This window comes from Actinophytocola sp., assembly GCF_050699915.1.
Classification (GTDB): domain Bacteria; phylum Actinomycetota; class Actinomycetes; order Mycobacteriales; family Pseudonocardiaceae; genus Actinophytocola.
The window spans coordinates 1-57671 of record NZ_JBOHGA010000007.1 but is presented as its reverse complement, the minus strand read 5'-3'; the positions used below and the strand labels follow the sequence as shown (position 1 = coordinate 57671).

At 70.2% G+C, this 57671-nt stretch carries 48 protein-coding genes and 2 pseudogenes (1 of these 50 running past the window's edge); 18 read left to right on the top strand and 32 right to left on the bottom strand.

Annotation, left to right across the window (positions count from 1 at the left end; all coding sequences use genetic code 11):
• On the bottom strand, positions 1-59 hold the 5' portion of the coding sequence (locus tag ACRDSK_RS02575) for a sigma factor-like helix-turn-helix DNA-binding protein (RefSeq protein WP_431438235.1). It extends 262 nt beyond the left edge of the window; only the first 59 of its 321 coding nucleotides appear in the window; its start codon is at positions 57-59; its stop codon lies off the left edge, out of view.
• A gap of 129 nt (positions 60-188) precedes the next feature.
• Between ACRDSK_RS02575 and ACRDSK_RS02570 the strand changes: the two genes are divergently transcribed.
• Positions 189-542 carry a hypothetical protein gene (locus ACRDSK_RS02570; RefSeq protein WP_431438229.1) on the top strand — a complete coding sequence of 118 codons (354 nt, stop codon included), beginning with the start codon at positions 189-191 and terminating at the stop codon, positions 540-542.
• 167 nt (positions 543-709) lie between these two features.
• Positions 710-1582, top strand: coding sequence for a hypothetical protein (locus ACRDSK_RS02565; protein ID WP_431438228.1), 873 nt, complete (start codon positions 710-712; stop codon positions 1580-1582).
• Between the two features lie 195 nt (positions 1583-1777).
• Here the strand turns inward: ACRDSK_RS02565 and ACRDSK_RS02560 are convergent, their stop codons facing one another.
• The gene (locus ACRDSK_RS02560) at positions 1778-2542 is read right to left on the bottom strand and encodes an SDR family oxidoreductase (RefSeq protein WP_431438227.1); all 765 of its coding nucleotides are present in this window, start codon (positions 2540-2542) and stop codon (positions 1778-1780) included.
• Positions 2543-2563: 21 nt separating this feature from the next.
• Between ACRDSK_RS02560 and ACRDSK_RS02555 the strand changes: the two are divergent.
• Together ACRDSK_RS02555 and ACRDSK_RS02550 are read left to right on the top strand one after the other, a co-directional pair.
• Positions 2564-2647: pseudogene (locus ACRDSK_RS02555) on the top strand (dihydrofolate reductase family protein); the annotation flags it as partial.
• 15 nt (positions 2648-2662) lie between these two features.
• Positions 2663-3190 (top strand): N-acetyltransferase family protein, encoded by a 528-nt coding sequence (locus ACRDSK_RS02550; RefSeq protein ID WP_431438226.1) that lies wholly within the window; start codon positions 2663-2665, stop codon positions 3188-3190.
• 349 nt (positions 3191-3539) lie between these two features.
• Here ACRDSK_RS02550 and ACRDSK_RS02545 read toward each other — a convergent pair whose 3' ends face one another.
• Both ACRDSK_RS02545 and ACRDSK_RS02540 read right to left on the bottom strand, forming a co-directional pair.
• Positions 3540-4373 (bottom strand): hypothetical protein, encoded by an 834-nt coding sequence (locus ACRDSK_RS02545; protein WP_431438225.1) that lies wholly within the window; start codon positions 4371-4373, stop codon positions 3540-3542.
• Entirely contained in the window at positions 4373-4813 is a 441-nt protein-coding gene (locus tag ACRDSK_RS02540) for a response regulator (RefSeq protein ID WP_431438224.1), read from the bottom strand. The genes ACRDSK_RS02545 and ACRDSK_RS02540 overlap by 1 nt, the downstream gene beginning before the upstream one ends.
• 214 nt (positions 4814-5027) lie before the next feature.
• On the opposite strand from ACRDSK_RS02540, the gene ACRDSK_RS02535 reads away from it, so the two are divergent.
• Together ACRDSK_RS02535 and ACRDSK_RS02530 are read left to right on the top strand one after the other, a co-directional pair.
• Positions 5028-5231, top strand: coding sequence for a hypothetical protein (locus ACRDSK_RS02535; RefSeq protein WP_431438223.1), 204 nt, complete (start codon positions 5028-5030; stop codon positions 5229-5231).
• A 124-nt stretch (positions 5232-5355) separates the two neighbouring features.
• A complete protein-coding gene (locus ACRDSK_RS02530; protein WP_431438222.1) occupies positions 5356-5724 on the top strand; it encodes a VOC family protein in 369 nt (122 codons plus the stop codon).
• A 17-nt stretch (positions 5725-5741) separates the two neighbouring features.
• On the opposite strand, the gene ACRDSK_RS02525 is transcribed toward ACRDSK_RS02530, so the two are convergent.
• From ACRDSK_RS02525 to ACRDSK_RS02515, 3 genes are read right to left on the bottom strand one after another with little or no spacing between them, the layout of a single operon-like run.
• A complete protein-coding gene (locus tag ACRDSK_RS02525; RefSeq protein ID WP_431438221.1) occupies positions 5742-6500 on the bottom strand; it encodes a WXG100 family type VII secretion target in 759 nt (252 codons plus the stop codon).
• Positions 6501-6503: 3 nt separating this feature from the next.
• Entirely contained in the window at positions 6504-6827 is a 324-nt protein-coding gene (locus tag ACRDSK_RS02520) for a type VII secretion target (protein ID WP_431438220.1), read from the bottom strand.
• 37 nt (positions 6828-6864) lie between these two features.
• Positions 6865-7578: a hypothetical protein gene (locus ACRDSK_RS02515; RefSeq protein WP_431438219.1), complete on the bottom strand. Its 714-nt coding sequence runs from the start codon at positions 7576-7578 to the stop codon at positions 6865-6867.
• Between the two features lie 128 nt (positions 7579-7706).
• Between ACRDSK_RS02515 and ACRDSK_RS02510 the strand changes: the two genes are divergently transcribed.
• Together ACRDSK_RS02510 and ACRDSK_RS02505 are read left to right on the top strand one after the other, a co-directional pair.
• A complete protein-coding gene (locus tag ACRDSK_RS02510; RefSeq protein WP_431438218.1) occupies positions 7707-10736 on the top strand; it encodes a tetratricopeptide repeat protein in 3030 nt (1009 codons plus the stop codon).
• 71 nt (positions 10737-10807) lie between these two features.
• Positions 10808-11745 (top strand): annotated as a pseudogene (locus ACRDSK_RS02505) (sporulation protein).
• A gap of 35 nt (positions 11746-11780) precedes the next feature.
• Here the strand turns inward: ACRDSK_RS02505 and ACRDSK_RS02500 are convergent.
• From ACRDSK_RS02500 to ACRDSK_RS02465, 8 genes are all read right to left on the bottom strand, one after another.
• Positions 11781-12203, bottom strand: coding sequence for a hypothetical protein (locus ACRDSK_RS02500; RefSeq protein WP_431438217.1), 423 nt, complete (start codon positions 12201-12203; stop codon positions 11781-11783).
• A 107-nt stretch (positions 12204-12310) separates the two neighbouring features.
• Positions 12311-12685, bottom strand: coding sequence for a MerR family transcriptional regulator (locus ACRDSK_RS02495; RefSeq protein ID WP_431438216.1), 375 nt, complete (start codon positions 12683-12685; stop codon positions 12311-12313).
• A gap of 88 nt (positions 12686-12773) precedes the next feature.
• Complete coding sequence (locus ACRDSK_RS02490) at positions 12774-13598, bottom strand: superoxide dismutase (protein ID WP_431438215.1); 825 nt, start codon at positions 13596-13598, stop codon at positions 12774-12776.
• Positions 13599-13612: 14 nt separating this feature from the next.
• Positions 13613-20725, bottom strand: coding sequence for an SDR family NAD(P)-dependent oxidoreductase (locus ACRDSK_RS02485; protein ID WP_431438214.1), 7113 nt, complete (start codon positions 20723-20725; stop codon positions 13613-13615).
• A complete protein-coding gene (locus tag ACRDSK_RS02480; RefSeq protein ID WP_431438213.1) occupies positions 20725-24891 on the bottom strand; it encodes an amino acid adenylation domain-containing protein in 4167 nt (1388 codons plus the stop codon). Before ACRDSK_RS02480 ends, ACRDSK_RS02485 begins: the two co-directional genes overlap by 1 nt.
• Positions 24892-25044: 153 nt before the next feature.
• A complete protein-coding gene (locus ACRDSK_RS02475) occupies positions 25045-27174 on the bottom strand; it encodes a heavy metal translocating P-type ATPase (protein ID WP_431438212.1) in 2130 nt (709 codons plus the stop codon).
• A gap of 176 nt (positions 27175-27350) precedes the next feature.
• On the bottom strand, positions 27351-27605 hold the full coding sequence (locus tag ACRDSK_RS02470; protein ID WP_431438211.1) for a hypothetical protein: 255 nt from the start codon (positions 27603-27605) through the stop codon (positions 27351-27353).
• Between the two features lies 1 nt (position 27606).
• Positions 27607-28071, bottom strand: coding sequence for a MerR family transcriptional regulator (locus tag ACRDSK_RS02465; protein ID WP_431438210.1), 465 nt, complete (start codon positions 28069-28071; stop codon positions 27607-27609).
• A 271-nt stretch (positions 28072-28342) separates the two neighbouring features.
• Between ACRDSK_RS02465 and ACRDSK_RS02460 the strand changes: the two genes are divergently transcribed.
• A complete protein-coding gene (locus ACRDSK_RS02460; RefSeq protein ID WP_431438234.1) occupies positions 28343-28693 on the top strand; it encodes a MerR family transcriptional regulator in 351 nt (116 codons plus the stop codon).
• Positions 28694-28696: 3 nt separating this feature from the next.
• On the opposite strand, the gene ACRDSK_RS02455 is transcribed toward ACRDSK_RS02460, so the two are convergent.
• From ACRDSK_RS02455 to ACRDSK_RS02435, 5 genes are all read right to left on the bottom strand, one after another.
• On the bottom strand, positions 28697-29584 hold the full coding sequence (locus ACRDSK_RS02455; RefSeq protein WP_431438209.1) for a cytochrome c biogenesis CcdA family protein: 888 nt from the start codon (positions 29582-29584) through the stop codon (positions 28697-28699).
• Positions 29584-30189, bottom strand: a complete 606-nt coding sequence (locus ACRDSK_RS02450) for a TlpA family protein disulfide reductase (protein WP_431438208.1) — start codon at positions 30187-30189, stop codon at positions 29584-29586. Before ACRDSK_RS02450 ends, ACRDSK_RS02455 begins: the two co-directional genes overlap by 1 nt.
• A 172-nt stretch (positions 30190-30361) precedes the next feature.
• Positions 30362-30823: a MerR family transcriptional regulator gene (locus ACRDSK_RS02445; protein ID WP_431438207.1), complete on the bottom strand. Its 462-nt coding sequence runs from the start codon at positions 30821-30823 to the stop codon at positions 30362-30364.
• A gap of 59 nt (positions 30824-30882) precedes the next feature.
• The gene (gene merB, locus ACRDSK_RS02440) at positions 30883-31566 is read right to left on the bottom strand and encodes an organomercurial lyase (RefSeq protein WP_431438206.1); all 684 of its coding nucleotides are present in this window, start codon (positions 31564-31566) and stop codon (positions 30883-30885) included.
• Positions 31563-33029, bottom strand: a complete 1467-nt coding sequence (locus tag ACRDSK_RS02435; RefSeq protein ID WP_431438205.1) for an APC family permease — start codon at positions 33027-33029, stop codon at positions 31563-31565. The genes merB and ACRDSK_RS02435 overlap by 4 nt, the downstream gene beginning before the upstream one ends.
• A 633-nt stretch (positions 33030-33662) precedes the next feature.
• Between ACRDSK_RS02435 and ACRDSK_RS02430 the strand changes: the two genes are divergently transcribed.
• Complete coding sequence (locus ACRDSK_RS02430) at positions 33663-34406, top strand: class I SAM-dependent methyltransferase (RefSeq protein WP_431438204.1); 744 nt, start codon at positions 33663-33665, stop codon at positions 34404-34406.
• On the opposite strand, the gene ACRDSK_RS02425 is transcribed toward ACRDSK_RS02430, so the two are convergent.
• Positions 34360-35172 (bottom strand): NADPH-dependent FMN reductase, encoded by an 813-nt coding sequence (locus tag ACRDSK_RS02425; RefSeq protein ID WP_431438203.1) that lies wholly within the window; start codon positions 35170-35172, stop codon positions 34360-34362. The two genes, ACRDSK_RS02430 and ACRDSK_RS02425, sit on opposite strands and share 47 nt — an antisense overlap.
• A 41-nt stretch (positions 35173-35213) precedes the next feature.
• Complete coding sequence (locus ACRDSK_RS02420; protein ID WP_431438202.1) at positions 35214-37742, bottom strand: heavy metal translocating P-type ATPase; 2529 nt, start codon at positions 37740-37742, stop codon at positions 35214-35216.
• 206 nt (positions 37743-37948) lie between these two features.
• Here ACRDSK_RS02420 and ACRDSK_RS02415 point away from each other — a divergent pair, with 206 nt between their 5' ends.
• Positions 37949-38290, top strand: a complete 342-nt coding sequence (locus tag ACRDSK_RS02415; protein WP_431438201.1) for a hypothetical protein — start codon at positions 37949-37951, stop codon at positions 38288-38290.
• A 65-nt stretch (positions 38291-38355) separates the two neighbouring features.
• Here ACRDSK_RS02415 and ACRDSK_RS02410 read toward each other — a convergent pair whose 3' ends face one another.
• Positions 38356-39375 carry a S1 family peptidase gene (locus ACRDSK_RS02410; RefSeq protein WP_431438200.1) on the bottom strand — a complete coding sequence of 340 codons (1020 nt, stop codon included), beginning with the start codon at positions 39373-39375 and terminating at the stop codon, positions 38356-38358.
• A 309-nt stretch (positions 39376-39684) separates the two neighbouring features.
• On the opposite strand from ACRDSK_RS02410, the gene ACRDSK_RS02405 reads away from it, so the two are divergent.
• From ACRDSK_RS02405 to ACRDSK_RS02395, 3 genes are read left to right on the top strand one after another with little or no spacing between them, the layout of a single operon-like run.
• Positions 39685-40239, top strand: a complete 555-nt coding sequence (locus ACRDSK_RS02405; protein WP_431438199.1) for a M12 family metallo-peptidase — start codon at positions 39685-39687, stop codon at positions 40237-40239.
• Between the two features lie 13 nt (positions 40240-40252).
• Positions 40253-41317 (top strand): hypothetical protein, encoded by a 1065-nt coding sequence (locus ACRDSK_RS02400; protein WP_431438198.1) that lies wholly within the window; start codon positions 40253-40255, stop codon positions 41315-41317.
• Between the two features lie 35 nt (positions 41318-41352).
• Positions 41353-43470: a WD40 repeat domain-containing protein gene (locus ACRDSK_RS02395; protein WP_431438197.1), complete on the top strand. Its 2118-nt coding sequence runs from the start codon at positions 41353-41355 to the stop codon at positions 43468-43470.
• Here the strand turns inward: ACRDSK_RS02395 and ACRDSK_RS02390 are convergent.
• On the bottom strand, positions 43410-43610 hold the full coding sequence (locus ACRDSK_RS02390) for a DUF2795 domain-containing protein (RefSeq protein WP_431438196.1): 201 nt from the start codon (positions 43608-43610) through the stop codon (positions 43410-43412). The genes ACRDSK_RS02395 and ACRDSK_RS02390 overlap by 61 nt on opposite strands.
• A 62-nt stretch (positions 43611-43672) precedes the next feature.
• Here ACRDSK_RS02390 and ACRDSK_RS02385 point away from each other — a divergent pair, with 62 nt between their 5' ends.
• Positions 43673-44506, top strand: coding sequence for a PhzF family phenazine biosynthesis protein (locus ACRDSK_RS02385; protein WP_431438195.1), 834 nt, complete (start codon positions 43673-43675; stop codon positions 44504-44506).
• Between the two features lie 102 nt (positions 44507-44608).
• Positions 44609-45433 carry a hypothetical protein gene (locus ACRDSK_RS02380; protein WP_431438194.1) on the top strand — a complete coding sequence of 275 codons (825 nt, stop codon included), beginning with the start codon at positions 44609-44611 and terminating at the stop codon, positions 45431-45433.
• A 157-nt stretch (positions 45434-45590) separates the two neighbouring features.
• Here the strand turns inward: ACRDSK_RS02380 and ACRDSK_RS02375 are convergent, their stop codons facing one another.
• From ACRDSK_RS02375 to ACRDSK_RS02350, 6 genes are read right to left on the bottom strand one after another with little or no spacing between them, the layout of a single operon-like run.
• Positions 45591-48179, bottom strand: a complete 2589-nt coding sequence (locus tag ACRDSK_RS02375; protein WP_431438193.1) for a DUF4118 domain-containing protein — start codon at positions 48177-48179, stop codon at positions 45591-45593.
• Between the two features lie 5 nt (positions 48180-48184).
• Positions 48185-48796, bottom strand: coding sequence for a potassium-transporting ATPase subunit C (locus ACRDSK_RS02370; RefSeq protein ID WP_431438192.1), 612 nt, complete (start codon positions 48794-48796; stop codon positions 48185-48187).
• A gap of 3 nt (positions 48797-48799) precedes the next feature.
• A complete protein-coding gene (kdpB, locus tag ACRDSK_RS02365) occupies positions 48800-50839 on the bottom strand; it encodes a potassium-transporting ATPase subunit KdpB (protein WP_431438191.1) in 2040 nt (679 codons plus the stop codon).
• The gene (kdpA, locus tag ACRDSK_RS02360) at positions 50836-52497 is read right to left on the bottom strand and encodes a potassium-transporting ATPase subunit KdpA (protein ID WP_431438190.1); all 1662 of its coding nucleotides are present in this window, start codon (positions 52495-52497) and stop codon (positions 50836-50838) included. The genes kdpB and kdpA overlap by 4 nt, the downstream gene beginning before the upstream one ends.
• The gene (gene kdpF, locus ACRDSK_RS02355) at positions 52497-52598 is read right to left on the bottom strand and encodes a K(+)-transporting ATPase subunit F (protein WP_431438189.1); all 102 of its coding nucleotides are present in this window, start codon (positions 52596-52598) and stop codon (positions 52497-52499) included. The genes kdpA and kdpF overlap by 1 nt, the downstream gene beginning before the upstream one ends.
• Positions 52595-53233, bottom strand: coding sequence for a hypothetical protein (locus tag ACRDSK_RS02350; protein ID WP_431438188.1), 639 nt, complete (start codon positions 53231-53233; stop codon positions 52595-52597). Before ACRDSK_RS02350 ends, kdpF begins: the two co-directional genes overlap by 4 nt.
• A 404-nt stretch (positions 53234-53637) precedes the next feature.
• On the opposite strand from ACRDSK_RS02350, the gene ACRDSK_RS02345 reads away from it, so the two are divergent.
• Positions 53638-54876 (top strand): styrene monooxygenase/indole monooxygenase family protein, encoded by a 1239-nt coding sequence (locus tag ACRDSK_RS02345; RefSeq protein WP_431438187.1) that lies wholly within the window; start codon positions 53638-53640, stop codon positions 54874-54876.
• Between the two features lie 48 nt (positions 54877-54924).
• Here the strand turns inward: ACRDSK_RS02345 and ACRDSK_RS02340 are convergent, their stop codons facing one another.
• A complete protein-coding gene (locus tag ACRDSK_RS02340) occupies positions 54925-55518 on the bottom strand; it encodes a TetR/AcrR family transcriptional regulator (RefSeq protein ID WP_431438186.1) in 594 nt (197 codons plus the stop codon).
• 190 nt (positions 55519-55708) lie between these two features.
• On the opposite strand from ACRDSK_RS02340, the gene ACRDSK_RS02335 reads away from it, so the two are divergent.
• Positions 55709-57094, top strand: a complete 1386-nt coding sequence (locus ACRDSK_RS02335) for an MFS transporter (RefSeq protein WP_431438185.1) — start codon at positions 55709-55711, stop codon at positions 57092-57094.
• Positions 57095-57168: 74 nt separating this feature from the next.
• Here the strand turns inward: ACRDSK_RS02335 and ACRDSK_RS02330 are convergent.
• Positions 57169-57671: LLM class flavin-dependent oxidoreductase (locus ACRDSK_RS02330; RefSeq protein WP_431438184.1), on the bottom strand; the 503-nt coding region annotated here is incomplete at its 5' end.

The following is a 57671-nucleotide window of genomic DNA, read 5'->3' as shown; positions in this document are numbered from 1 at the left end:
CCACGGCCGGCGGCCAGTGCCAACTCCGTCAGATCGTCCGCACGCCGATCAGTCACGATAACTGAGGATAACGGATCGGTCACCGGGGAACTCAACCTTCGTGGATTCCGACCATGTTTGCGTGGACTGCTTGGCAAGTCGTGAAGCCCTGTCGGCGCGCCGCGCAAGCGCAGCACAGCGACGTCCTGGTGACGAGCCACCTGTTCAACGAGGGCATGGCCTGGAACCTCGCGCTGGGGCTCCGCTGCGTCTACCGTGCCCTCAAACCGAGGTGTCGCACCGTCCACATCGGACCTGATGACGTGTGGCGCACCAGCGCGCGCCAGGCCGGCCGGCGTACCGCGGTCGTCGCGCAGGACCACGACCTGGACAACGACTTCTCCGTCGAGGAGACCGTCGCGATGGGTCGCCTCCCACACAAGGGCCTGCTCGAACGCGACACCGGGGCCGACCGCGACATCGTCGGCGCCGCACTGCCGGGCACCGACCGCTACCTGAGGACCGGGCACCCGTCGCCGTACGCCGGGCAGCGAACCGGCTGACCTGAGTGGGCTCGTGGGGGCGCTCACAGCCGGTTCGTCCACGTCGCGACCGCGGAGCGGCTACTCTCGTGGAGTCCGATGCCGCCACGGGGGCGCGGCACGTCCGGACGGGGGGCACGAGCACACCCGGTCCGTCGGCGAACCGAGAAGTTGGGCGACCGCTTGCGATGACCGACCTGATCATCACCATCGCGCTCTGCGTGGCGGTCGCGATCGCCTACGCGACGGCGGCGCTCATCCAGGCCCGCCACGCACATCTCACCGTCCCGGAGCTGATCCGCCTGCCCCAGCTGTGGCTGGCGCTCGGACTGAACGCGCTCGGCGCGGCACTGCACGTGACGTCCCTGGCGTTCGGCCCGCTCTCGCTGATCCAGCCTCTCGGCGTGCTGACGCTGGTCATCGCCGTGCCGTTGGCCGCGATGACCGCGCGGCGCCGGGTCACCCGGCTGGAGCTGAGCGGCATGACCAGCACGGTGATCGGCCTCGCCGGCCTGACGCTGATCATCAGCACGGCCGCGACCCGAACGCTCACCTCGGCTCAGCTGCTGATGATGATCGCCGCCACGCTCGCCCTCGTCACCGTCCTGGCTCTGCAGGGCAGGCGAACTGGAGCGTCACCGCTCTGGGAGGCGGTCGCGGGCGGCGCGACGTACTCCGTGTGCTCGGCCTTGTGCCAGACCGTGGTGGTGACCGTGCGCGACACCGGCGCGTCCGCGCTGCTCCGCCCGATCACGATTCTCGCGATCGTCGCGATCGCGTTCTTCGCGGTCACCGCGACCATCCTGACCCAGCGTTCCTACCGCAGCGGCCTGGGCGCACCCCTGGCGGTGACCAACATGGTGAACCCCGCCACCGCGACGATCATCGGCGTGGTGCTGCTCGGGGAGCACCTCGCCACCACGAACGTCGAGATCGTCCTGGCCGTCGCGTGCGGCGTGCTCTGCGCACTCGGCGTGGCCCAGCTGGCCCGGGCCCGCGACGTGACCGGCGCCGAAACCCAGCCACCAGCGGCGAACAAGGATGTCCACCTGAACGCCTGACCCTCGTTGAGTGTGCGGTCGGACGACGACGCCGGCCACAGCGGATACTCATGGAAGCACGGTCGCGCTGTCGTGCAACGCGAAGTCGTACTGCGATAGGTGTCCGGCAGCAGCGGACCCGCACCGTCACCGGCGACCGGCTCGACAGGCGCCGACGGCGGAACCGGCGGGACTTTCGACTCTTCGGCCAGGCGCTCAGCGACCGCCGGCCACGTCGAGGATCGAGCCGACACAGTACGAGGCGGCGTCACTGAGCAGCCACAACACCGCGTCGGCCACTTCCGCGGGCTCAGCCGCGCGGCCGAGCGGGATCGTCGGCTCCAGGCTGCGGACGCGTGCCGGTTGGTCGTTGCGCTCGTGGATCTCGGTCGACGTGAGTCCGGGGCGTACGACGTTCACGCGGATGCCTTCGCCGGCGACCTCACGGGACAGACCGATCCCCAGGCTGTCGATCGCGCCTTTGCTTGCCGCGTAGTCGATGTACTCACCGGCCGAGCCGAGGCGACTTGCCGCTGACGAGACCAACACGATGGCACCGCCCTCGTAGCCGTCCGCCGTCGACATGCGCCGAACGGCCTCCCGGCAGCACAGGATCGTGCCGAGCACGTTGACTTCCAGCATCCGGCGGACGCGTCCGGCGGTGAAGTCCCGCAGTTGGAGAGCGGGAGCCACGATCGCGGCATTGGCGACGACTCCCCGGATGGTGCCGAGGTCGCCGGCGGCTTGGAACAGTGCCAGGACATCGGCTTCGTCGGAGATGTCGGCGTGGACGGCGTGCGCCACACCGCCGTCGTGCTGGATCTTGGTCACGAGCGCGTCGGCCTGGCCCTCGGCGTCGACGTAGCTGAAGCAGACGGTCCAGCCGTCGGCCGCGGCGCGCTCGACCACCTGCGCGCCGATGCCGCGACTCCCACCGGTCACGACAAGTACGCCGACCTCAGCCGCCATGGGAGAAGACATCAGCCAAGACTACGGGTACCCGACCTCGACCTCGAGCTAATCGAGAGCCGGACGCTCGACAGCCACATCCAAGAGCTCGTCTACCGGCCCACCCCGCACGCCTGAGGCATCATCGACGACATGGTCGAACTCCGAGACGCGACGCAGGCCGACGCCCACGGCATCGGCACCGTGGTCGTGCGGTCCTGGCGCGCCGCCTACCGCGGTCTGCTCCCCGACGATGTCCTGGCCGGACTGTCCATTCGCGACCGGGAGCAGTTCTGGTCGGCCGTCCTCACCGCTCGCCAACCGCACACCCGCGCCGTCGTCGCAGCGATCGAAGGTGCCATCGTGGGCTTCGCCGCGACCGGTCCGCCGCTCGTGCCCGCCGACCGCGCCGACCCCACGCTCGGCGACCTCTACGCGCTCTACCTCGCCCCCGACGTCTGGCGTCGCGGCATCGGCACTCGGCTCCACGCCGCCGCCCTCGACCGAATCCGCTCCTGCGGCTTCACCCACGCCGGCCTGTGGGTGCTCGACACCAACGAACGCGCCCTGCGCTTCTACCAACGCCGCGGCTGGACCGACACCGGACGATCCCAACTGGACCGAGGGCCCGGCGACACCGAGCTCCACGAACGACGACTCCACCACGACCTGAACGACTGAACCGACAACGCGCCAGCGCGGTCGGCGACGTGCCGACCGCGCTGGTGACTACAGCTGGGGGTGGGTTCCTCAGTACCAGTGCGCCCTGCCGCCGACGCGACGCCCGGTACCGCCCAGAACGGCCAAGAGTGCACCGACGACGAGGAGCACGATTCCGATCGTCCACAGGATGGAGATCTTGGCTAGGAAGCCGATGAGAAGTAACACGACTCCAAGAACGATCACAAGTGCCTCCTTGAGTGTGTCGACCGGCCATGTTGCTACTCGGCGCGGCCGACGTCGCTCTACGGTTACACCCTGGGTAATTCCCAACCTGACCGCTCCCAAACTCGTGGAGCATGAGCGCCGGCTAGTATTGCTTTCCCTTTACCCACTTGAAGCCTTCGTGCTTCGTGATGCCCGCGACCTCGATCGGTCCGCCGACAGTCGTTGCACCGACCGGTAGGAACCGGCTGTAGCGGCAGGTGAGGTCGACGAAGAACTCAGCAAGGTCCAGGGCGTCCCGGAACGGCATCGGCTCCTGAACCAACGGCGCGGCAAGCTGATCTCGAATGATCTGCGCCGCGGGCTCGGCCTTGTCAGGTGACACTCCCAGGGCGTCGACGAGGACTGTCGCGACTCGAGGATCGACACCGTGCACCAAGCGCAGGACGGCCGCGGGCTGACCACCGACGAAGAAGCCGCACTCGGCACCCGGCCACATCCGCGTAGGCGAAGGGCAGCCGTCACCAGCCATCTCGATCTTGAACGCCTCGGCGTGGGGACCGTCGGTCGAGTATCCGGCGACCGCGAGGCCGAGGTCGGGAACTTGTTCGTTGCCACCAAAGACCGCGAGGTACTTGGTTTGGTAGATGAACTCACGTACTCGATCGGCGACATCGGCGACCGTGTAGTCCGAGGCATCGACCTTCCAGTCCGCGCCGTCGGGACCCGCACGCTCGCCGGTGAGCATCTGGCGCAAGTCCTTGAACAACGTGGAAATCGACTCGGCACCGATGGAGCCGGAGCCCCAGGTCACGACTCCGAGCGGCAGCCCCGTCACCAGGTTCGCGATCTTGCTCACGTTGTAGTAGACGTTCGCGACCGACATCGTGCCGTCCGGCCGCACCTGCGCGAGGGTCGACGCGCTGTCAGACGCCAGGACTATGCCTTCGTGCACCTTCAACGAAACGGCGATCGTCATCAGGTCGCGTGGGTGCGGATGACGGTGAGGTAGAAGTCGTCCAGCCGACGCACGATCTCGATCAGCCGGTCGAAGTCGACCGGCTTGGTGGCGTAGGCGCTGGCCCCCAACGAGGTGCTGCGGATGATGTCCACCTCGTCCTGCGAGTTGGTCAGCACCACTACCGGGATGTCGCGCAGCTGTTCGTCCGCGCGCAGTTCCGCCAACACCGAGCGACCGTCCATTTTGGGCAGCTCGAGGTCCAGCAGGATGACGCCGGGCCGTGGTGCGTCCTCGTACGGGGTTTGCCTGCGCAGGAAGCGCAGGGCGGACACGCCGTCGTTGACCACGTGCAGCGCGTTGCCGACCTTGTAGTACTCGAAGGTGTCCCTGGTGAACCACACGTCGCCGAGATCGTCCTCGACGAGGAGGATGTCAACTGGGGCCGGCGCGGAGACCACGCCACCACTATCCCCGCCCGACAGCCCTGCCGCAAACACCGACGCCGGCAGGTATTCACCAACCTGGCTGGGATCTCTGGTGGAACCGGCCGTCGGCACGTGTTGGTTTGTGCCTGACATCGCCGGGCATTCCACGACAGGTAGTCCTGCGTCGAGGGAGGACGCGATGCGTCGAGCTGGTCGATCCATCGGCGTCGGCGCGGTCCTCACACTCGTGTTCGGCATCGCGGCGACCGCGCTCCTCGGTGGCACCCTGGTGGTCGGCCTGCTCGGCGTCGAGTCAGCGGTGATGTGGACCGGTACGACAGGCTGCGTGTGCCTGGCTGGATGGTTGCTGGCGGTCAACGCCGACCATCGCGCCAGGCGCCATGCCGATGCGTCTCCCGCTCGGCCCGAAAACCGAGGTGACAGCGACTGAGGCGCCGGTAAGATCGAAGTTCGTCTCGGATCGATCGGCGGGCCCAGGGCCAGCGGACAGGAGGTGTGCGGGCACATCAGGCGCATGCGTTGCCCCGTCCTGCCCGTACGCCCCTGGAGGATCCGTGTTCACGATCCAGCACGTCACCATCGACTGCCACGAGCCCTACACGCTCGCCGAGTTCTGGAGCGCCGTCACCGGCTGGCCCGTCAGCGCCCGCGACGAGCCCGGTGACCCCGAGGTCGCGGTCGAGCCCACCGATCCCGGTGTGCCCGAGCTGCTCTTCGTCCGCGTCCCGGAGTCCAAGCAACACAAGAACCGCGTCCATCTCGACCTCGTGCCGCGAATACACACCCGCGACGAGGAGGTCGCCCGACTCCTGCGCCTCGGCGCCACCCAGGTCGACGACCAACGCGGCGACTCGGGTCGCGGCTGGGTCGTGCTGGCCGACCCCGAGGGCAACGAGTTCTGCGTGGAAGCCGAACGCGCCTGAAGGTCGACCGGCACGACTCATGGTCCGGTGGCCGCCGCCTCGGCGAGCGCGTCCGCGGTCGACGGCGGCCAGGCGCCGCTCGCGAAGGAGCTGTCCGTGGTGATCAGCTGACGAAGCTTGGCCTCCTTGGCGTCCAACGCGTTGCTGAAGTCCAGCGTGAGGTCGTTCAGCACCCCGATGAACGCGACGGTGAACCCGACCGCGGCGGGAATCGCCACCACCGCGGTCACCCCGAACATCGCGCTCGCCGCGCAGCCGGCCATCAGGGCGACGTAGCCACCCACCGAGACGGCCAGTGTCCGCCAGAAGGTCCGCATCGCTTCGGCGATCTCGTTCAGCGTGGTCTGCAGGTTGTCGGTGATGGTCTTGACGTCGGCGAGCGCCTTGTTCTGGCCGTTCACCACATGGATGTACCGGCTACCCGCGGTCCCGCTCCAGAAGCCGGTAGTGGGGAGCTGGCCGAGGACGAGCAGGCCGGCCTGCGTGCTGGCCTTGCCGCCGACCTCGGTGTTCCAGTCGCCGGCGACCGCGCGCACGGCGCCGGCCGAGCCGCGCTCGGTGTAGACCTTCCACACCTTCTCCATCATGTCGCCGAACCAGGAGGACAGCTTCTTCATCGCATGGACGAGACCGGGGTTCAGGTAGCCCGGCACGACCTTGAGCGCCTTGTTGAAGGCCTCGACGAAGTCGTTCCAGATCTCCTTGAGCTGCTCGATCGCGTTCCGGACCAGGTCGACGGCCGCCTCGTACACCTCGTCCATGAAGGGACTGGTCATCGGTCAGCCTCCTCCGGCCCGCAGGATCGCGTCGGCGCCCAGGCTGTCGGTGCGTTCATAGTTGTCGGCTATCTCCCGCAGCTTGGTCGCCAGGACGTCGAACTCCGCCTCGCCGCCGCCGAGCAGCGTGGTGAGCTTCTGCTTGATGGCGTCGTAGGCCGCGATGAGCCCGCGTTCCTGTGCGACGTAGCCGAGCCTGGCCGGCCCGAGCTCGAGGCCCTCGGACGCGCGCGACGCGGTTCCCATCGCGTCCGACGCCGTGTCCCACCTGGTCGCGTCCTCGCGCAGCTTCTCGCATACGACGCGCACTTCGTCCCTTGGAGCCAAGGGACCCTCCTTCGTCGTTGTCGTCTCGCTCGGTGGCTCAGGACAGGCCGAGCTGCCTGCTCAGCGCACGTGGGTCACTGGCCAGTTCCCGCATCCGGGCGATCGAGGCCGGCAACGCGACGGCGTCCGGCTGTCCGGTGCCGGCCTGCCGGCACGCGGCCTTGAACGCGGCCACGGCCTCCGCCCGAACCTCGGTGTACCGGGCGTACTGGATCCACCTCGTGTCGACCGTGACCTCGGAGACGTGCCGCGGTTGCATCGTCACCTCGATCCTGCCGTTCACCCCACAGGTCGTCGCCGTGGCGGTGGCCGACGCCGCGCGGAGCCGCTCGCGGTACGTCCGAAGATCGCGGTCGTACTTGGCGATCAGCTCGTCGACCTCGTCCACCAGGCTCGCCGAGACCTCGCCCGACGGAGGTCCGCCCGCCTCCGGCGAGCGCGCCGACACCGGCCGCTGTTCGAGATCGGCGTTGGCGAGTCCGTCGGCGAGCCAGCTGAAGAACGCGTTGTTCGCCGCGGTCCGGAGGGCGACGCCCAGCTCGCGCGACGCGATCGTGTCCTGCCAGGTCGACGGGATCACCACGTCGACCACCGCACCCGAACCGTCCACCAACACCTTGATCACGCCGTGGTCGTCCGTGCCCTCGAACCCGGCCCTGGCGGGTTTCGGCGACGTCGCCCTGGGACGCGGGTACTCGTCCGCCAGGTCCGGTTCGGCGAAACCGCGATGCCAGTCATCATCCGTCGGCACGCTTGTCCCCTTCCCGGTTGCTCGATGCGTGCTTTCCGTCGGCTGTGCGACCGACCAGACGAGTCTCCCCGGCACACCTTTCATCGTCCTTACCAAACGCCTGCCGTGAAGCGGATAGCCTCAGCGCCATGGAGTTTCGGCTGCTCGGCTCGGTCGAGGCGATCGCGGACGGGCAAGAGGTTCCCGTCGGCCGCCGGCGCGAGCGGTTGTTGCTGGCCGTGCTCCTGTTGGCGGCGGGCCGGCCGGTATCGGTGTCGCGGCTCGCAGAGCTGCTCGGAGACCGCGAGTCCGTACGGTCACCACGGGACGCCATCTACGTCTACGTGTCCCGGTTGCGACGATGCCTGCGCACCATGGGCGTGGAACTGACCAGCACGCCGGTCGGCTACGCCGTCATGGTCGACCCGGACATGGTCGACGCGCACCGGTTCGACCGCATGACAAGACAGGCATGCAACACCGCCGACCCCACCCAGCGGGCCAAGATGCTCGACCTGGCGCTGGGCCTGTGGCGCGGTCCGGCGTTGGCCGATGTCGCCACGAGCGAGCTCCGCGAACAGCTGTGTGCCCGGCTGGAGGAACAGCGGATCGCGGCCGTCGAGTCGAGAGTGGAGGCGTACCTGGAGCTCGGCCGCCACGACGAGCTCATCGCCGAGCTGGCCGAGCTCACTCGTGCGTTTCCGGCCCGGGAACGCCTGGTGGCCGCCAGAATGCTCGCGTTGTACCGGGCCGGACGCCAAACCGAGGCACTCGAGGTGTTCCAGCAGACCGCCGGCTCGTTGGCCGACGAACTGGGTCTCGATCCCGGCCCCCGGCTCGTCGAGCTGCACACCGCTATACTGCGCAACGACCCCGACCTGAACGTCGCCGAGGCGCGGCGGCCGGCGTCGCCGGCGCCGGCTGAGCTGCCGGGCGACCTGGCCACGTTCACCGGTCGCGCCACCGAGCTCGAGTCGCTGCTCACGCTCGGCTCCGGAGTCGAGTCGCCGACCGCCGTCGTGATCAGCTCGATCGACGGCATGGCCGGCATCGGCAAGACCGCGCTCGCCGTGCACGCCGCCCACCGGCTCGCCGACCGCTTCCCGGACGGTCACCTGTTCGTCGACCTGCACGGCTGTACCCCGGGCATGGACCCGGCCGCGCCGGCCGACGTCCTCGACCGGATCCTGCGTTCCCTCGGGATCCCCAGCGCGCGGATCCCGCACACCGAGGACGAACGCGCGGCGCTGTTGCGTACCAGCATGACCGGCCGGCGGATGATCGTCGTGCTCGACGACGCCCTGGACGAGACCCAGGTCCGCCCGCTGCTGCCCGGCGCGCCCGGGAGCCTCGTGCTCGTCACGAGTCGAAGACGGTTGACCGGCCTCGACGACGTCCGGCCGGTCTCCCTCGACGTGCTGCCGCTACGAGACGCGACCGCCTTGTTCAACCGCGTCGCCGGCACGGACGGTCTCGACGAAGACCGGGCGGAGCTGGTCGACGAGATAGTGGGCCTGTGCGGCCGGCTGCCCCTGGCGATTCGCATCGCCGCGGCCCGCCTGCGGAACCGGCCTATGTGGACACTGACGCATCTCGCCGAACGCCTGCGGGACCAGCAACATCGGTTGGCCGAGCTCGAGTCCGGCCGGCGCAGCGTCACCGCCGCCCTCGATCTCTCCTACCGACAGCTCGAGCCCGATCGGCAACGCATGATCCGGCTGCTCGGCCAACACCCCGGACCCGACTTCGACACCCACGCCGCGGCCGCGGTCGCAGACACCACGACGGACCGAGCCGAGCGGCTCCTCGACGACCTGCTCGACGTACATCTGGTCGAACAAACCCGGCCGAACCGGTATCGGTTCCACGACCTGGTCCGCGTCCACGCCGCGAACACCTGCGCGGAGCTGGATTCCGAAGCGGAGCGACGCCAGGCGTCGACCCGCCTGTTCGACTACTACGCCGCGACCGCTTCCGTCGCCATGAACCTGCTCTATCCATATGAGACGGACGCTCGGCCCGGCGTGCCGACGCCCGACGTGCCACAGCCGGCACTCGGCGACGAGGCCGCCGCCGCCGCGTGGCTGGATGCCGAGCTGACCAACCTTCTCGCTGTCGCACAGTGCGACAGACCCGCCCATGTCCTCCACCTGTCCGCGACCCTGCACCGGCACCTGCGCACCCGCGGGCGTTATCCCACCGCCGATGCCCTGCACAGCCGCGCCCTGGACGCGGCTCGCCAGACCGGCGACCGCGTCGCCGAGCTCGACACACTGAACCGGCTCGGGCACGTACATCGCATGCAGGAGCGGTACGGCGCGGCGATCGACTGCTTCGAGCGGGCCGTCGAGCTCGCCGACGAGACCGGACATCGAGTCGGCGAACACGACGCGCTGTGGGGTCTCGGCCAGCTCCACCGCCTGCAAGGCCGATACGCGCCGGCCATCGACTGCTTCCGGGACACCTTGTCCATCGCCCGTGCCCTCGGCGACCGCGCCCGGGAGATCAGCGCGTTGGCGGGCCTCGGTTTCGCCTACCGCGCGCAGAGCGTGCACGCGTCGGCCCTCGACTGCTTCGAACAGGCCCTCACGCTCGCCCGCGCCACCGGGGACCGCACCGGCGAACGCAACGCGCTGGAGGGTGTCGGCTCCGTCCACCGCACCCAACGCCGGTACGACCTCGCCATCGACTGCCATCGGCAAGCCCTGTCCGTCGCCCGCGGCATCGGCCACCGCGTCGGCGAGCTCAACGCGCGGTGGAGTCTCGGCCACGCCTACCGCCTGCACGGCCAGTACGAGCAAGCCGTCGCCTGCTACCGGCAGGCCTTGGCACTCGCGCTGGAGCTCGGTCACCGCAACAGCGAGTTCGAAGCCCGGTACGGCCTCGGGCGGACCGACCTCTCGACCGGGCGGCCCGACCAGGCGCTCACCCACCACCGGCACGCCCTCGAGCTCGCGTGTGACCTCGGCCAGGCACCCGACCAGTCGCGGGCCCACGACGGCCTCGCCCGCGCCTACCGCGCCCTCGGCCGACTCGGGCAGGCTCGCCAGCACTGGCAGCAGGCCCTGACGATCCTCGACGACCTCGGCCTCACCCAGTTCGAGGAGATCGACGCCGCCGAGATCAACACCCGGCTCCACGGTCTCGACAGGACTGTGGAGCAAGGCCGGACAAGCTGACAGCCCGTTCCGCCGTCGTGACACCATGCACCCGCGAGTCGTTGTCGCTGCGAAGTTTCGGAAGGACCTCCTTGTTCAAGCGAATGCTGTCCGCTTTCGGTGTCGGCGGGCCCACGGTCGACACGGTGCTCGACTCGGTGGTCACCCGTCCCGGCGAGGTCATCGCGGGTCGGGTGTGCATCCAGGGCGGCACCAGTGAAGCCGTCATCGACCAGGTGGTGCTCTCCCTCGTCACCCGCGTCGAGGTCGAGACCGCCGGCGGCGAGGCGCACGGCGTCGGAGAGTTCCACCGGCTCGCCGTGGCGACCGATGTTCGCGTACCCGCGAACGAGCGCCTCGACGTCCCTTTCCAGCTGCCGCTGCCCTGGGAGACACCGATCACCGCCGTCGGTGAGGTCGCCCTGCCCGGTGTGACGGTCGGCGTGCGGACCGAGCTGGTGATCACCGGCGCACCGGACAAGGGCGACCTCGATCCCCTGTCGGTTCAGCCGGTCGCGTGCCAGGACCGCGTGCTCGACGCGTTCGGCGAGCTCGGTGCCACCTTCCGGTCCACCGACGTCGAGGCCGGGCGGATCGCCGGGGTGCCCCAGGAGCTGGGCTTCTACCAGGAGATCGAGTTCTACCCGCCCGCGCGCTTCGCCGGGCGCCTCAACGAGGTCGAGCTGACCTTCGTCACCGCCATCGGGACCTGTGGGTCGTGCTCGAGGCCGGCAAGCGCGGCGGCCTGCTCCGCCAGGGCGGGGACACGTTCGGCCGCTTCCACCTGACCCACGAGGACGCCGAGCGAGCCGACTGGAACACCCTCATCGGTGACTGGCTCACCCAGGCCGCCGACCGTGTCCCGGCCTCCGGTGGGTACGGCCAGCACGGGCACCACGGCATGCGCGGCCGCCGCGGCATGGGCGGTGTCGTCGGTGGCGCCGTCGCCGGCCTGGCGGGCGGCATGATCATGGCGGACATGATGGACGGCGAACTGTTCGACGGCGGGGATCTCGGCGCCGAGGAGTAACCCCGACCTGGGGCCCGGCCGTGTCAGGAGCCGTGTCAGGGCTGGGGCAGGTCGGTGCCAGGGCGGCCGATGACAGTGGTCGCCTCGGCGTCGCGCCGGCCGCGGTCGGGTTCCCGCTGGCCAGCTCGGCGAGGCGGCGCACCGGCGGATGGCACGACCGCGCCCACGGCCTCGTAGCCGGCGATCGCCCGTGCCAGGTGGGTGGCCTGGTCCAGGCCGAGCGCGGACCGCTCCCCCGGTTCGAGGTGGCGGCCGAGCTCGTGGTGGGCGCAGGCCCGCTCGTAGGGCATGCCGAGGCGGTCGGCCTCGCGCACGGCACGTACCCACAGCCGCTTGGCCGCCCGCAGCTCTTCCCGGTCCGGGCCCTCGCCGTTCGCCTCCAGGTGCGCGAGGCAGACCTCGGAAGCGCCGGCGTGTGCCTCCAGGGCGTACTGCGTGAACGACGGGCGCGGACCCATCAGCCGGTCGGCGGTGCGGATCGCCTCCCACGCCTACGCGGGCTTGCTGAGCCCTTGGCGCACCGCGCCGATGTTCAGGTACCACTTCGGGTACCACACACAAGCTCTCAGGGTGGTGAGCCGGGGTCGAAGACGCCGATTCTGAGGGCGGCTCGGAGGGTGACGCGGATGATGCCCAGGTCGACGATCTTGGCTTCGACCTCGGCGAGTCTTTTCTTGATGCGACCGGGTGACGCCTCGGCGGAGGTGGTGGACCGGTGGATTCCCATGTCCAGCAGGTCCGCCACCTCTGCCAGGCTGAAGCCCAGCCGCTGCGCCGCCTTGATCACCTGCAGCATGGTCACCGTCTCCGGAGGGTAGATTCGGTGGCCGCCCTGGGTGCGTGCTGGTTCGGCAAGCAGGCCTCGGCGCTCGTAGTACCGCAGCGTCTGCAGGTTCACTCCGGCCGCGGAGGCGACCTGTCCGCTTCGCAGTCCGGTCATCGGCTACCTGCGCCTGACGGCGACCACGTTGTACGTCGTGTCCGCGGTCGGGGGCGTCGTCAGCCGCGCGTTGGGCACGTACAGGCGGTCACCAAGGGCCGATACCGCGGTGGGGACGTCGAAGCGGTGGTCGGTGATGTGGTCGACGACTCGGCCGGCGGTGCCACGGGAGTTGAGGCGCACCACCGCGATCCGGTTGAGGTGGCTCTGCACCACCAGCAGGGGTCTGCCCACTGAGCAGCAGGCCGTCGCCGTGCGGAAGCAGGTCGACGTCGACGGTTCGGGTGTCGCCGGTCCGGGAGTCCACATTGAACAGCTTGCCGGTGTTGCTCTGCATCACCAGCAGCGCGCGACGATCCGGCGTGCGCGCGATCCCGTTGGCGTTGAGGCCCTCCGCCATGACGAAGTCGCCGGACAGCTGCAGGCGCACGAACTCGGTCGGCAGCTCGGCACCCCGCAGCGGCAGGCCGTACAGCTCCGGATGGCAGGAGTCGGTGAACCAGGCGACGTCCTCGGTGAGGACCACGTCATTGACGTACGTGTCACCGGTCGCGAACCGGAACGCGGTGAACTCGGTGCCGGTACGGGCATCGAGCACACAGGCGTTCCCACCACTGCCACCCGCCACGAACAGCCGGTCGTGCCGGTCGGTCTTCATGCCGACCGACGGGGTCCCACCACCCGGGTTGATCATCGTGCCGTGGCCGGAACGTAGGTCGTACCGGAACACGCACCCGTCGGCCAGCGACGCGAGGTACGCGAACGGGCCGGGGCCGATGGTGATGCCGTCGGGCTGGAACCCGTTGGGCAGCGCGAACTCCCACGGCATCGGGTCGGCACTGGCCACCGCACGACCGAGCACGGTAATGGCGGGCGCGGCGGCGGCCGCGGTCAGAAAGGCACGTCTACGCATCTGGCGTACTCCGTTCAGATTCGGAAGACTTCTTGGTCCGCGTCCGGCTCGATGTCCTCGGCGCCGAGAACCGCTTGCGCCGTAACCCGATCCCGGATGATCCCCGCGACCGCCGCGACGGTGCCGGCCTCGAAGAGCACCGCGTTGGGCAGGTCCACGGCCAGGTGGTCGAACAGCCTGTTGCGCAGCCGGACCGCCATCAACGAGTCGAGCCCGATCGTGTTGAACGGGGTCTCGCCGAACGTCGGCCGCAGCTCGTCGCGCTGCGCGGGAGTCAGTCCCATCAGGACCGAGACCTCCGCCAGCAGCAGCTCCATCAGGTGCCGGTCCGCGGCGGGCGGGTCGGACAGGGCCAGCTCGCGGATCTCCGTGGCCGGAACGGTCACGGACGGTGCCGGCGGCGCCAGGTCGGCCAGCAGCGTGTCCGTCCGACCGGTTGCCGCCGCGAACCTGACCCAGTCCACTGTGGCCAGACCGAGCTGGGTGTGGTCGTCACCGATTGCGTGGTCCAGCGCGGCGGCACCTTCGGCGTCGGAGATCCCGTGGATGCCGGCACGCTCCAGCTCGGCGAGCAGTCCGGGCCGGGTGGCGAGGCCACCTTCCGCCCACGGGCCCCAGTTGACGCTCGTGGCCGGCAGGCCGGCGTGCCGCCGCGCCTGGGCGAGACCGTCCAGGAAGGCGTTCGCCAGCACGTAGTTCGCCTGGCCGGGGTTGCCGATCAGGGCCGCGAGCGACGAGTACAGCACGAAGAAGTCCAGCGGCCGCCCGGCCGTGTGCCGGTGCAGGCTCCACGCCCCGTCCGCCTTGGGTGCCAACACCTTCTGGAACCGCGGCCAGTCGAGATCGGCCAGCATGCCGTCGTCGGTGGTCCCGGCCGCGTGCACCACGCCACGCAGGTTCGGCACGGACGCCACGAGCTCCCGGACCGCCTCGTCGCTCCCGAGATCCACCGCGCGCAGCGACACCTCCGCTCCGGCGGCCCGCAACTCACGCAGCCAGCCCTCGTCCTGGTCGGGGAGAGTGCGTCCGGCCAGCACCAGGCTTCGGGCGCCGAGCGCGACGAGGCGCGCCGCGGTGACCCGGCCGAGAGCGCCCCAGCCGCCGGTGATCAGGTAGTCGGCGTAGGGCCGCAGCGTGACGTCCCTCGGCTTTGTCTTGTCCGAGCGCAACTCCGCCCGGTACCACCGTCCACCACGGACCGCGAGGTGTCCCGACGCCTCCTGTGCCCGGGCGCGGCCCAGCACTTCGGCGACCGGCCTGGGTGCGCCGTCGTGGCAGTCGTCCACCTGCACCACGTGCAGCGCCGGGTTCTCGGCGATGAGCGTCCTCGTGAGGGCGGTCGCCGCGGCCTGGGCCGGCTCGGGGGTGCTGCCCAGGACCGCGGCCGCGTTGTGCGAACAGACCACGACGGCCGGTCGGGCGGTCGGTTCGGCGGCCAGCAGCCGGCCGAGCGGCAGCGTCGTGCCTCGCGCGATCGCGGCGAGCGAGCCGGAGCCGGACCCGCCGGGGCCGGCGTCGACCAGAATGCCGGTCAGCGCGGCCAACTCCGGCTGATCGTCGGCGACCGCGCTCAGTGGTTTCGCACCCGCGTCGCTCAGCTCGGCGATCCGCCGCTGCGCCGTCGCCGGGTCCGGGCTGAGCACGAGCCAGGTCTCGCCGGCGAGGTCGCGGGCCGGCGGTTCGTCCTCGACGGGGACCCATTCCGTCACCAGGCTGCGCAACGACGGCTTCGGCTTCACGACGTGCTCGTCGACCGGCCGCAGGGCCAGGCCGCGCAGGTCGACCAGGACCACGTCGCCGGCCGTCACCTGGAGGTCCACGGTGCGGTCGCCGACCAGCCGCACGTGGCACGTGACCTCGGTCGGCAGGGCGCCGGTGACCTGAAGGGAGTCGACCGACACCGGCACCAGCGGCCGACCGTCCGACTCGACGAGGGCGGCCGCGACGTGGAAGCAGGCGTCGAGCACGACCGGGTGCAGCAGGTAGGCCTCGTCGCCCGGGCCGCGTTCGGCCACCTCGACCTGGCCGCGCGCCACCCGGTCGCCCCGCCGCAGCGATCGCACGGCCCGAAACGCGGGTCCGTAGCCGATGCCGTTGTCCGCGAACCGTTGGTACAGCTCCGAAACCCGCACCTCGGTGGTCTCGGCACCGCGGTCGTCCGGTGTCGGTCGCGGCTCGTGTGCGCGCACCGAACCGACCCGCGCACGCTCCTGCCAGCGGTCGTCCTCGTCCTTCGCGAAGCAGGTGACCGAGCTCCCGTCGACCACCGCCTGGGTGGGCACCGACCGGTCGTCCGGCATGGGAAGGAACGAGGTGAACCGCAGGTCCTCGAGGAGCCACCCGGCACCGTCGCCGAGCTTGGCGCGGGCGGCCCCGAGCGCCCACTCGATCATCGCCGAGCCGGGGAGGACGGGCAGGTCGAACAGCCGATGCTGGTCGACGAACCACGGCTGCCCGTTCTCGAGGGCTCCGACGTAGTGGTCCTTCGTCGCCCCGACAAGGTCGGCGTGGGTGCCGACCAGCGGGTGGCCGGCGCCCGGACCGACGTCCCGGCGGACGCCCGCCCGGTACCAGTGCCGAACGGGCCGCAGCGGATGGCCGGGCAGCGTCGCCGGCGCGGGCGCCGAGTCGGTGGGATCGAGGGTGGAGAGGTCGACCGTGCCGCCGTCGGCGTACCAGCGCGCCAGGCTGGCCATGAGCTGCCGGTCGTCCTCGTTGCCTCGATGTCCACTGGTCAGCCAAGTCGCATTCGGCAACCCACGCTGGGCCAGCGGTGTGAGCACCGGCTCCGGGCTCACCTCGACGACACAGCGAACGCCGAGCTCGGCCAGCGTGCCGACCCCGTCCGCGAACCGCACCGGCTGGCGCAGCTGCCGAGCCCAGTGCCCGGCATCCAACGGATCGTCGCCGAGCGCCACCCCGGTCAGGTTGGTCACCAACGGGATCCGCGGTGCGCCGTGCTCGATCGAAGCCGCCTCGCGTGCGAGCTCCGTCGCGACCGGATCCATCATCGCGGAGTGGAACGCGCGGGACACCGTCAGCCTGCTGACCTTGGCACCGTGGCGAAGGCAGTGCTCGGCGACCAGGCCGGCCGCCGCCACGGGGCCGGAGATGGTGAAGTCCTCCGGGCTGTTGATCGCCGCGACCACCACGTCATCGGCGAGCTCCAGCGTGCCGAGCAGCGCCTCCGGGCGCTCGGTGTGCACGGCGAACATGGCCCCGGGAGGCGCCTCCTGCATCAGCCGGGCCCGCATCAGCACCAACCGCATGGCGTCGGCCACGGTGAGCACCCCGGCGACGCAGGCCGCGGCGTACTCACCGAGGCTGTGTCCGAGCACCACGTCCGGACGCACGCCGTAGCTCTGCCACGTCCGAGCCAACGCGTAGTGGACGAGGAACATCGCCGGCTGGCCGAACCGGGTCTGCGCCAGGTCGACCAGCTCGCCCGGCGTGCCGGCCACCGTGGGCAGCAGCGACACGCCCAGCTCCGCACGCGCCACCGCGTCGCATTCCTGCGCCGCGTCGCGGAAGACCGCGTGCCGCGAGTAGAACGGACGCGCCATGCCCGTCTGCTGGAAACCCTGGCCCGGGAACAGGAACGCCGTCGGTCCGGGCCCGCCGTGCCGCGCGGTGCCCGTCACGACCAGACCGGACGGCTCACCCCGCCGGTGCGCACGCAGCAGCTCGACCGACTCGCGCTCGGACCGCGCGACCACGACCGCCCGGTGCGCGAAGTGGCTGCGGCGAACGGTGGCGGCTCGGCTGAGGGCCGCGAACGACGTCTCGCCGTCCGTCTTGTTCAGCAACTCGGCGGTGTCGTCCACCAGTTCGCCGAGCGCCGAGTCGCTCCGCGCGGAGATCGGCAGCAGCCGCCACCCGCCGTCGTCGGTCACCGGCGTCGTGGGCGACTCCGGTGCCTCGCTCACGATCACGTGGGCGTTGGTGCCGCCGAAGCCGAACGAGCTGACGCCGCCCACCCGTCGGGTGCCGTGGTCCCAGGGTGTCGTCTCCGTCGGAACGCGACACTGCGTGCCGTCCAGGGAGATCAGCGGGTTCAGCTCGGTGAGGTGCAGGTGGGCGGGCACGATCCGGCGTTCGACGGCCAGCACGGTCTTGATCAGCCCGGCGATGCCCGCCGCCGCCTCCAGGTGGCCGATGTTGGTCTTGACCGAGCCGACCAGCACAGGTGCCGACCGGCCCGAGCCGTAGACCTCGGTGATGCCCGCCATCTCGATCGGGTCGCCAAGGGAGGTCCCGGTGCCGTGCGCCTCGACGTGCCCGACCTGTCCGGCGGACACGCCGGCGGCGGCCAGCGCCTGCCGGATCACGATCTGCTGCGCCAGGCCGTTCGGCGCGGTGAGGGTGTTGGCCCGCCCGTCCTGGTTGACCGCCGACCCGGCGATCACGGCGCGGACCCGGTCGTTGTCGCCGCGGGCGTCGCCGAGCCGCTTGAGCACGAGCACGCCGCAGCCCTCGCCCCGCACATAGCCGTTGGCCCCGGCGTCGAACGTGCGGCAGCGACCATCCGGCGACAGCATGCCGGCCTGTTCGTACGCCGAGGTCAGGTCGGCGTCGAGCAGCAGGTTCACGCCGCCGACCAGTGCCAGGTCGCACTCACCCCGCCGCAGGCTCTGCACGGCCTGGTGCGTGGCGACCAGCGACGACGAGCACGCGGTGTCGATCGCGAGGCTCGGGCCGGTCAGGTCGAAGAAGTACGAGAGGCGGTTCGCCGCGATGCTGAGCGCGGTGCCGCTGCCCGTGTAGGCCACCGGCTCCGCGCCGTCGCGGGTCTGCAGCTGGTGGTAGTCCGTTCCGCAGATGCCGACGAACACTCCCGCCGACGTGCCCGCCACCGACTCGACCGGGATCCCCGCGTCCTCCAGGGCCCGCCAGGCGTTGGTCAGCAGCAGCCGCTGCTGGGGGTCCATGGTCGCGGCCTCGTCCGAGGAGATGCCGAAGAACCGGGCGTCGAAGCCGGCCACTTCGGCGAGGAAACCGCCGTGACCGGTCATCGGCCACCGGTCCGCGGGAGTCTCGGCGACCGCGTCCCGCCCCTCGACCAGGAGGTCCCAGAACTCCTCCAGTGAGGGCGCACCGGGGAACTCGCAAGCCATGCCCACGACCGCGACCGGCTCGTCCGTCGCGGCGGGCACCACGACGGGGTCCGGGGTGTGCGGCGCCGCGTCCAGCGCCGCCGCGAACCTCTCGATGGTCGGGTGGCTGTACAGCATGGTCGGGTCGATGGGGCGGCCGAGCTCCGCGGCGAGCTCGCCCGTCATCGTCGTCTGGGTGACCGAGTCGAGGCCGAAGGCGCCGAACGTGACGTCGAGGCCGACCTCGTCGACCGGCAGCCCGGTCAGTGCCGACACCCGCGCGCGCAGCCAGGTGATCACCGAGCCGCACTCGACGGCGGCGACGGACCGCTCTCCGGGGCCCGAGACGTACTCGCCGGGCAGCTCGCCGCGAACGAACAGCCGCCGGCAGTGGCGCCTGCGGAGCTTGCCGCTGGTGGTCAGCGGCATGGTGCCGGGGCGCAGCAGCACCACGGTGTCGACCGCGACCTCGTGCTCCTCCGTGACGGCGCCGCAGATGGCCGCCGCGACCTGCGCCGGGTCGTGCCTGCCGTACTCGGCTCGCTTGAGCTCGTGCGCGACGACCAGGCGCTCCTCGCCGTCCCGGTCGACCGAGAAGGCCACGCACACGCCACGGTTCAGCGCGCGGTGCGCGTGAGCGGAGGTCAGCTCGATGTCCTGCGGGTGGACGTTGCGGCCGCGGATGATGATCAGATCCTTGAGCCGGCCGGTGATGTACACCTCGCCGGACACGATGGCGCCGAGGTCGCCCGAGCGCAGGAACGGGCCCGTCCCGTCGGCCAGACGGGCGCCGAAGGTCTCGACGGTCGCCTCCGGCCGCGCCCAGTAGCCGGGGCACACCGTCGTGCCGCTCATCCAGATCTCGCCCTCGGCGCCGTCCGGCTTGGGCTCCCCCGTCTCGGGGTCGACGATCAGCAACCCGGAGTCGCCCAGGGTCGAACCGTTGCCCAGCAGCCGCTGCCACTGCGCCGCGGGAGTGTCACCGGTCGCCTGTCGCAGCCGGCCTTCGCCGAACTCGACGGCGTCGACGTCGAGCGCGGTCGGTCCGCCCTCCTGCTCCGGCGACACGATGGTCACCAGGGTGGCCTCGGCCATCCCGTACACCGTGCGCAGCGCGCGCGAGCCGAACCCGCACGAGGCGAACGCGTCGGCGAACCGGTTCAGGGTTCCCGAACGGATCGGCTCGGCACCGAGACCGAGCACCCGCCACGAGCTCAGGTCCAACGTGGACCGTTCGGCCTCGGTGATCCGCTCGGCGCACAGGTCCAGTGGGAAGTTCGGGCTGAACGACGCCGTCGCCCGGTAGCGGCTGATCGCCGCGAGCCACCGGTACGGACGCTGCACGAACGTCGGCGGCGGCATCTTCACCGTGGTGCCGCCCAGCATGAGCGGCATCGTCAGGCCGGCGACCAGGCCGAAGTCGTGGAACAGCGGCAGCCAGGACACGACGGTGTCGTTCTCGTCCAGGCCCAGACCCGCGCTGAAGATGCGAATCTGGTGGGTCAGGTTCTCGTGCGTCACAATGACGCCCTTGGGATTGCTGGTGGAACCCGACGTGTACTGGAGGTAGGCGAGCGAGTCCGGCGCGATCTCGGGCGGCGTCCACTCGTGCTCTACTTCGGACAGCTGGTCGACAGTCCACAACCGACAGTCGCCGAGCTCGTCCGCGCTCAAGTCCTCCTTGTGCACGATCGCCGCGCTCGGCGTGCAGTCGACCAGCACGTGCTCGACGCGCTCGCGGTGCGAGGCCCGGGTCGTCGGGCTCAACGGGACGGCGATCGCACCCGCGTACAGGCAGGCCAGGAAGCCGACCACGTAGTCGGCCGAGGTGTTCAGCATCAGCAACACGCGCTGCCCGGCCATGCCCTCCGCCTGCATGCGCGCCGCGATCATCCGAGCCTGTGCGTCGAGCTGCGCGTAGCTGAGCCGCGTCTGCTCGGTCTCGCCGTCGGGCAGCAGGACCAGTGCGATGTGGTCCGGCCGCCGCAGGGCGTGGTCGCGCAGGGTGTCCACAATGGACCAGGAGCGGGGCATCACATGGTCTCCCGCAGGTGCTCGGCGAGGGCGGCCGCGACGTCGTCGATGTTGTCGTCGGCCAGCAGGGTGTAGTGGCTGCCCCGAGCGCGCTGCGCGGTGACCTGTCCGGTGGTGGTCGTCTGCCATCCCCAGTCGTCGTCGGCGTCGTTCGGGTGGCCGGTGAACTCACTGACCCGGCCGGACGCGGCGCGCAGGACGACGACGTCGGCCGCCAGCTGCGGCGACTCGTAGGTGCGGCAGGCACGCACCACTCCGGAGAACACCTCGAAGGCGTGCGCGAGCGCCGCGTCGTCGACGTCCACCGACTCGCCCGTGCGTCGTGCCACCAGGTCCATCCCGGCCGCCAGCCGCTGTTCGGACGGCAGGGCGAGCAGCTCGGCCCGGTCCTGCTCGGTGGCCTCGTCGGCGTGGAAGCCCAGGTCGAGGTCCTCGAGGAACCACAACAGGAGCGTCACCTCGTCGACCTCGGCCGCCGGGAGCGGCACCGGGGAGTCCAGCACGACGAGCAGTCGCACCTTCTCGCCGAGCTGCTCCAGGCGACGGGTCACCTCCGCGGCGATCACCGCGCCGGAGGACCAGCCGCCCAGCACGTACGGCCCGGCCGGACGCACCCGGCGGATCTCGTCGACGTACTCGGCGGCGAACTCCGCGACGCTGCACGGCACGTCCCGCCCGGCGTCCGGCCCGGGAGCCTGCAGGGCGAAGACGTCGGCGTCGATCCGCTCCGCGAGCGACCGGTAGCACAGCACGCTGCCCCCGGCGGGGTGCACCAGGAACACCGGGGCGCCGGTGTCGGTCTTGCGCATCGGCACCAACGCGGACCAGGAGGACGCCTGCTCGAGGTACTCGCACAACGCGGCGACCGTGCGTCCGGTCAGCAACGCGCCCAACGGGATGCGGCGTCCGACGCGCCGAGCGATCTGGCTGATCACCCGCAGGCCGGCGAACGACTGCCCACCGAGCTCGAAGAAGTCGTCCTGCATCCCGATCGGACGGACGTCGAGCACCTCCGACCAGACCGCGGCCACCATCTCCTCGAGCGGGGTGCGGGGCGCGACGAACTCCGGCCTGGTCGCGGGCTCCGCCGGCGCCAGCTCGTCCAGGGCCCGGCGGTCGACCTTTCCGTTGGCCGTCAACGGCAACCGGTCCGTCACGCCGATCGTCGCGGGCACCATGTAGCGCGGCAGCCGGGCGGCGAGGAACTCCCGCAGCTCCGCGTCGGCGACCGGCTGACCGTCGGCCGGCACGACGAGCGCCGCGAGCTGGCGGCCGGACGAGGTGTCCCGCACGGCGACCAGCGCGCGGCGCACCGCGGGATGTTGGCCGAGCACGTGCTCGATCTCGCCGAGCTCCACGCGGAAGCCCTGGATCTTGACCTGGAAGTCCGCCCGGCCGAGGAACTCGATGTCCCCGCTGGGCAGGTACCGGCCGAGGTCACCGGTGCGGTAGAGGCGCTCACCGGTGCGCGGATGGGTGACGAACGAGGCCGCGGTGCGCTCCGAGTCGTGCCAGTAGCCGACGGCCAGGCCGATTCCGCCGATGTACAGCTCCCCCGGCACCCAGGTCGGCGCGTCGGCGCCGGACGAGTCGAGCACGTGCCACGTCTGGTTGGCCATCGGCCGGCCGTACGGGATGCTCGTCCACTCCGGACCGACCGCCTCGACGGGGTAGTAGATCGACCAGATCGACGCCTCGGTGGCGCCGCCGAGGCTGATCACCCTGGCGTTCGGCGCCACCCGCCGGATCCGGTCGGGCAGGTCCACCGGAACCCAGTCGCCGCTGAGCAGCACCACGCGCAGCGACGGGAGGTCGGTGCCCGACTCCTCGGCCTCCTCGACCAGCAGGTGCATCAGCGCCGGCACCGAGTTCCACACCGTCACGCCGTGCTCGCGCACCGCCGACACCCACGCGGCCGGGTTCTGCGTGTCGTCCGGTGCCGGCAGCACGAGCGTGCCGCCGGCGTGTGCCGTGCCGAACACGTCGTAGACGGACAGGTCGAAGCACAGCGAGGAGATGCCGAACACGACGTCGTCGGCGGTGATGTCGAAGCGGCTGTTGATGTCCGCGATCGTGTTGAGCGGTCCACGATGGTCCAGCGCGGCGCCCTTGGGAGTGCCGGTGGAGCCGGAGGTGTAGATGACGTACGCGAGGTCCTGGGGCTCCCTGGGTTGGCCGGGCGCGGACGGGTGGTCGCCCGGCTCCTCGACGGCGTGGACGGAAACCGGTGCGAGAGCGGCCATCCGATCACTCAGTCGCCGCGAGGTGATCAGGTGCGACGCGTCGGTGACCGCCGCCAGGTGGCGGATGCGGTCGTCGGGCCACTCCGGGTCGACCGGCACGTAGGCGCCGCCCGCGGCGAGCACGCCGGCCACCGCGACGACCTGCTCCCACCCCTTGGGCAGGACCACGAGAACCAGCGAGCCGGGCTCGATGCCACCGGCGTGCAGTGCGGCCGCGAGCCGATCGGCCTGCGCACCGACCTCGCCGTAGCTGAGTGTCCGCGTGCTCGAGCGCACCGCGACCCGGTCGCGATCCTGCCGCGCCCGCTGCTGGATCGGCTCGTGGAGCAGACCGGGCGGGACGGGCGCGCCGGCCTCGTTGAGCAGCGCACGCTGCTGGCGTTGCGCCGCGGGCAGCAGGTCGAAATCCGCCCGGTCCCACATCGCGTCGTCCCGTGCCAGGCCGACGACCAGGTCACCGAAGGCGCCGAACATGGCGTCCATCAGGCCCGGCGGGAACGCGGACTCGATGACGTCCCAGGCGATCCAGCATTGCTCGTCGTCCTGTGCCCAGAACTGACAGTCGACCAACACCTGCGGGGTCTCCAGCGTGGAGAACACCGGTCTGTCGAAGCTGCCCATGAACAGGCCGCTGCTGACGACGAACGGGCAGGCGGCCCGGCCGGGAGCCCGGCGATGCTGGTTGAGCGCCTGCAGCACGCGCACTCCGCTCCAGTGCAGGTGCTGCAGGTCCTCCTGCACGCGGGCGGCGAGGCGTCGAGCCCGCGTGACGAAGCTGTCCTCGCCTCGCCAGTCGACCTCGAGCGGGTACAGCGCCGCGAAGTTGCCGACGATGTGGCTGATGTCCGGGTGCATGGGCATCCGGTGCGTCACCATGTTGTTGAGCAGGAAGTGTCGCGAGCCGCTGAACTTGCTCAGCGCCTCGGCGTAGATCGCGTACATCACGGTGCTGGGAGTGAGCCCGCGACCGCGGCCCTTCTGTTGGAGGGCGACCCAGTCCTCCGCCGTGACGACCAGCTCGCGGCGGCTGAGCTCGGAGCGCTCCGCGTTGCCCGCGCCGGCGACCGTCGGGATGGGCGGCGGACCCGGCCAGTCCGGGATCCGGTCGCACCAGTACTGGCGCGACCGCGCGCCGAGGTCGGACTCCTCCGTCTCGGCGAGGGCCAGCACGCAGTCCCGGGCGCTGATCCGCAGTGGCCGCAGTTCCGTGCCGGGGTCCTCGTAGAGCGCGAAGACGTCCTTGAGGAACCGGTTGGTGCCGACGCCGTCGGAGTAGAAGTTGTTGTTGTTGTAGTGGATCCGGCCGGTGCCCGCGCCGCGGAGGCTGACCTGCACGTCGAACCACGGCCAGGTGTCCAGCGGCAGCTGCCGGCGACGCAGCGACTCTCGTAACCGCGCCAGCTCCCCCGCCGCCTCGTCGTCGGACAGCTCGCGGAAGTCGTGTACGCGCGGGACGAGCGGCGTGAGCTCCTGGATGCGCCGTAGCTGCATGTCGTCGGTCAGGACGGTGAGGTTGTCCCGCTGCCGCAGCAGGTTCCGGTTGAGCGCGCCGTAGAACCGGTCGACGTCGAGGTCGTCGACGTCGAACTCCATGTACTGGTGCGGGCGTACGTGGTACTCGAGCCCGGCGGCCGAGCCGATCAGGAACGAGGTCTGCAAGTCCGACAAGGGAAACGGCTCGTCGGCGGCCGACGGGTCGGGCGTGACCACCGGCAGCTGGTTCGCCACCTGGTTCGCGGGTGACACCGTCGAGAGCCAGCGGACCAGGCTCGGCTTGTGGAGGGCCAACTGCTCCCGGATCTGGGGAGTCAGCGCACCGCGTGGCGCGGCGATCTCCAGTTCTCCGTCGGCTACCAGACGGACCTTGATGTTCGCTCGCGCGAGATCGGCAAGGACGGGCTGCAGGCCATCCGTAGTCGTCACCAGTTCCCCTAATGAAGGTTCGCCACGTGATGCGGCTATCGAGTTCGTAGTGTCGTCGTTGAAGCAGACTTCAAGTCAACAAGGACGAAGCCCGGCAAAGAGAATTCGGCTGGCCGCGGGAGATTCCGCGGCCAGCCGAACGAAATTAGTCGTCTAGACCTGACTACTGGCGGCTCCCGGCCGCGAGGTGACCGCTGTGGCGGTGGCACCGGCCGACCCCGCCGCCTTCGGCCTGTCGTCCTTCCCGAAGTGCTGTGCGCCACCGGCACGCAGCATGCGGAGGCCGTTGCCGATGATCACCAACGCCCATGCCTCGTTGAGAAACACGCCCTGGGTCAGCGTGAACCCGCCGGTGACCGCGAGCACGACGAGAGCCGCGATCGCGGCCAGGGACAGTCCGATGTTCTGTGCGATGACCCGACGGGACCGCCTGGCCAACGCCACGGAGTAGGGCAGCTTGGTCAGGTCGTCGGCCATGAGCGCCACGTCGGCCGTCTCGAGCGCGACGTCGGTACCCGCCGCACCCATGACGATCGCCACGTCGGCGGTCGCCAGCGCAGGGGCGTCGTTGACGCCGTCGCCGACCATCGCGGTCGTGCCCGTCTGCTTGATCTTCGTGATCGCCGCGCTCTTGTCCTCCGGCATCAGTTGTGCGCGCACGCTCTCGATGCCGAGCCGGCCCGCGATCGACTGCGCCACGCGTTCCCGGTCACCGGTCAACATCGTGGTGTGCGTGACACCCAGGCCGCGGAGGCCTTCGATCGCCAGCTGCGCGTCGGGGCGCATCTCGTCGGCGACACCGAGCAGCCCGATCAGCTGGTCGTCGACCCGGACGGCGACCGGGGTCGCGCCGGCGTCCTCGATGGTGGCGAGCGCCGCACGGGCGACCTCGTCGTCCAGGTCCCCGACCCGGCCGATCGCAACATGGTGACCGTCGACGGTGGCCTCCGCGCCGACTCCGGCGAGCACGCGGACATCCGCCGCCGGCTGGACGGTGACGCCGCGCTGCCGCGCCGCGTTCACGATCGCCTCCGCGATGGGGTGGGTGGCGCCCGCCTCGACCGCCGCGCTGAGCTGCAACAACGTGGCCTCGGTGTAGCCGTTCAGTGGATGGCTCTCGACGAGGATCGGCCGGCCGAGAGTGAGCGTGCCGGTCTTGTCGAACGCGATGTTGCGCAACGTGGCCAGCTGCTCGAGATAGGCGCCGCCCTTGATCAACACGCCGTCCCGCGCCGCCCGGGCGACCGCGGAGACGACGCTGACCGGGACCGAGAGGACGAGCGAGCACGAGCACGAGACGATGAGCACCACCAGCGCCCGGTACACGGCCTCGGCGAAGGTGATGTCGAACAGGAACGGTCCGAGCCCGGCGAGGAGCACCGCCACGGCGATCATCACCGGGGTGTACACGGTCGCGAACCGATCGGCGAACCGCTGCGCGCGGCCCCGGTTCTGTTGCGCCTCCTCGACCTCGTGGATCACCCGCGCCAGAACCGTGTCCTGGAAGGGTTTGCCGACCTCGATCCGCAGTGCGGCGTGACCGTTCAGGGTGCCGCCGAACACGGTGTCGCCCGGGCCGGCCTCCACCGGCATCGACTCACCGGTGATCGCCGAGGCGTCGATCCACGAACCGCCGGCGGTGACCGTGCCGTCGGTGGGCAGCCGGGCGCCGGGCCGAACCAGGACGATCTCGCCGACCTGGAGCTCCTCCACGGGCACGGACTCGGTGGAACCGTCCGCGGTGAACCGCTCGGCCTTCGGCGGACTGAGATCCATCAGCTTCTGGATCGACTTTCGCGCGCGGTCCGCGACATAGCTTTCGAGCACGACGCCGAGCGAGAAGATCACGACCACGCACGCGGCCTCCGCGACGTTGCCGAGCGAGATCGCCCCGGCCACCGCGACGATCAGGAGCATGTTGATGGAGAACCGCTTGTTGCGCAGCATCGTCCATGCGTTGCGCACCGGGTAGACCATGCCGAACGCGACGGTCGCGGTTCCGAAGCCGACGGCGATCGCCTCGTTGTGCCACACGTACTCGGCGAGCTCGGTGACGATGAGGAGCAGCGCGGCGATCTCGAGGAGCCCCATCTCCGGCCGCAGCCACCACCGCGACCTCTTCTTGGGTCGGTCCGCCGCCGTCTCGATGGGTTGCGCCGGCTCGAGGGTGATCCCGGACGCGCTGGCCGTGCGCATCAGCACGCGATCGTCGACAGTGGACGCGGCCTCGACGGAGAGGGTTCCGGTCGCCGCCAGCATCGTCACGTCGCGGACGCCTGGCACCCGCCGAAGTGGAGTCAGGTCGCTCGCACATTCGACACAGCCGGAAATGACCCGGTATCGGCGTATGCCGACATCTGTTTCCGGTGGCGCGTCGATGCCGCCGGCGCCATCCAACGGGGATGCACACATGGCATGTCACCTGCCTATTTGTCAACGGAAGCACCGCTAACCCGAACCTAAGGCTTGGGGTCGGCACCAACGTCAAGGCGACGGCGACTCTTAATCGTTCCAGTTGCTTTCTGCCGACGTACCAGCGTCGGCAGAATGAAGACACTCGCGGCAAGCAGGATGATCGCCACGAGTATCGCGATCTCGGCACCACCGACCACGCCGGCGATGAAGAACAATGGAAGCACGCAGCAAAAACCGCAGACAATGGCAATCAACACATTGACAATCGGCCGAACGGTTACCCGGCGTGGACGCGACATCTCAGACGCCGTGCGGCGATCCCTCGAGCGCCCGCTTGAGGAGGTCGGGCGGCTCGGTCTTGTCACAGTCCGCGAGGTACCCGCCCGGTGCCATCTGGGGGCAGTCGCCCAACGCGTGACACTCACAGCACAGCGTCTGCTCGAGCAGGGCGAGGAGACCCTTCAGCTGGGCGATCCGGGACTGGAGGTCCCTTCGCTTGTGCATCGCGAGCCGCCGCCAGGCCCCGTTCCTGGCCAGACTGCCGTTGAGCAGCTCCGAGATCTCAGCGAGGCTGAACCCGATGTGCTGGCAGACCTTGATCACCGAGAGGCGCTGCAGCACGGCCAGAGGGAAGTGTCGCCGGCCGCCGATCTTGGCGCCGGTGTTGATCAGTCCGCACCGCTCGTAGTAGCGAAGCGCCGACGACGCGACTCCCGATCGCTTGGCGACCTCGCCGATCGGAAGTAAGTTTTCCTCCTGTTTCACCGCTGCCCCTGGGGTTGACTTAAAGCTGGCTTCAACCCCGACACTACCTCCAACGAGGCCAATGGCCAAGAGGACTGGTGGCGACGATTCCGGGGGTAAACACAGGCCACAGAAGACGCAATCGGAACCATGAGTCCTCCTCAATTCGGGGGTTGTGCACGAGACGGCGATCGGCTAGGTCGGCACGCGGATCGGCCGGTGGTCAAGGTCGGTCCTTTCCGACCTTGACTTTGACACCGGACCTACGACTACGGTCTGTGATGTGAGCCAGATGTATATTTCTCAGCTCGCCGAAGTATCCGGTGTTCCGGCCACCACACTCCGGTATTACGAATCAGTCGGCCTCCTGTCCGCCGACCGCGACCCGACCGGTTTTCGGGTGTTTTCGGAGGACGCCGTGACCCGCCTGGCATTCATCCGGGCCGCGAAACACCTCGGCGTGCCGTTGGTCGAGATCCGAGATCTTCTCGTGGTCTGTGACGATCACGTACCTCCTCCCCTGAAGATCGAGCTTCGGCGCCAGCTGTCCACCCGACTCGGCGAGGCCGAGCACCGGGTCCAAGAGCTGACGACGTTCACGGACTCGCTGCGCCAGGCGCTGAGGCGGCTGGACAAGGTGTGACGGCTAGCCGGGTGATCGACTCGGTTCCATCTCGTCGTGGTCGGCGCGCTCGGGTTTGAGGACCCATTGCCACAGGGTGGCAAGACCGGCGGCCGCGACGACGGCCACCGCCGCGAACAGGAGCCAGGCGCCGCCACCCGAGCCGGCCCACGTCTGGGCGGCGGCGGTGAAGTCGTCCATGAAGGACACGACGGGATCGGCGGCACGCTTCTCGACCGTCGAGAACAGCGTCATTCCCCAGTAGTAGACGAGGTAGCCGCTCACCAGGAGCAGCAGACCGCCGTTCACCCAGCGAAGTCGCGGCAGCGCCTTGGCCAGGACGCGCGCCACGCCGTCGCGGAGGATGGCGGCACCGACCGACAACGCCATCAGGACGACGGCCATGCCCAGTGCGTACGCGCCGAACACGATGACCGCACCGAGCGCGCCACCGCCGGTGAGCGACGCGCCGATCACGACGAGGAAGATCGGCAGGGTGCAGCCCAAGGACGCAAGGCCGTACCCGACACCGAACATCAACATCGTCCGGGGGCGCCGGTGATCGTCACCGGGACGGACCCGCCGCACGTTGATCTCGATCCTGCGACCGGTGAGCGTCGCCACCGCGACGACGCCCATGACGACGCCGATCCCGAACCCGAGCCACGGAACCGCGGTGGCAACCTGACTCGCGCCGAGCGCGATCGGTCCGGCCAGTACGACGAACACCGCCAGAAATCCCGCGGTGACCAGAAGGCCGACGAGAACTCCCTGCAGCATGCGGGTTCTGGCCGGCGGGAGCTGCTGCTCCTCGGCGCCCACGTACAGCGACAGAAAGGCCGGCAGCATCGCGAACCCGCACGGGTTCAGAACGGCGAGTCCGCCGGCGAGGAACGCGACGACGACCGGCATCAGTCCGTCGCCTGCCTGCGCAGCAGGTCGAGGTAGGCGTCATCGACCGGGGCCGCGTCGACGTCGAGGATCTTGCCCTTCTCGTCCAGGAGGAACTTGGTGTCCAGGGCCCGCAGGTCGACGCTGGTCGACAGCCGTGCCGCCGAGTCGAGGGCGACCCCCCAGTCCTTGCCGGCGTACTGCTCCCGCCAGGAGGCGATGGCGGACTTCGGCTCGTTGGGGTTGACGAAGACCGCGACGACCTTGATCGCGCGGTCCGCGAGCTCGTCGTTCAGCTGCCGGACCTTGACAGCACCTACCTGGCAGGGCGCACATGCCGCGTCGGTGAACCACACCAGCGACTTCTCGCCGGCCAACGACTCCTTGGCGACCGTCTGTCCATCCAATGTGGACAGACGGAAGTCCGGGAACGACTTGCCGACCGAGCCCGCGGTGGAGTCGACACCGGCCGAACGCGTCGCCTGAGCGTCGTCGTTGCCGACGAGCTGGAACACGACGACGACCGCGGCCACCATCGCGACCACGGTGACCGCCGAGGCCGCGGCGACCCGGATACGCCGTGTGCGTTGTGCGGCCGCCTGCCGCGCGCGCTGGTTCCGGCCCATGCTGCTACTACTCCACCCGTCAGTGTCGAGACGGCCAGTTGGCGGAGTGAGCAGTGCGCGCGAAAACGCTACGTAGGCGCGCCCCCACTCCTGCGTGACCCACTTTCATGGGCGACCATACGGGTTGGTGCACGGACCAAGGTCAAGCTCGAAGGCTGGATGGCGATGCGAGTCACGATGCGGTGGCGGCCGGCGGCTTCCACACGCCCGGGCTCGGGTCGGGGCAGTCCTGGCTCGGAATCTGCTCGACCATGTCGACCAGCGTCGAGTGCAGCGAGGTCAACCTGGTCAGTTCCGTGTTGATCTCGTCCAGACGGGCACGCATCAGGCGTGCGGCGTCCCCACACGGGCACACGCCCGTGTCCCTGATGTTCAGCAGCTCGCCGATCTCACGAAGCCGAAGACCCAGCCGCTGAGCGCCCTGGATGAAGTGCAGGCGGTCGATGGCGCTCTCGTCGTAGCGCCGGTACCCGTCGGAGCTCCGCGGAGGTGGCGGCAACAGCCCGACCCGCTCGTAGTGGCGAACGGCGTCCGGGCTGGAACTGGCCGCGCGCGCGAGAGCGGCGACGGTCATGAGCTTGTTGCCCCTGGTCGGGACGCGATCCATGAGAACCTCCAGGGTCGGCGGACTCACTGCGCCAACGGTATAACACCTCCGCGTATTCCCGCCGACCCCTGCGTTCGACAGCCGTGTCAGAGACCATTGCCGAGCAGCGGACCGAACTCCTGTGCCGCCACGTCGACCGCCTCCTGTTGGCTCAGCACTCGGCCCACATAGGACGGTCGGCCGGCCAGGAACTCGTGCGCGAGCTCCGCGTCGCGGTGGAAGGCCGTGTGGCTGCAGGCCACCGCGATCGGTCCGTCGCAACCGGCGGCGGCGAGGACGACCACCGCCGTGGCCGGCTGCCACGTCCAGCACCCCTGTTCCCACCGGACGCGTATCTCGTCGGCGGTGACCGGGTCCGTCGACTCGATCGTCGCGGACCGGCGGGTCATCAAGGGGATGCCCAGCGCGTCCACCGCACACATCGCGGTCAGCGTCGGGCCGTCGGCCATCACCACCCGATGTGGCGACGGCCGGCCCGACAGCGGGTACGCGACCGCGACCGAGCCCGTCTCCGGATCGAGATGGGCGAGGTCCGCCTCGGCCAGCACCGCCATCGCGTCGTCGGCGGCGAGACCGAGCGACGCGGCGAGCGGCGCCAGCTCGGGCAGCGTCGGTGGCCGCCCGGCGCGCAGGAACAGCTCGAGCAGTCCTTTGTGGAACTGCCGGTCGGTGGCGGCCAGCTTCGCCTGGCTGGCCGCGATGCCACCGCGGGCGAGCGCGTCGATCGTGCCGGGCAGCACGTCGTCGAACGTCCTGATCGGGGACGTCATCCCGCGACCCCAGACTGGCTGACCGGCACCTTCGGCGACGAGCCCTGCTCGGGGATGTCGATGTCGACCCGCTGGAACCGGTTGGTGAGGAACGAGATCGGCACGATGAGGAAGCTGACGCCGAACCCGACCAGCATCACCGTCAGGCCCCACTGCGGTCCGCCGAAGGCCAGCAGCACGGCGTTGTACAACGTGAGCAGGACGGCGATGAACGCGAACGGCTTGCTCAGCCGGAAACTGCCGCTCCGGCCGCCGCGATGGCGACGCAGCCTCAGGTAGGCGATCGGCAACATGATGAAGACCAGCGTGTAGCCGACCGTCGCCGCGGCGACCAGCTGCACCACGTCGGTGCCGAACACCGCCAGCATGACGCCGATGACCAGCGCGTCCCAGACGATCGACCCCACCGGCGTGCCACGCTTGTTCACCTTGCCGAAGATCTTCGGCAGGTGCCGGTCCCGCGCCATCTGGTAGATCGTGCGGGAGGAGCCGATGATGAAGGTCTCCGCGCCGATGATCAACACCGCGGCCAGGCCGAGTCCGACGATGAGCTCGCCCGTCGGGCCGAGCACCACACCGCCGGCGCTGGCGAACACCTGGAACGGGTCGTTCTGCACGCCCTCGACGCCGACGAGACCGAACAGGGCGATCGGCACCGCGGAGAACGCGATGAAGGTGATGATCGCCGACAGCGACATGACCCGCTTCATGTAGCGCTCCGGGCGGGTGATCTCCGCGCAGATGGTCGAGGCCATCTCGGCGGCGTACGCCGCCCAGGTCGCGATGAAGCCCCACTTGAGGATGGACATGAAGACGTCCGACCCGCCCTCCGGTCCGCCCTCCGGGATCGACATCGGGAAGACCCCCGACAGGTGGAAGGTCTCCGGCTGGAACACCGGCGCGGTGACCAGGATCAGGATGACGACCGCGGCCACCGTCGCCAGCACCCCGTAGATCACGGTGGTGAGCTTGAGACCCATCGCGGTGATGACGTAGAGGACGGCGCCGATCAGCCCGGCCAGCACGATGGGTTCCACACTCGGCCAGAACAGGTCCCGCAGGTAGGTGGCGGCCAGGATCAGGTTGATGGCGATGCCCGGCGTCCAGGCGAACCAGTAGCACCACGAGGACAGCGCACCCAGCGAACGCGACCCGTTCGGCGTCGCGCGGTAGGCGAACTGGGCCGTGCCACCGGCTCGGCTCGGGAACCGGGACGCGAGCTCGGCGACCAGGAGGCACTGGATCCCACCGACCGCCGCGGTGACGGTCCACACCAGGATCGAGACGTTGCCGAGATCGACGGCCATCTCGCGCAACGACACGACGACCATCAGGGACGCGCCGGTGGCCACGAGGACCGCGACCCACCAGGAGGCCCTGACCGGGAGGCGACTGGTCCCGGGGAACAGCGAGTCGCCGCCGGCGGCTCCCTGCCCGTTCGACGAGTCCGACCCGGTCGCCAAGGCCACCTCTCCGCCTGTTCCTGACATGCTCGTTTCGCCCTTCCCTCGGTGCGGTACGCAGGCGCGTACCACCGGCCACCCCTCGAGGTGGCGGCTCGAATCGCCTGTTCAGTAGGCCGCGTTCGGCCCCGGTCGGTTATGCACGAATCGCACGATTTAGCCGCGCTGGCAACGGTGCGCCTGACACAACGCCTGACACACACTGGAATGCCCGGACCTGCGATACCCCATCGGCAGGGGCACGACGCTATGGCCGCGTGAGGGCGGGACGCAATCGAGTCGTTCCAAATCCACTGAGATGGCACAACGATCATCGTTTTTTCGCCCGCAACGACTCCGGAGCGTATTTGGATTACTCCAGTTGAATGAAGCGCAGGGCATCAGCTGAGCAAAAATGCAGGGTTGACTTGAAGCCTGCTTCAACCAGAACACTCAACCCTCGGCTGCCGACAAGCGAGACGCCCACGCGCGCAGCGTGGAGAACGAAACGCCGAGCCGAAAGGATGACGCCGACCAGAGGACCTCGATGAGCCGAATGGCCGCCGCCCGACCTTCTGCGCTACCCCGCAGCCGCGTGAAATCAGCAGGGGAACTGGACATAACAGACAGTCCGTCTTTACTTGGAGAACGCAAATGGCGAATCTACTGAAGAAGGCGTACAACGCCACCTGGGGCAAGTACGTTTTCGCCGGAATGTACGACAGGTTCCTGGCGAAGGTAGAGAAGTACGGCCTGTCCGAGAAGCGGGCGGAAATGCTGCAGCCGGCGTACGGCCGCACCATCGAGCTCGGCACCGGCACCGGGCTGAACCTGCCGCACTACCCCGACTCGGTCTCGGAGCTCATCCTGACCGAGCCCTACCCGCACATGGTCGTCAAGCTGGAGGAGAAGGTCCGCGACCACCCCATGCCGGTCCAGCTGACGGTGGCGGGTGCCGAGAAGCTGCCCTTCCCGGACGCGAGCTTCGACACGGTGGCCGCGGCGATGATCCTGTGCACCGTGCCCGATCCCGACGTGGTGCTCGCCGAGATCGAGCGCGTGCTCAAGCCGGGCGGCCAGTACCTGTTCCTGGAGCACGTGCGCAACCGGGACCCGCGCGTCGCACGCAAGCAGGACATCATCCAGAAGGGGTGGTACTGGTTCGGCAACGAGTGCCACTGCAACCGGCCCACCCTGCAGACGCTCCGCGAGTCGTCCCTGGAGATCGCGGAGCTCAAGGAGACCAAGATGCCGGGCGCCTGGGAGTTCATCGAGGCGATGGCGATCGGCCGGGCGGTTCGACCCCTGAACGGCGCGAGCGCGAGCGCCGGCGCGCCGGCACTGAAGAAGGTCACGGCTCCGGCCGACGCGGCCTGTGACGACCCGAACTGCAACTGACGCAGCCGGGTCCTGGTTGTCGCGGGCGCGGAGGACCTCCCCCCACTCCGCCCCGCGACAACCTTCGCGTGTCTCGGAATGGCCAGCCGGTGTCTCGGGTCGCGACGAGGGCCACGTGCTCGACCAGGGTGGCCAGGCTTCGGGTGATCCCGTCGCGGACCCGGTCGTCGTCGACCAGCCCCTGTGAGTCCACCATGGACGGCACCACCGGCGCCGACACGTTGATCCAGGCGGTCTGTTTGTCGCCGATCTCGATGCCGCCGACGGTCCAGTCCAGCAGGTTCTTGAACGACCCGGGCAGCGCGCCCGCGTATTCGGGTGTGCAGAGGACCAGGCCGGCCGACTCCGCGATGCGGGTGCGCAGGTCGATGACGGATTCGGGCAACGGATCGAGGTCGTCGTCCGGGTTGAAATGGGGCAGGTCGGCCATGCCCTCGTAGTCGACCCCGCGGAAACCGTCCGGCATGAGCGTTTTGGCCGTACGCAGCAGCGCCGAGTTGTTCGACGGACCGCGCAGGCTTCCGGAAATCATCATGATGTCCAACAGGTGGTCACTCCTCACCGCCGACAATTCGGCTTCCCGGGTCGGGCAGCAGCCGCGAGGCCTCGCACCCGCCATCGACGATTTCGACGGCTCGCGCGAAAAGGTCCGAATTGAACGGTCCGCGCAGATCCAGATATCCCGCGCAGTTGAACTGTGGATTCTCGGGCGCCAAGTCAACCTCGGACAGATCGAGAAATGCGCAGCACAGGACAAGGGCGCCACCCGTAGGTGGCGCCCTTGTCCTGGTTTGTCGGGTATCGCGGTCAGGCGCCGCCCGGCCGCTGCAGCGTGATCGACTCACTCGTGCTCGCCGTTCCGCAGCCGCAGCCGTCACCGCAGCCATCGCCGGCCGACTCCGCTTGCACGGCCGGCTCGACCTTCGCGGACGAACCGCAACCACAGCCGTCGCCGCAGGTATCGACAGCGGCCGGCGCGGCCACCGGCTCGGCCTTCGCCGAGGAACCGCAGCCACAGCTGTCGCCGCAGCCGTCACCGGCCGCCGAGTCGGCCACCGGCTCGGTCTTCGCGGACGAACCGCAGCCGCAGCTGTCGCCGCAGCCGTCACCGGTGGCCGCCGGCGCGGGGACCACGCTCGGCCTGCTCGCGCTCGCCTGGACCGCCGGCGCCTGCACCGTCTCCGGCTTGCGGCCCCGCAGCAGGCGCATGCCGTTGGCGATGACCAGTAGCGCGAACGCCTCGTTGACCAGCACACCCTGGATCAGGTTGAACGCCCCGGACACCGCGGCGACGACGAGCGCGGCGACCACCGTCAGCGCCACCACCATGTTCTGCGCGATGATCCGGTTCGCCCGCCGGGCCAGCGCGATGGTCTGCGGCAGCTTGGTGAGGTCGTCGGACATCAGCGCCACGTCGGCGGTCTCCATGGCGACGTCGGTGCCGACCGCGCCCATCACCACGGCCACGTTCGCGGTGGCCATCGCCGGGGCGTCGTTGACACCGTCACCGACCATCACGACGGTGCCGTGCTGGTTCTTCATCGCGGCGACGGCGGAGCTCTTGTCCTTGGGCATCAGCTCGGCCGAGACGTCCTCGACGCCGAGCTTGTCCGCGACCATCCGGGCCACCTTCTGCCGGTCACCGGTCAGCATGGTGGTGTGCGTGATGCCCAGCTCGCGCAGCTGGGCGATCGCCTCGACCGCCTCGGGCCGGGGCTGGTCGGCGAGCCCGAGCAGGCCGATCAACGTGCCGTCGGCGGTGACCGCGACCGGGGTGGACGCGGCGGACTCCACCTCGGCGAGCGCGGCCAGTGCCGCCTCGTCAGCCGAGTAGTCGCCGGCCCGGCCCACGCTGATCCGCTTACCGTCCACAGTGGCCTCGGCACCCACGCCGACCACCATCCGCGCGTCCTCGGCCGGCCGGATGGCCACGCCGCGGTCACGTGCGGCGTGCACGATCGCCTCCGCGATCGGATGCGTCGCCGTGGACTCCACCGCGGCCGCCAGCCGCAGCAGTTCTTGCTCGTCGTGGCCGGCGAGCGGGTGCACGCCGGTCAGCTGCGGACGGCCGAGGGTCAGCGTGCCGGTCTTGTCGAACGCCACCGCGCGCACCCGGGTGAGCAGCTCGAGGTAGGCGCCACCCTTGATCAGGACGCCGTCGCGGGCGGCCCGCGACACGGCGGCGATCACGCTCGCCGGCACCGAGACGACCAGCGCACACGAGCAGGACACGATCAGTACGACCAGCGCGCGGTACCACGCGTCCTGGAACGTCAGCCCGAACACCGTGGGGCCGAGCAACGCCATCACCACGGCGAGACCGATCATCACCGGGGTGTAGATCATGCCGAACTTCTCGGCGAAGCGCTGGGCGCTGCCGCGGTTCTGCTGGGCCTCCTCCACCTCGTGGATGACCCGTACCAGGACCGCGTCCTCGAACCGCCTGGTCACCCGGACCCGGAGCGCCCCGTCACCGTTGAGCGTGCCGCCGTAGACCGGCTCGCCCGGATAGGTCTCCTGCGGCATCGACTCGCCGGTGATGGCCGAGTTGTCCACCCACGAGTTGCCCTCCACCACGACGCCGTCGGTCGGCAGCCGGGCACCGGGGCGCACCAGGACGACATCGTCGACCTGCAGCTCCTCCACAGCGACGGTCTCCGCGTACCCACCGGGGGCGAACCGCTCGGCGCGCCGTGGGGTCAGGTCCATCAGGTTCTGGATCGACCTGCGCGCCCGGTCGGCGACGAACGTCTCCAGCACCGCGCCGAGGGAGAAGATCACCACGACGTAGCCGCACTCGACCACCTTGCCCAGTGGCAACGCGCCGGCCACCGTGACGACCAGCAGCGCGTTGATGGACAGGCGGCGGTTCTTCAGCATGTTCCACGCGTTGCGAGCGGGATAGATGATGCCTGCCGCGATGGCCACGGCCGCGAGCGCGCGGGCGAGCGTGGAGTCGACCGCGATCCGGTTGGTGACGTTCGCGGCGATCATGAAGACGATGGCGATGCCGAGCAGCACCATCGGCGGGCGCAGCCACCACTTCTGCCGCTTGACCGCGTCCTCCTCGACCGCGGCCGGCTGTTCCGGCTCCAGCACGAGGCCGCCGGCCGCGGCGGTCTTGAGGACGTCGACGTCCTTGAGGCTGCGCGGCGCCTCGATCGCGACTACGCCGGAGGCCGAGAGCACGCGCACCTCGCGCACGCCTTCGACCCGGCGCAGCGGGGTCAGATCGCTCGCGCATTCGACACAGCCGGACACGAGCCGGTAGCGGCGGACCTCGAGGTCCGCCTCGACCGGCGTCTCCGGCCTGTTCGAAACGGAGGATTCGGTCACTGCTGTCACCAGTCCTGTTCGTGTTCGAGAGATTCCTTCGACCAGCGACCCTAAAGGTTGGTGCGGACACCAAGGTCAAGGAAAACGGCCGCCTGACCTCCCGCTGGCCGGCCCTCGACCCGTCCGATCACGGTGCGGTGCCCCATGGTTCGATGAGCCGCCCCGAACCGGGGAACAGCAACCAGTTCGCATGGAGGAACACGACTTTGTCCGCTCCAACCGCCTTACGACGCGCGGCCGGCCCGACCTTCGCCACCGCGGCACTGATCGTCGCCGCCGTGGTCGGCCCGCAGGCCGCCTCGGTCGACACAGCGTCGTCCGACAGCGCTCTTTCCTCGTGCGCCATCGGCATGATCCCGCTGACCAACCAGAACACCTGGCTGCGGTCCGAGCCGGGGTTCACCACGGTCGTCTACACCCTCGACGCCGGCCGCGCCTTCCGCATCTCGGCCGGCCCCGTGGTCGCGGACGGCCTCGTCTGGTGGTTCGGGCACGGCAACGACACCGGCAACGCCTGGGCGCCGGAGCAGAACCTCACCTGCGCATGAGCTCGTGAGGGCCACCTCCGTGGAGGTGGCCCTCACGACATGTCAGTCGGACCGCGGGTGGCGGGTCAGCCGGTGACCAGGCTGAGGCCGTACGCCTGCAGGATCGGGTTCACCGGCTGGAAGTAGCACGTGAAGCTGTTGCCACCGGACACCACGCCCTGCGCCTGGCCGTTGGAGATGAACGCGCCGCCGGAGTCGCCCGGCTGGCACAGCGCGTTCGTCGCGGTCAGGCCGGTCACGGTGCCCTGCGGGTAGTTCACGGTCTGGTTCTTCGCGCCCATGGTGCCCTGCGTGACGCCGGTCGTGGAGCCGGACTTGCTCACCGGCGCACCCTCGGCGGCCTCTTGCGAGCCGGCCACGCCGCCCACGCCGGACACCTGGCCGACCGGGTTCCAGTCGCCGCTCGTCTGCACCCACGCGTGGTCCGCGCCCGGGAACTGCGAGCCGCCCCACTGGCCGAGCGGGGAGCCGTTCTTGGTCAGCGCGCCGCCGCCGGTGAGGACCTCGCAGTGGCCGGCGGTGACGAAGCCGCCGGCGACCGAGAAACCGACCGAGCAGCGGGACGAGCCGATGTTGTAGGCCTCGCCGCCCAGGATGTCGGCGAACAACTGTGGCACCTCGGCCGATTCCGTGATGCGCACGCCTTCGATGCCGACGGAGGCGGCGAAGTCCCGCGCCGCGGCCTCGGTGCCGGGCAGCACGGTCATGTTGATCGTGTTGTGGCGCACGTCGGTGCCCCACACGGTCACCGAGTCCGGCGCCTTCGCCTCGATGTCGTTCAGGTCGGCGACCATCGCGTCCAGCTCGGCGACGCTCTGGTCGACCACCTTCGCCTCGGCGCCGGTCTTGGTCACCTCGGCCGTCTTCGCGGCATCGGTCACCGCGACGACCAGCTGACCCTTCTCCATCCAGGCACCGCCGAAGTCGTCGCCGAGCTTCGCGTCGAGGGTCTGTGCGGTCGTGGACATGGCGAGCGCGCCCATCGGCGCCGGCGGCGCCGCGTTGGCCGACGTGCTGAGCGGCACCGCGATGGCGATGGCCAGCACGCCCGCACCAGCGAGCACGGTCGATTTCTTGAGGGTCACAGGACGTCTCCTTTGCAGGGGTGTCATCACTGGGATGAACATGAAGACGACTGACAGTGACCTCGTTATAACGATCCGTATCGATCTGGACAAGAGCCCCGCCGAAAGTCCCGACTAAAGTATTCGGGCATCCCGGTGACGACTCTCCCGGAACTTCCAGCGCACCTCGGCGAACTGCTGTCGAGCGCGTGCCGTCCTGACCTGCGCCTCCCCCGGCAGGGTGAGGCGGCGGCAGCCGTGTCACGTTGCCGGTCGAGGTCGCGATGCATCGACTACGCCCGACTGTGCGGCGTGGCGAGGAGGCGCCCGATGGCTCCACACCTGGACCTCAACGTCATCGTCGTGGGTGAGGACCGGTTCACGCCGGCGCAGGCCACGCAGGTGAACGACTCCCTGACGGTCATGACGGGGATCTTCGCGGCGCGCGGCCCGGTGATCGGCACGGTCAACCGGTTCCGGATCACGTTCGCGGACGCGGGCACCCTGACGATCATCCGGAGCCTCGGCGACGCCCAGGCGCTGGCGGACCGGTGGTCGGTGAAGAACGACGCCCTCGACCTCTTCGTCGTCGCCGTCATGTCCGACCCGAAGGCCGACGGGTGGTCACCGGTCGGCGGGCCGTGCGACAAGCGCCGCACGAAGGGACTGCGCTCACCCGTGGTGTCCCTGAACGGCAACGCCGCGAACAGCGGGAACACGTTCGCGCACGAGGTCGGGCACTTCCTCGGGCTGCCGCACTGCGAGAAGGACACCTCGCTGTGCAACGACCCGGTGAACTTCATGAAGGCGTCGTCCAACTCCAACACCAGCGTCACGCAGCCGCAGGCCGACCGGATGCGCGGACACTGCTCGATCAGGCCGTGAGAATCGAGGCGACGTGCCACTCCCCCAACGCATCGACGACCTGCTCGCCGCCAAGGACGGCTTCAGTCGGGCGCAGCTCGCGGCGCTCGACGAGGGCGATCGCGTCGAGGTACTCCGCCGGGCACTCGATCCGGCCGACCCCAACCGGATCCGCACGATCGGCATCCTCGCGGCACTGGCCACGACCCACGCCGACGCACTCACCTCGCTCGGCCAGGCGGTCGGCGGCCTGCTGTCCGAAGTAGACGCCGATCCGTTCGCCATGGCCGCGGCGGTCGCCTCCGCCACCTCGCTGGGCCCGGCGGCCACCCCGCTGGTCGAGGCGGCCGCGTCGGCGCCGGACCCCGTCGTGGCACTCGCGGCCTGGCGGGCGCTCGGCCAGGTCGCCACGTCCGACTCCCTCGACCGGCTCGCGCAGGCGGCACCGCCACCCGGTGACGTGGTGGGCGACCAGGCCGCGTTCACCCTGTCGGTGATCGCCTACCGAGCCGGTGTCACCGGTTTCGAGCTGCCGATCCTGAACGACACCCACATCATCGCCCTCTCCGACCAGGCGGAGCTCTTCTCGATCAACCGGTCGGCCACCACCGACGCCGACTTCGAGCTGCTCGCCAACTGCTCGAGCGGCGACCTGTACCTGCTGTCCCCCGCCCGCGAGGCGACGACCACCATCGACTGCGGCCCCGACCATCTGTTGGTATGCCTCGATCCGGACATCCAGGCGGGCATCCCGTTGACAGTCCGGCAGGCACCGGCGCTCGCCGGCATCGTGCTGGTGCGCGACCCGCAGGAGGCCGGCTTCTCCGTGCGGTACCTGATCCTCACCCAGCCCGACGGCATCGACGGCGCGCACATCACGCTGTACCAACCCGATGGCCAACCGGCCTACAACGGCCATCCCAACGAGGACGAGATCGTCGACGGCCGGATGAGCTTCCCGTTGTTCGCGGTGGACCGGCCGGGCGTCGCGCCGATCGCGCTGTCCTTGGACGTCGACGGAAACGGACTCGGGCTCGCCGCCGACCGCGTGGCCGCGACCGAGGTCGCGACCGATCGGTTGACACCAGACGAGGCCTAGCGGCGATCCACCTTCTGGGGACCGAAGGAGGACCCGTGGGAAAACCTGGCACCCGGCTGCACGCACACACGGTGCCGGCGCCGGTCAGTGCGCTGGCCTGGCACCCGGACGGCCGGCACCTGCTGGCCGTCGGAACCGTGGACAGCGCGACGTTCCCGGGCAGAGGCATGCTGGCGATCGTCGACACCCACGACGCCGGCCCCCCACAGCTGGTCGCGCGTGACGACCCGCCCACCCACGGCCTGGCGGTCAGCCCCGACGGCCGGTTCCTCGCGATCGGCGGCAGGAGCGCCAAGGGTGTGCTCACGATGCCGAAGGGCGAGACCCGTTGCGTCAACCCGGAGATCGCCGTCGCCGATCGCGTCGCGTACAGCCCGGACGGGCGGTTCGTCGCCTCGATCGGCTGGACCACCGGGTTCGTCAGCGACACGCAGGCCTGGGTCTACGACGCGGCGACCGGGGAGACCGTGTGGCGGGTCAAGGGCGAGTTCGACCAGCACCACCAGATGCTGTCGCTGGCCTACAGCCCCGACAGCAGGTTCCTCGCCGCGATCATCAACGCCGAGGCGTTCCTGTTCGACGCCGTCACGGGCGAGGCGCTGCGAACCCTGCCGCAGTTCGTGTTGTCGGTCGTGTTCACCCCGGACTCGCGGTTCCTGGTCGCGGGCCTGTCCGACGGGCGCTGCGTCCTGGTGAACATCGAGGCCGACACGGTGCGCGAGGGGAGGGTGCACGCCCAGGCCGGCGTGGGCGCGGTGGCGGCCAGCCCGGACAGCCGATGGGTCGCGGCGGTCGTCGAGCAGGGCCCGGCGGTGCTCAGCACCCAGACCGGGGAGCTGCGCTTCGGCCCCCGGCCCGATCTCAGCGAGTGCACCAGGGTGGCCTACGGACCGGACCTGCGGATCATCGCGGTCAACCAGATCCCAGGCCCAGTCCCACGACCCGGCGTCGCGGTGCTCGACGCCGCGACCGGTCGGGACGTCTGGGCCGACCAGTCCCCGGACCTCGCCACCGAGGTCGCGTTCAGCCCGGACGGCAGCCGAGTCGCCGTCGGCGGCATCAGTCCTGACCTCCAGGGCTTCCTGCGCGTCTACGACACCGGCGCCGAGCAGGGGCGGATCACGCTCGGCAGCGCGGTGACCGACCTCGCGATGTCACGTTCGGCCGAACCGGTGGTGGCGGCCGCGAGCAAGGACGGAACGGTCCGCTCCTACCGCGTGCGAACCGGCGGTGATCCGCTGGTGGAAGCCGTCCATCCCAGCCCGGTCACCTCGGTGGCGATCAGCGCGGACGGGCTGTTCCTGGTCACCGGCTGCGTCGACGGCAACGCCCGGATGATCAAGTTGCTGTTCGGCACGGTGTGGGAGGTCGACCACGGCCAGGCGGTGAACGCCGTCGCGATCAGTGCGGCCGGCGACCTGGTCGCCACGGGCTGTGCGGACCGCACCGCGCGGATCCTCGCTGTCTCCGACGGTGCTGAGCGGGCTCGGTGTGCCCACCAGGGCGGCGTCAGCACCGTGGTTTTCGGCCCGGACGGCACCGTCCTCGCCACCGGAAGCAACCGGACGACGACGATCGTCGAAGTCGCGTCCGGAGGGGCGCCGCACTCCGTCACCGGTGCCGGCCGGGTGCGGGCGCTCGCGTTCGACAGCGTCGGCCTGCTCGCCACCGGCAACGAGGACGGCCGGGTGCAGGTGCTCGACCCGTCGTCGGGCGCGGTGCCGGGCACGGTCACCCACCCGCGCCCGGTCGCCGCGGTCGCGTTCCGTCCGGATGGGACTCAGCTCGCGACCGGCGGCGCCGACCGGACCGTGCGGATCTCGCAGATGAGCGGCGGGGTACCGGCCGAGGGGATCACGCTGACGTTGCCCGCCCCGGTCGTCGGCCTCGCGTTCCACCCGGTGGCCCCGGCGCTGGCGGTGCTCACCGAGGCGCCGACGGCGTCGGTCTTCGAGACGGAGAGCGGGGTCGAGCTCTTCCGGCTGGGACACCCGGCCCCGGTCAACGACCTGGCCTTCACCGCTGATGGCCCTTCTCGTCACGGCGTGCGAGGACGGCGTGCTGCGGGTGTTCGACGGGAGGACGTCATGAGCTACCTGGGTGTCGACGTTGCCGTGGCCAGCGCATCGGTGATGTGTTCGACGCTCTCGTAGGTCTTGGCGGGCAGGTCGTACAGTTCCCGGCGGGTGTGCACGTCGGCTCCGTAGATCTCGGCGCAAGCCGTGATCTGCCACTTCTCCGCCGGGTAGGAAAGTCCGTCGAGGATCTCCGACAAGGTGCGCTCTGCGTCCATGGTGTCCATGTAGTGGTTCTTCCCGCCTGAACCGCCCGTCAAACGCCTGTTAGGTTGCCCGGGTGCTGTCCTTCACGCAGGTCGACGTGTTCACCGACGAGCTCCTGTTCGGCAATCCAGTCGCCGTGGTGCACGGTGCCGACGGGCTGAGCACCGAGCAGATGGCCGCGTTCGCCCGCTGGACGAACCTCAGCGAGACCACGTTCCTGCTCTCCCCCACCGACCCGGCCGCCGACTACCGGCTGCGGATCTTCACCACCGCGCGGGAGCTGCCCTTCGCCGGGCACCCGACGATCGGGTCCGCCCGCGCGTGGCTCGCGGCCGGCGGCGCGCCGAAGTCCGGTGGCAGGCTGGTCCAGGAGTGCGGTGCCGGCCTGGTTTCCTTGCGCGCCAACGGAAGTCGGCTCGCCTTCGCGGCGCCGCCGCTGCTGCGCGACGGACCCGTCTCGCCTTCGACGCTCGGAGCGGTCGCCGCCTCGCTCGGTCTCGCGCCGGACGACATCGTCGACGCCCAGTGGGCCGACAACGGCCCCGGCTGGGTCGCGGTGCTGCTGGCCGACGCCGAGGCGGTGCTGGCCCTGGCGCCCGACCCCGCGGCGTTCGTCGAGTACACCACCGTCGGCGTTGTCGGCCCGCACCCGCCGGGCGCTGCCGCGGACTTCGAGATCCGAGCGTTCGTCGCGGACGACGCCTTCTTCGAGGACCCGGTGACGGGAAGCCTGAACGCCGCGATCGCGCAGTGGCTCATCCCGGCCGGGAAGGCGCCGGCCACCTACACCGCCGCACAGGGCACGAAACTCGACCGCCGCGGCCGAGTCCACATAGAACAGTCCGACGGCGAAATCTGGATCGGCGGCGACACCGTCATCGGCATCACCGGCACCGTCGACCTCTAGCGGCATTTCACAACGAGCGGATTACGGCCCGTAACGCGGCGCACTCGCTTCCCGACATTTCGCAGCGTCATGGCTTCAGCTGTGTCACCACCGGGAGGCGTCATGCCAGAAGGTGCCGAAAAGGATCCCTCCACCGGAAAGAATGGCGACCAGCAAGGCGCCAAGCCTGACGGTGCACCGATAGGTGTCACCACCACGGTGACGTTGATCGTCGGCGTCTTCGCGGTCCTCGGCATTTCCGGTGACTATCTTCCTCGGCTGGTGCGCGACGACCCGGACGCCGTGTCGGTCGTCGTGAACATCGCACTGGCCGGCGCGGTGGCGATCGCGATCGGCGTGGCGGTCGGCTCCTTTCCCTCCGACAAGCAGCGCTGGTGGCACCATCTCAGCCGATGGCTCGCGATCGCCGGTGCGCTCGTCGTTCTGGGAGCGGCCTTTCGCGCGGTGGATGTGGGTACCGACAGCATGCGCAACCGCGAGCAGCCGAGGGTGGCGTTGTCCGCGCAGACGGAGGGCAATACCGTCACCCTCACCGTCGATGCCAGCGGCTCCGGCCTGCCGCCGGAAGACGCTATGCTCGTACAGCTCATCGGGCTCGAGGATTTGTCCGACCCGCTGCAGAGCGAACGTGGGACGTGCGAGCAGTCTCAGGTCGAGCGGGCTATCGAAGACGGGTCGTCGGACCGGCTGCTCGCCTGGGAACGCCTAGGCCCGGACAGCAACGGCACCGTCCGCGGGACGATCAAGGTCGAGGTCACGGCGAACGCGTTCGAAGGCATCTGCGCGTTCGGCGCACTCGCGGACGACAGCCGGCTTCGCACAGCCGATCTGAACACTCTCAGGGCGACCGCGACCTACATTCGGATGAATCCCGTCACAACAACTGCGTCGACAACGTCGAACGCACCCGCGACGGTTTCCCGCTGAATTCAGTCCGCCCTGGCGCGCTCAACTCACTCCACGCCGAGCATGACCTCCGTCGACTTCACCAGGACGGTGACCTGCTTGCCGGGGGCCAGTTGGTTGCGTGTGGACAGACGGATGAACTGCTCTCCAAGATCCGTTGTGCGTTGACTGCCGCAGGTTATGCCGGCTCGGCGACTCCGGCCACCGGAGAAGACGACACCGACGCGGTCGGCAGCGAGACGATCACGGTCAGCCCGCCGCCCGGGGTGTCCTCCGCGCGGAGCGTGCCGCCCATGGCGTCCACGAACCCCTTCGCGACGGACAGGCCGAGGCCGACTCCTGCCATGGCGTCTCGGTCACCGAGCCGCTGGAACGGCTCGAACGCCGCGGCCGACTCGGCGGTCCCCTTCGGCAGCCCCCGGCCGTGGTCGACGATCCGCAGCTCGACCTGGTCGGCGTGGGCGCTGGCGCGGACCGCGACCGCCGGCTCGTCCGCGCCGGTCTCGCCGTCGCCGTCCACGTCGACCGCCCGGGGCACCGCCAGGACACCGTGCCGCAGCGCGTTGTCGACGATGTTTGCCACCACCCGCTCGAGCAGTCCCACGTCGGCCCGGACCCTCGGCAGGCACTCGTCCACGTCCACCCGAACGCGCGCTGGAGAGTCCACACCGGACAGCGCGCGAGCGACGACCTCGTCGTAGCCGACGGCCTTGAGCACGGGCCGGACCACGCCCGCGGCCAGCCTGGAGGAGTCGAGGAGGTTGTCGACCAGGCCGGTCAGCCGGTCGGCGGACTCCTCGACGGTGGCGAGCAGCGCCGCTGTGTCCTCTTCGGACAGCGTCAGGTCGGTCGCCCGCAGGCTGCCGACCGCCACCTTGATCGACGTGAGCGGGGTGCGCAGGTCGTGACCGACCGCCGACAGCAGCGCGGTCCGCAGCTTGGTCGCCTCCACCTGGTGGCGGGCGTCGGCCGCCTCGGTCGTCATCCGCTGCTGGCGCAACGCGAGCAACGCCTGCCCGGCGGCGGCCTCGAGGACACGCCGGTCCCGGGCCGGCACCTGACGGCCACGCAACGCCAGGTGTACGTCGGGCGTCACCGGGATGTCCACGTCGGCCTCACCCGGGTCGTGGCACGGATACTCACCGACGCTGGACACCCGGTCCCACGTGTCCCCGCCGCGGCTCTCCAGCAGCACCACCGAGGTGAGGCCGAAGTTCTCCCGCACCTTCTCCAGCAGCGTCGACAACGGTTTCGTGCTGGTCAGCACGATGCGGGCGTAGGAGGCGAGCAGCGCGGCCTCGGTGCGGGCCTGGCTCGCCTGCTCGGCCCGGCGGGCCGCGCGGTCGACGACCACCGCGACCATCACCGCCACGAGCGCCATGACCACCAACGTCAGCGCGTTCTCCGGGTCGGCGACGGTCAGCGAGTACAGCGGCGGCACGAAGAAGTAGTTCAGCAGCAGGGCACTGAGCACCGACGCGAACAGCGCGGGGCCGATCCCGCCCACCAGCGCCACGAGCACCAACGCGAGGAAGTAGTCGACCACGTCGGTCGAGGTGTTCAGCTCCGCGCGCAGGAGCGCGCCGGCGAGCGTCGCCAGGCCGGGCAGGACGAGCGCGAGAGCCCACCCCAGCAGCTTGCGGGAACGGCTGAGCGCACCGCGCGCGTGTCGGGTGCGCCGGTGGCCGCCCGCGGACTGCTCGTGGGTGACCATGTGCACGTCGATCGACCCGGACCGCTGCACGACCGAGGCGCCGATGCCCTCGTCGAACGCGCGTGCCCACCGGGACCGGCGCGAGGTGCCGACCACGAGCTGGGTGGCGTTGACGCCGCGGGCGAAGTCGAGCAGCGCGGTCGGCACGTCGTCGCCGACGACGGTGTGGAAGGTGGCACCGACGTCGTCGGCGAGCAGCCGCAGGCGCGCCACCGCGTCCGGGCCGACGCCGGAGAGCCCGTCGCCGCGCAGGATGTGCAGCACCAGCAGCTCGGCGCCGGCGCGGGCGGCGACCCGGCGGCCGCGGCGGATCAGCGTCTCGCTCTCCTTGCCGCCGGTGATGGCGACGACGACCCGTTCCCTGGTCTCCCAGGTGTCGGTGATCTCCTTGTCGGCGCGGTACTTCTGCAGCGCGACGTCGACCTGGTCGGCCACCCACAGCAGAGCCAGCTCGCGCAGTGCGGTCAGGTTGCCCGGGCGGAAGTAGTTGCCCAGCGCCGCGTCGATGCGGTGCGCCGGGTAGACGTTGCCGTGTGCGAGCCGGCGGCGCAGCGCCTCCGGGGTGATGTCGATCAGCTCGATCTGCTCGGCGCGGCGGACGACCTCGTCGGGGACGGTCTCGTGCTGGTGCGCGCCGGTGATCCGCTCGATGACGTCGTTGAGGCTCTCCAGGTGCTGGATGTTGACGGTGGACAGCACGTCGATGCCGGCGTCGAGCAGCTCGTCGATGTCCTGCCAGCGCTTGGCGTTGCGGGAACCGGGGATGTTGGTGTGCGCCAGCTCGTCGACCACCGCGACCTCGGGCTCGCGGGCCAGGATCGCGTCGACGTCCATCTCGGTGAACCGCCGGCCGCGGTAGTCGAGCTCTCGGCGGGGCACGACCTCCAGGCCCGGCAACAGGTTCGCGGTCTTGGCCCGCCCGTGCGTCTCGACCAGGCCGACCACGACGTCGGTACCCCGCTCGAGCCGGCGAGCCGCCTCCCCCAGCATCGCGTAGGTCTTGCCGACGCCGGGGGCGGCGCCCAGATAGATCCGCAGCTCTCCCCTGCTCACCCGGCCTACCTTCTGGCGGCCTGGACCGCGAGGTTGAGCGTCAGCACGTTCACCCCGGGATCGCCGAGCACACCGAGATCGCGGCCGGACGTGTGCTCCTCGATCAGCGCGCGCACGTCGTCCTCGGCGAGCCCGTTGACACGCGCAACCCGGCTCGCTTGCAGCCGCGCATATGCCGGACTGATGTCGGGATCGAGGCCGGACGCGGACGCGGTGACCGCGTCGGCCGGGACCGCGGACTCGGGAACAGCCTCCCGCGCGGCGACGACCTCCCTGCGCTGCTTGATCACCGCGACGAGCTCCTCGTCGAAGGCGCCCTTGTTGGAGGCGCCCGAAGTGGACGCGTCGGCCGGCCCGAGATCGTCGGACGCGGTGGCAGACGGCCGGTTGTGGAACCAGGGGTCGTGGTTCGGGTCCTTCGCGACCGGGTCGATGCCGATCAGGTCGGAGCCGACGTCGCGTCCGTCCACGGTGACGACCGAGCCCTCGGCGTTGGCCTGGAGTCCGGGGAGCCGGCTCACGACCCACACCCCGAGCGGGTAGAGCACGCCGAGCAGGACGGTGAGCGCGAGCAGCACCCGCAGTCCCGCGAGGGTTTGCTTCACGAGCGAGTTCATGGGTCACATTCCCGGGATGAGTCGGACCAGCAGGTCGATGAGCCAGATGCCGATGAACGGCGTGACGACACCGCCGACGCCGTAGATCAGCAGGTTGCGCCGCAACAGCGACGACGCACTGGACGGGCGGTAGCGCACACCGCGCAGGGCCAGCGGGATCAGTGCCACGATGACCAGCGCGTTGAAGATCACCGCGGACAGGATCGCCGAGCTCGGCGATCCCAGGTTCATCACGTTCAGCTTGTCCAGCTGCGGGAAGATGCCCGCGAACATGGCCGGCAGGATGGCGAAGTACTTCGCCAGGTCGTTTGCCACGCTGAACGTCGTGAGCGCGCCGCGGGTGATCAGCAGCTGCTTGCCGATCTCGACGATCTCGATCAGCTTGGTCGGGTCGGAGTCCAGGTCGACCATGTTGCCGGCCTCCTTGGCCGCCATGGTTCCGCTGTTCATCGCGACGCCGACGTCGGACTGGGCGAGCGCCGGGGCGTCGTTCGTGCCGTCGCCGGTCATCGCGACCAGTCGGCCGCCCTCCTGCTCCTTGCGGATCAGCGCCATCTTGTCCTCGGGCTTGGCCTCCGCGAGGTAGTCGTCCACACCGGACTCGTCCGCGATCGCCTTCGCGGTCAGCGGGTTGTCCCCGGTGATCATGACCGTGCGGATGCCCATCGTGCGCAGCGCGTCGAACCGCTCCCGCATCGCCGGCTTGACCACATCGGACAGTCGGATCACGCCGAGCACCACGTCGTTCTCCGCCACGACGAGCGGGGTGCCGCCGGCCGCGCTGATCTCGCCGACGATCCGCTTGGTCTCCGGCGTCTGCGGGAAGCCGCTCGCGGCGCCCTTGCGGAGCTTGCGGCTTCCGATGTCGATGCCGCTCATGCGCGTCTGTGCGGTGAACGGGACGTACTCGGCGGCCTCGGTCAGCTCCACCGGCCCGCCGCACAGCTCGAGCACGCTGCGTCCCTCGGGCGTGCCGTCCGCGAGACTCGCGAGCCGTGCGGCCTCCTCGAGCCGTTCGATCGGCGTGCCCGCGACCGGGATGAGCTCTGTGGCCCGGCGGTTGCCGAAGGTGATCGTGCCGGTCTTGTCCAGCAGCAGCGTGGACACGTCCCCGGCCGCCTCGACCGCACGGCCGGAGGTGGCCAGCACGTTGCGCTGCACCAGGCGGTCCATCCCCGCGATGCCGATCGCGGAGAGCAGCGCGCCGATCGTCGTCGGGATGAGACAGACGAGCAACGCGGTCAGCACGATCACCGACTGCGGACTGCCCGAGTAAACGGCGATCGGCTGCAGGGACACGACGGCGAGCAGGAAGATGATCGTCAACGTGGACAGCAGGATCGTCAACGCGATCTCGTTCGGCGTCTTCTGCCGGGTCGCGCCCTCGACGAGCGCGATCATCCGGTCCACGAAGGACTCGCCCGGCTTGGTGGAGATCCGTACCACGATCCGGTCCGACAGCACGGTGGTGCCGCCGGTGACCGCGGAGAAGTCGCCGCCCGACTCGCGGATCACCGGCGCGGACTCGCCGGTGATCGCCGACTCGTCGACGGTGGCGATGCCCTCGACGACGTCGCCGTCGCCGGGGACGACCTGGCCGGCCTCGACCACCACGAGGTCGCCGATGCGCAGGTCGACGCCGGGCACCGTCTCCTCGGAGCCGTCGCCGCGCAGCCGGCGGGCCAGGGTCTCCTTCTTGGTGCGCCGCAAGGTCTCCGCCTGCGCCTTGCCCCGGCCCTCGGCGACGGCCTCGGCGAGGTTGGCGAACAGGACGGTGAACCAGAGCCACAACGCGACGCCGACGGCGAACACGCCTGGGTCGGCGAGCGCGAACACCGTTGACAGCAGCGAACCGACCCACACGACGAACATGACGGGGTTGCGGAGCTGGTGGCGGGGGTCGAGCTTGCGCAGCGCGTCCGGGAACGAGACCACCAGCTGGCGTAGGTCGAACACGCCGGCGCCGATGCTGCCGGTCTTGTCCGCGTGGCGGTGCCGCGCGTCCAGCGGGTTGCGCTGCGGGGTTTCGGTGGTGATGCTCACGCGAGTGCCTCCGCGATCGGGCCGAGAGCGAGGGCGGGGATGAAGGTGAGCGCCGCGACGAGGACGATCGTGCCCGTCAGCAGCGACGCGAACAGCGGACCGTGAGTCGGCAGGGTGCCCGCCGTGGCCGGCACCTTCCTCTGCGCGGCCAGCGAACCGGCGAGGCAGAGGACCGCGACGATCGGGACCAGCCTGCCGAGCAGCATGCAGATGCCCAGCGAGGACTGGAACCACGGGCTGGTGACCGTGATGCCGGCGAACGCGCTGCCGTTGTTGTTGGCCGCCGACGCGTAGGCGTAGAGGACCTCCGACCAGCCGTGGACGCCGGAGTTGCCCATATAGCCGGGGGTTCCGGACAGCATGATCGCGATCCCGGAGCCGACGAGCACCAGCGTCGGCATGGCGAGCATCGCGATGGCGGCGGTGGTCACCTCGCGGCGGCCGAGCTTCTTGCCGAGGTACTCCGGGGTGCGCCCGACCATGAGGCCGGCGAGGAACACGGCGATGATCGCCATGACCAGGATGCCGTACAGCCCGGTACCGACACCGCCGGGAGTCATCTCGCTGAACAGCATGTTCAGCAGCACCCCGCCGCCGCCGAGGCCGGTGAGGCTGTCGTGCGCGGCGTTGATCGCGCCGGTCGACGTGCCGGTCGTGGCGTTCGCGAAGAGTGCCGAACCGGCGATCCCGAAGCGGACCTCCTTGCCCTCCATGGCGGAACCCGCGAGCAGCGCGGCCGGGCCGTTCGGGTGCGCCTCGGCCCACCAGATCACGGCGAGCATCGCGCCCCACAGCACACCCATCACCGACAGCAGTGCGTAGCCCTGCCTGCGGTTGCCGACCAGCGTGCCGAACGTCCTCGTGAGACAGACCGGGATCACCAACAGCAGGAAGATCTCGACCAGGTTCGTGATCCCGTTCGGGTTCTCGAACGGGTGCGACGAGTTCGCGTTGAAGATGCCGCCGCCGTTGGTGCCCAGCTCCTTGATCGCCTCCTGGCTGGCGGCGGGCGCGAGCGCGATCGTGCTCGACGAACCGTCCGGGTTGGACACGATGACGCCGGACGTCAGGCTCTGCACGACGCCGAGCGCGATCAGCACGATCGCGAACACGAACGCCATCGGCAGCAGGATGCGGACCGTGGCGCGGACGAGGTCGACCCAGAAGTTGCCGAGCCGGTCCGTCGCCGACCGGGTGAAGCCGCGCACCAGGGCGATCGCCACGGAGATGCCGACCGCGCCGGAGACGAAGTTCTGCACCGTCAGCCCGAGCAGCTGGACTGTGTGCCCCATCACGACCTCGGGCACATAGGACTGCCAGTTGGTGTTGGCCACGAAGCTGATCGCGGTGTTGAACGCGATGCCCGGGTCGACCGCGCCGCGGCCGAAGTCGAACGGCAGCAACGGTTGCAGCCGCTGGATCAGGTACAGCAGCACGATCGACACGAACGAGAAGCCGAGCACGCCGGCCGCGTACACGGGCCAGCGCTGCTCGGAGTCCGGGTCGACCCGGACCGCCCGGTAGACGACCCGCTCGACGGCGAGGTGGCGCCTGTCGGTGAACACCCGCGCCATGTAGTCGCCAAGCGGCTTGTACACCGCGGCGAGGAGCGCGAGCAGGATGCCGACCTGCAGGAGGCCGGCGAGAGTGGACGACATCAGAACTTCTCCGGACGGATGAGGGCCACGAACAGGTAGACGATCAGCAGCAGCGCGAGCACGCCACCGACCACGTTGGCCAGGACTCCCACATCGCTCACAGCTTCTCCAACCCGCGCAACGTCAGCGCCAGGATCAGAAAGCCGGCGACGAGCAGCACGGCGTACGCCAGATCGGCCATCGGCCGATGCCCCTTCCACACCGGGCCACCACGACGGCGACCGAACGACGCGAGTGTGGACCTGGCTGCTGGGCGGCGGTACGTGCTTGACGGGACCTTGACGGCGCGCCGTTCCGCGTTGACGAAATCCATACGCGGGGGTGGCGTGCGCCACGGAACCGCCGCCGCACACCATCCAGAGTGGACGCTCGGGCGGCGGGTCAGCGGGTCATCGGCACGGCGGTTGGTACGGCAGGTTCTGGAAGTGCTCCCGCCACTGGGCCGCGGAGATCCTCGGGTGCGCGATCGTGCAGATCCGCTTCGCCACCTCAGCCACATCCAGGTGCCGGCGGCCGGCTCGCGGGGGTTGTCGATGTTCCACAGCCGGACGGTTCGGTCGCCGGCGAGGACCGCGAGCAGGCGACCGTCCGCGGAGTAGACCGGCGGCGGACCGATCGCCTGGAACCTGCTGTCCACCTTGACCCGCGGGCGGAACACGGTCAGGACGTCCGGCTTCCGCGGATCGCGGATGTCCAGCAGCTCGATCTCCCTGGTGTCGTTGCGGAAGACGGTCACGGTGCGACCGTCGGGGCCGAACGAGGCGACCGTGCTGTAGGGCTCGACCGGACCGCGAGAGTTCTGGTCGTGACCGGCGCGTCGAGGTCCCAGAGCTCGAAGGAGCTGCCGCGTGCCACGGCCAGCAGGGTGCCGCTGGGATGGACTGCCAGGTCGTCCACGGAGTAAGGCGCCAGATCGTCGACTGCCTTCGGGTGGTACGGGTCGGCGCCGACCAGCCCGCCCACACTCCCGTCGAGCGCTCCGGCGGTTAGCGCCACGCTGGCCGGCCTTGCGCTGTTTCGCACCGGTACTGGCAGGAACACGCATGGTCGGCGTCGAGCCGGGTCGGTGGCCGCGAGTGGCGGTTACGGTCGAGCGGGCGCCCAGCCACCGGCACGGCATTTCACGACGAGAGGATCTTCATGGCTGACATCGCCGTCATCGGCGCGGGCATCTCGGGGCTGCACCTGGTCCTGCGACTCCAGCAGGCGGGGGTCTCGACCACGGTTTACACCGACCGCGCCCCCGAACAGATGGCCTCCGGCCGTCCCACCACGCTCACGCTGCGCTGGCACAACACCCGGGAGCGGGAGCGGGCGCTGGGCGTCGAGCACTGGGAGCGCGCGGACCTCGACGTGTACGGCATCAACGTCAACATCGAGGACGAGCCGCCGCTGCGGTTCTTCGGGCGACTGGAGGCGCCCGGCACCGGCGTCGACTTCCGGGTGTACCTGCCCGCACTGCTCCAGGACTACGTCGACCGCGGCGGCAAGGTCGAGGTCACCGAGTTCGACGTGCCGACCATCGACCGGCTGGCGGGTCGCCACGATCTGGTGGTCGTCGCGACCGGACGGCGGACGTTCGCGGACCTGTTCTCCCGCGTGCCCGAGCGCTCGCCCTACACCTCGGCGCCGCGCCGGCTGTTCGGCGGACTGTTCCGCGGCATCGCGCCGAGCGACCCGTCCGGGATCCACCTCCAGCTCATTCCGGGCGCCGGAGAGATCTTCTCGGTGCGTCAGCTCAGCCTGGACGACGAGCTCGTGCACGGCATGGTCGTCGAGGCGGAGCCCGGCGGACCGCTGGAGCCGCTGACGAACGCCTCCCTGGCCGCCGATCGCGCGGCCCTGCGCACGACGCTGCTGGACACGCTCGCCCGGTACGCGCCGCTGCTGCGCGAACGGATCGACGAGAAGGAGTTCAACCTGACCCGCCCGGACGACTTCCTGCAGGGCGGCCTCGTGCCGGTCGTGCGCGAGTCGTGGGCGACGCTGCCGAGCGGCGGGCACGCGCTGGCACTGGGCGACGCCTGGGTGCTCAACGACCCGCTGGCCGGGCAGGGCGCGAACCTCGGCTCGCGGTGCGCCTTCGCCCTCACCGAGATGGTGCTCGAGGACAAGCCGTTCGACGAGACGTTCCGCGACCGCGTGGCACGGCGCATGTGGGAGCTGGCCGAGCCGGTCGTGCAGTGGTCGAACCAGGCCGTCGGCCCACCCGCGGATGGGATGGTGGAGATCCTGGGTGCCGCCGGTGCGGACCCGCGGGTGGGCGACGCGTTCGTGGCGAACTTCGACCATCCGGAGGCGCAGTGGGACGCGCTGCGCTCACTGGAGGGCACCCGGGCGTGGATCGAGGACGTCAAGGGTCTGCAGCGCACTCGGTAGGTCCTGGCCGAGGTGACCGTGCCGAGGTGGTGGTCTGGTCGGGCTTCGTCAGCCCGGCCAGGCCACCATCGCCATGTCCGCCACGGCGAACAGCCGCTCACGAGACACTCCGTCGCGCGCCTGGACCGCGAGTCCATTCAGGACGGTCGTGTAGAACTTCGCCGCCGACCGCAGATCGGCCGACTCCGCCAGCTCGCCGTCGGCCACGCCCTTCTCCATCCGCGTGAGGATCGCGTCCTCGGTCGCCTCCCGGCAGCGCGCGGTGAACTCGCGGACCTCGGCGTGCTCCGCGGAGGTGGTGGCCGCCGAGAGCGCGACCATGCATCCGGTGGGCTTGCCCGGGGTGGTGTACCGCACGGCGCTCTCCCGCAGCAGCGCGCCCACCGCCTCCCGCGCGGTCGGCGTCTCGACCAGCGCGCGGCGCGGGGCCTCGGCCTCGGTTCGCTCGTAGAGCCGGATGGCCTGCCGGAACAGCTCTTCCTTGCTGTCGAAGGCCGCGTACAGGCTGGGCGGCTTGATGCCCATGGCCGCGGTCAGGTCGGCGAGCGTGGTCGCCTGGTAGCCGTGCTCCCAGAAGATCACCATCGCCGTCTTGAGGGCCTCGTCGCGGTCGAAGCCGCGCGGCCGCCCGCGTACGCCCATGACCCACCTCCGTTGACCTCAAGAGTAGCGGGGAGCTAACTTGTGTAGCGACCCCTACAAAAATCTGCAGTGAGGAGCCATGGCCATGTCGGGTGACGGTCCACCGAACAGCGCGGCGCCAACCGCCGCCGAGGCGGAACCGGGCACACGCCCAGACACGGGAACCCACTGGGGTGCCCGCGCGTGGGCCATGCTCATCGTAGTCTGCGGCGCGTTCTCGCTCGATGCGCTGGACAACATCATGGTGGGCATCGCGGTGCCCCAGATCCAGTCCGAGCTGGGCATGTCCACTCCCGCGGCGCAGTGGGTGGTGAGCGCCTACGTGCTCGGCTTCGGCGGCTTCCTGCTCCTCGGCGGGCGCCTGTCGGACCTGGTGGGCCGGCGGCGCATGTTCCTCGTCGGCCTCGCGGTGCTGGCCATCGGGTCGTTCGCGGGCGGCATCGCCGACAGCGGGACGCTGGTCATCGTGGCGCGCTTCGCGATGGGCATCGGCGCCGCGCTCACCGCGCCGGCGACGCTGTCGATCATCGTCGGCAACTTCCCCGAGGGCCCGCAGCGCAACCGGGCGCTGGGCATCTACACGGCGTGCGGCGCGGTAGGCTACTCCACCGGCGTGATCGTGGGCGGCCTGCTCACCGAGCTGAGCTGGCGGTGGACGTTCATGCTGCCCGTGCCGGTGGCGTTGGCGGCTCTGATCGGCGGCCTGGTGCTCGTGCCGAGGGACGCGGCGCGCCCCCGCACCGAGGGCCGGCGGCACTACGACGTCACCGGTGCCGTCACCGTCACCGCGGCGATGCTGCTGCTGGTGTACGCGATCGTGGAGGCGCCGGTGCACGGCTGGCTCTCCGGGCGCACGCTCGGCATCGTGGCCGCCGCCATCGTGCTGATGGCCGTGTTCGTGGCGGTGGAGTCGCGGGCGAAGGAGCCGCTGCTGCGGCTGGGTCTGCTGCGCAACCGCAAGCTGGTCGGGGCGAGCCTGATCGCCGCGGCCATCCTCGGCACCTACATGAGCTACCAGTTCATCGGCGGGCTCTACATGCAGAACTACCTCGACTGGTCGCCGCTGGAGATGGCGCTCGCGTTCCTGCCGATCGGGCTGCTCATCGCGTTCTTCGCCCCGCGCGCCGGCAACTACCTCAACAAGACCGGCGTGCTCTGGATGATGTTCGGCGGGATGGCCGCCTACACCGCGGCGTTCCTGCTGTTCCTCCGGATCGGCGACGGGTCGTCGTACTGGCTGGTGATCCTGCCCTGCATGGTGCTGATCGGTGCGAGCTTCCCGTTCGCGTTCACCGCGGCCAACGTGCAGGCCACCAGCGGCGTGGCCGAGTCCGAGCAGGGCCTGGCCGCAGGCATCCTGCAGACCGGCTACCAGGTCGGCGCGGCGGTCGTGCTCGCGGTGGTGACCGTGCGCATGTCGACCGCGGAGGAGATCGTCACCAGCGCCCCCGTGACGCTCGGCGGCTACCACAACGGCACCTGGGTGATCATCATCGTGGCGGCGGTCTCCGCACTCGCCGCGCTGATCGCCGGCGTGCGCAACAAGAAGGAGGCGCCCATCGAGTCCGTCAGCTGACTCCGGTCAGCCGCTTCAACACGCAGACGAGGGTGGTGCCGACCAGGTCGGCACCACCCTCGTCGTCTGGCGGCTCAGGCGAGCTGCGGCATGACCTCTGCGGCGAACCGGGCCAGTGAGGCACGCGCCAGGTCGATCGGTAGGCCGGGCGCGCGGCCGAAGAAGATCACCCGGTCCACGTCGCCCATGGGCTTGACCCGCTCGCGCAGCGTCTCGGCGATCTCGTCCGGCGGGCCCACCAGGAACAGCTCGCGCGGCAGGTCGTCCGCCGACGGGATCAGCGGGTTGCCGAACCACTCCATGAACCCGTTCATCAGGTACAGGTAGTGCTCCCGCAGCCGCGCCCAACCCTCGTCCGCGTCGTCGCACACGTACACGCCCGGCGACACGATCGCCGTGACCTGGCTCCGCGCCGGGTCGTGGCCGTGCTCGGCGAGCGTGGCCCGGTACAGGTCGAGCACCTCGGGCGGCGTGCCGAGGTCGGGCATGAAGTGGCAGCCGTGCCGCCCGGCTCGCTTGGCCGCGGCCGGGCTGCCGCCGCCGATCCACAGCGGGACGCCGCCCTCCTGCCGTGGGG

Bases quoted from the DNA above. Each gene is read 5' to 3' on its own strand.
- ACRDSK_RS02565 (WP_431438228.1), top strand. From the start codon at position 710: ATGACCGACCTGATCATCACCATCGCGCTCTGCGTGGCGGTCGCGATC.
- ACRDSK_RS02560 (WP_431438227.1), bottom strand. From the start codon at position 2,542: ATGTCTTCTCCCATGGCGGCTGAGGTCGGCGTACTTGTCGTGACCGGT.
- ACRDSK_RS02550 (WP_431438226.1), top strand. From the start codon at position 2,663: ATGGTCGAACTCCGAGACGCGACGCAGGCCGACGCCCACGGCATCGGC.
- ACRDSK_RS02545 (WP_431438225.1), bottom strand. From the start codon at position 4,373: ATGACGATCGCCGTTTCGTTGAAGGTGCACGAAGGCATAGTCCTGGCG.
- ACRDSK_RS02525 (WP_431438221.1), bottom strand. From the start codon at position 6,500: ATGACCAGTCCCTTCATGGACGAGGTGTACGAGGCGGCCGTCGACCTG.
- ACRDSK_RS02510 (WP_431438218.1), top strand. From the start codon at position 7,707: ATGGAGTTTCGGCTGCTCGGCTCGGTCGAGGCGATCGCGGACGGGCAA.
- ACRDSK_RS02500 (WP_431438217.1), bottom strand. From the start codon at position 12,203: ATGGGTCCGCGCCCGTCGTTCACGCAGTACGCCCTGGAGGCACACGCC.
- ACRDSK_RS02495 (WP_431438216.1), bottom strand. From the start codon at position 12,685: ATGACCGGACTGCGAAGCGGACAGGTCGCCTCCGCGGCCGGAGTGAAC.
- ACRDSK_RS02490 (WP_431438215.1), bottom strand. From the start codon at position 13,598: ATGCGTAGACGTGCCTTTCTGACCGCGGCCGCCGCCGCGCCCGCCATT.
- ACRDSK_RS02485 (WP_431438214.1), bottom strand. From the start codon at position 20,725: ATGCCCCGCTCCTGGTCCATTGTGGACACCCTGCGCGACCACGCCCTG.
- ACRDSK_RS02470 (WP_431438211.1), bottom strand. From the start codon at position 27,605: ATGTCGCGTCCACGCCGGGTAACCGTTCGGCCGATTGTCAATGTGTTG.
- ACRDSK_RS02460 (WP_431438234.1), top strand. From the start codon at position 28,343: ATGTATATTTCTCAGCTCGCCGAAGTATCCGGTGTTCCGGCCACCACA.
- ACRDSK_RS02455 (WP_431438209.1), bottom strand. From the start codon at position 29,584: ATGCCGGTCGTCGTCGCGTTCCTCGCCGGCGGACTCGCCGTTCTGAAC.
- ACRDSK_RS02450 (WP_431438208.1), bottom strand. From the start codon at position 30,189: ATGGGCCGGAACCAGCGCGCGCGGCAGGCGGCCGCACAACGCACACGG.
- merB (WP_431438206.1), bottom strand. From the start codon at position 31,566: ATGACGTCCCCGATCAGGACGTTCGACGACGTGCTGCCCGGCACGATC.
- ACRDSK_RS02430 (WP_431438204.1), top strand. From the start codon at position 33,663: ATGGCGAATCTACTGAAGAAGGCGTACAACGCCACCTGGGGCAAGTAC.
- ACRDSK_RS02405 (WP_431438199.1), top strand. From the start codon at position 39,685: ATGGCTCCACACCTGGACCTCAACGTCATCGTCGTGGGTGAGGACCGG.
- ACRDSK_RS02390 (WP_431438196.1), bottom strand. From the start codon at position 43,610: ATGGACGCAGAGCGCACCTTGTCGGAGATCCTCGACGGACTTTCCTAC.
- ACRDSK_RS02380 (WP_431438194.1), top strand. From the start codon at position 44,609: ATGCCAGAAGGTGCCGAAAAGGATCCCTCCACCGGAAAGAATGGCGAC.
- ACRDSK_RS02370 (WP_431438192.1), bottom strand. From the start codon at position 48,796: ATGAACTCGCTCGTGAAGCAAACCCTCGCGGGACTGCGGGTGCTGCTC.
- kdpA (WP_431438190.1), bottom strand. From the start codon at position 52,497: ATGTCGTCCACTCTCGCCGGCCTCCTGCAGGTCGGCATCCTGCTCGCG.
- ACRDSK_RS02345 (WP_431438187.1), top strand. From the start codon at position 53,638: ATGGCTGACATCGCCGTCATCGGCGCGGGCATCTCGGGGCTGCACCTG.
- ACRDSK_RS02340 (WP_431438186.1), bottom strand. From the start codon at position 55,518: ATGGGCGTACGCGGGCGGCCGCGCGGCTTCGACCGCGACGAGGCCCTC.
- ACRDSK_RS02335 (WP_431438185.1), top strand. From the start codon at position 55,709: ATGCTCATCGTAGTCTGCGGCGCGTTCTCGCTCGATGCGCTGGACAAC.